The organism is Mesorhizobium sp. CA10, assembly GCF_020165285.1.
GTDB lineage: Bacteria > Pseudomonadota > Alphaproteobacteria > Rhizobiales > Rhizobiaceae > Mesorhizobium.
Map to the genome: position 1 here is coordinate 1 of NZ_JAIUHV010000014.1, position 57,671 is coordinate 57,671.

45 protein-coding genes and 1 tRNA gene (1 of these 46 running past the window's edge) are annotated in these 57,671 nt (G+C 64.0%); 26 read left to right on the forward strand and 20 right to left on the reverse strand.

Annotation, left to right across the window (positions count from 1 at the left end; genetic code table 11):
* From LB535_RS24455 to LB535_RS24475, 5 genes are all read right to left on the reverse strand, one after another.
* A partial coding sequence (locus LB535_RS24455; protein WP_224634032.1) for a hypothetical protein occupies positions 1–220 on the reverse strand: 220 nt, incomplete at its 3' end.
* A gap of 186 nt (positions 221–406) precedes the next feature.
* The gene (locus tag LB535_RS24460; RefSeq protein WP_224634033.1) at positions 407–1,549 is read right to left on the reverse strand and encodes a DegT/DnrJ/EryC1/StrS family aminotransferase; all 1,143 of its coding nucleotides are present in this window, start codon (positions 1,547–1,549) and stop codon (positions 407–409) included.
* A 254-nt stretch (positions 1,550–1,803) separates the two neighbouring features.
* Complete coding sequence (locus LB535_RS24465; RefSeq protein WP_095766827.1) at positions 1,804–2,727, reverse strand: carbohydrate kinase family protein; 924 nt, start codon at positions 2,725–2,727, stop codon at positions 1,804–1,806.
* Positions 2,724–3,170, reverse strand: coding sequence for an RbsD/FucU family protein (locus LB535_RS24470; protein ID WP_095766828.1), 447 nt, complete (start codon positions 3,168–3,170; stop codon positions 2,724–2,726). The genes LB535_RS24465 and LB535_RS24470 overlap by 4 nt, the downstream gene beginning before the upstream one ends.
* 1 nt (position 3,171) lies before the next feature.
* Positions 3,172–4,395: an ROK family transcriptional regulator gene (locus tag LB535_RS24475; protein ID WP_140845712.1), complete on the reverse strand. Its 1,224-nt coding sequence runs from the start codon at positions 4,393–4,395 to the stop codon at positions 3,172–3,174.
* 212 nt (positions 4,396–4,607) lie between these two features.
* On the opposite strand from LB535_RS24475, the gene LB535_RS24480 reads away from it, so the two are divergent.
* The 10 genes from LB535_RS24480 (at position 4,608) to LB535_RS24525 (ending at position 21,034) form a co-directional block, all read left to right on the forward strand.
* A complete protein-coding gene (locus LB535_RS24480) occupies positions 4,608–5,642 on the forward strand; it encodes a sugar ABC transporter substrate-binding protein (RefSeq protein WP_224634034.1) in 1,035 nt (344 codons plus the stop codon).
* A 162-nt stretch (positions 5,643–5,804) separates the two neighbouring features.
* Entirely contained in the window at positions 5,805–6,866 is a 1,062-nt protein-coding gene (locus LB535_RS24485) for an ABC transporter permease (protein WP_095766830.1), read from the forward strand.
* A gap of 2 nt (positions 6,867–6,868) precedes the next feature.
* The gene (locus LB535_RS24490) at positions 6,869–7,651 is read left to right on the forward strand and encodes an ATP-binding cassette domain-containing protein (protein ID WP_176477005.1); all 783 of its coding nucleotides are present in this window, start codon (positions 6,869–6,871) and stop codon (positions 7,649–7,651) included.
* Positions 7,652–7,793: 142 nt separating this feature from the next.
* Positions 7,794–10,256, forward strand: coding sequence for a glycogen/starch/alpha-glucan phosphorylase (locus LB535_RS24495; RefSeq protein ID WP_224530019.1), 2,463 nt, complete (start codon positions 7,794–7,796; stop codon positions 10,254–10,256).
* A gap of 154 nt (positions 10,257–10,410) precedes the next feature.
* Positions 10,411–12,624, forward strand: a complete 2,214-nt coding sequence (gene glgB / locus LB535_RS24500; RefSeq protein WP_224634103.1) for a 1,4-alpha-glucan branching protein GlgB — start codon at positions 10,411–10,413, stop codon at positions 12,622–12,624.
* Positions 12,625–12,687: 63 nt separating this feature from the next.
* On the forward strand, positions 12,688–13,956 hold the full coding sequence (gene glgC / locus LB535_RS24505) for a glucose-1-phosphate adenylyltransferase (protein WP_140635175.1): 1,269 nt from the start codon (positions 12,688–12,690) through the stop codon (positions 13,954–13,956).
* Between the two features lie 151 nt (positions 13,957–14,107).
* Positions 14,108–15,553 carry a glycogen synthase GlgA gene (gene glgA, locus LB535_RS24510; RefSeq protein WP_224634035.1) on the forward strand — a complete coding sequence of 482 codons (1,446 nt, stop codon included), beginning with the start codon at positions 14,108–14,110 and terminating at the stop codon, positions 15,551–15,553.
* 3 nt (positions 15,554–15,556) lie between these two features.
* Positions 15,557–17,185 carry an alpha-D-glucose phosphate-specific phosphoglucomutase gene (locus LB535_RS24515; RefSeq protein WP_224634036.1) on the forward strand — a complete coding sequence of 543 codons (1,629 nt, stop codon included), beginning with the start codon at positions 15,557–15,559 and terminating at the stop codon, positions 17,183–17,185.
* A 196-nt stretch (positions 17,186–17,381) separates the two neighbouring features.
* Positions 17,382–19,379: a glycogen debranching protein GlgX gene (gene glgX, locus LB535_RS24520; protein WP_224634037.1), complete on the forward strand. Its 1,998-nt coding sequence runs from the start codon at positions 17,382–17,384 to the stop codon at positions 19,377–19,379.
* Positions 19,379–21,034: an alpha-glucosidase family protein gene (locus LB535_RS24525; RefSeq protein WP_224634038.1), complete on the forward strand. Its 1,656-nt coding sequence runs from the start codon at positions 19,379–19,381 to the stop codon at positions 21,032–21,034. The genes glgX and LB535_RS24525 overlap by 1 nt, the downstream gene beginning before the upstream one ends.
* A gap of 7 nt (positions 21,035–21,041) precedes the next feature.
* Here LB535_RS24525 and LB535_RS24530 read toward each other — a convergent pair whose 3' ends face one another.
* Together LB535_RS24530 and LB535_RS24535 are read right to left on the reverse strand one after the other, a co-directional pair.
* Positions 21,042–22,772 (reverse strand): TadG family pilus assembly protein, encoded by a 1,731-nt coding sequence (locus tag LB535_RS24530; protein WP_224634039.1) that lies wholly within the window; start codon positions 22,770–22,772, stop codon positions 21,042–21,044.
* Positions 22,773–22,918: 146 nt separating this feature from the next.
* On the reverse strand, positions 22,919–23,284 hold the full coding sequence (locus LB535_RS24535; RefSeq protein WP_245340453.1) for a TadE family protein: 366 nt from the start codon (positions 23,282–23,284) through the stop codon (positions 22,919–22,921).
* Between the two features lie 376 nt (positions 23,285–23,660).
* Here LB535_RS24535 and LB535_RS24540 point away from each other — a divergent pair, with 376 nt between their 5' ends.
* From LB535_RS24540 to LB535_RS24555, 4 genes are all read left to right on the forward strand, one after another.
* Positions 23,661–25,253, forward strand: a complete 1,593-nt coding sequence (locus LB535_RS24540) for a peptide ABC transporter substrate-binding protein (RefSeq protein ID WP_224628685.1) — start codon at positions 23,661–23,663, stop codon at positions 25,251–25,253.
* Between the two features lie 177 nt (positions 25,254–25,430).
* On the forward strand, positions 25,431–26,354 hold the full coding sequence (locus LB535_RS24545) for an ABC transporter permease subunit (RefSeq protein WP_095766839.1): 924 nt from the start codon (positions 25,431–25,433) through the stop codon (positions 26,352–26,354).
* Positions 26,347–27,471, forward strand: a complete 1,125-nt coding sequence (locus tag LB535_RS24550) for an ABC transporter permease (RefSeq protein ID WP_224634040.1) — start codon at positions 26,347–26,349, stop codon at positions 27,469–27,471. The genes LB535_RS24545 and LB535_RS24550 overlap by 8 nt, the downstream gene beginning before the upstream one ends.
* Position 27,472: 1 nt before the next feature.
* Positions 27,473–29,092: an ABC transporter ATP-binding protein gene (locus tag LB535_RS24555; RefSeq protein WP_224634041.1), complete on the forward strand. Its 1,620-nt coding sequence runs from the start codon at positions 27,473–27,475 to the stop codon at positions 29,090–29,092.
* Between the two features lie 28 nt (positions 29,093–29,120).
* Here LB535_RS24555 and LB535_RS24560 read toward each other — a convergent pair whose 3' ends face one another.
* Positions 29,121–29,411, reverse strand: coding sequence for a hypothetical protein (locus LB535_RS24560; RefSeq protein WP_318012091.1), 291 nt, complete (start codon positions 29,409–29,411; stop codon positions 29,121–29,123).
* Positions 29,412–29,654: 243 nt separating this feature from the next.
* On the opposite strand from LB535_RS24560, the gene LB535_RS24565 reads away from it, so the two are divergent.
* On the forward strand, positions 29,655–29,942 hold the full coding sequence (locus LB535_RS24565; protein WP_224634042.1) for a type II toxin-antitoxin system ParD family antitoxin: 288 nt from the start codon (positions 29,655–29,657) through the stop codon (positions 29,940–29,942).
* Positions 29,943–29,990: 48 nt separating this feature from the next.
* Here the strand turns inward: LB535_RS24565 and LB535_RS24570 are convergent, their stop codons facing one another.
* The gene (locus tag LB535_RS24570) at positions 29,991–30,356 is read right to left on the reverse strand and encodes a hypothetical protein (protein WP_224545703.1); all 366 of its coding nucleotides are present in this window, start codon (positions 30,354–30,356) and stop codon (positions 29,991–29,993) included.
* A gap of 14 nt (positions 30,357–30,370) precedes the next feature.
* Positions 30,371–30,447 (reverse strand) — tRNA-Pro (locus LB535_RS24575).
* Positions 30,448–30,638: 191 nt separating this feature from the next.
* On the opposite strand from LB535_RS24575, the gene LB535_RS24580 reads away from it, so the two are divergent.
* Together LB535_RS24580 and LB535_RS24585 are read left to right on the forward strand one after the other, a co-directional pair.
* A complete protein-coding gene (locus LB535_RS24580; protein ID WP_224634043.1) occupies positions 30,639–32,876 on the forward strand; it encodes an AGE family epimerase/isomerase in 2,238 nt (745 codons plus the stop codon).
* Between the two features lie 4 nt (positions 32,877–32,880).
* Complete coding sequence (locus tag LB535_RS24585) at positions 32,881–33,492, forward strand: hypothetical protein (RefSeq protein WP_224634044.1); 612 nt, start codon at positions 32,881–32,883, stop codon at positions 33,490–33,492.
* Positions 33,493–33,496: 4 nt separating this feature from the next.
* Here the strand turns inward: LB535_RS24585 and betB are convergent, their stop codons facing one another.
* From betB to betI, 5 genes are read right to left on the reverse strand one after another with little or no spacing between them, the layout of a single operon-like run.
* Positions 33,497–34,960, reverse strand: a complete 1,464-nt coding sequence (gene betB / locus LB535_RS24590) for a betaine-aldehyde dehydrogenase (RefSeq protein ID WP_224634045.1) — start codon at positions 34,958–34,960, stop codon at positions 33,497–33,499.
* A gap of 49 nt (positions 34,961–35,009) precedes the next feature.
* The gene (gene betA, locus LB535_RS24595) at positions 35,010–36,662 is read right to left on the reverse strand and encodes a choline dehydrogenase (protein ID WP_224529982.1); all 1,653 of its coding nucleotides are present in this window, start codon (positions 36,660–36,662) and stop codon (positions 35,010–35,012) included.
* Positions 36,655–37,656: a threonine/serine dehydratase gene (locus LB535_RS24600; RefSeq protein WP_224634046.1), complete on the reverse strand. Its 1,002-nt coding sequence runs from the start codon at positions 37,654–37,656 to the stop codon at positions 36,655–36,657. The genes betA and LB535_RS24600 overlap by 8 nt, the downstream gene beginning before the upstream one ends.
* Complete coding sequence (gene betC / locus LB535_RS24605; protein WP_224634047.1) at positions 37,656–39,185, reverse strand: choline-sulfatase; 1,530 nt, start codon at positions 39,183–39,185, stop codon at positions 37,656–37,658. The genes LB535_RS24600 and betC overlap by 1 nt, the downstream gene beginning before the upstream one ends.
* Positions 39,182–39,772, reverse strand: coding sequence for a choline-responsive transcriptional repressor BetI (gene betI, locus LB535_RS24610; RefSeq protein WP_224545697.1), 591 nt, complete (start codon positions 39,770–39,772; stop codon positions 39,182–39,184). The genes betC and betI overlap by 4 nt, the downstream gene beginning before the upstream one ends.
* 187 nt (positions 39,773–39,959) lie before the next feature.
* On the opposite strand from betI, the gene LB535_RS24615 reads away from it, so the two are divergent.
* Both LB535_RS24615 and LB535_RS24620 read left to right on the forward strand, forming a co-directional pair.
* The gene (locus tag LB535_RS24615; protein ID WP_224545696.1) at positions 39,960–41,126 is read left to right on the forward strand and encodes an acetyl-CoA acetyltransferase; all 1,167 of its coding nucleotides are present in this window, start codon (positions 39,960–39,962) and stop codon (positions 41,124–41,126) included.
* A gap of 53 nt (positions 41,127–41,179) precedes the next feature.
* Positions 41,180–42,184 (forward strand): asparaginase, encoded by a 1,005-nt coding sequence (locus tag LB535_RS24620; RefSeq protein ID WP_224634048.1) that lies wholly within the window; start codon positions 41,180–41,182, stop codon positions 42,182–42,184.
* Here LB535_RS24620 and LB535_RS24625 read toward each other — a convergent pair.
* Positions 42,177–42,656, reverse strand: coding sequence for a GNAT family N-acetyltransferase (locus tag LB535_RS24625; RefSeq protein ID WP_224634049.1), 480 nt, complete (start codon positions 42,654–42,656; stop codon positions 42,177–42,179). The two genes, LB535_RS24620 and LB535_RS24625, sit on opposite strands and share 8 nt — an antisense overlap.
* Complete coding sequence (locus tag LB535_RS24630) at positions 42,656–42,937, reverse strand: DUF1778 domain-containing protein (RefSeq protein ID WP_224634050.1); 282 nt, start codon at positions 42,935–42,937, stop codon at positions 42,656–42,658. The genes LB535_RS24625 and LB535_RS24630 overlap by 1 nt, the downstream gene beginning before the upstream one ends.
* Positions 42,938–43,117: 180 nt before the next feature.
* Here LB535_RS24630 and LB535_RS24635 point away from each other — a divergent pair, with 180 nt between their 5' ends.
* Entirely contained in the window at positions 43,118–43,930 is an 813-nt protein-coding gene (locus LB535_RS24635; RefSeq protein WP_224634051.1) for a class I SAM-dependent methyltransferase, read from the forward strand.
* 126 nt (positions 43,931–44,056) lie between these two features.
* The gene (locus LB535_RS24640) at positions 44,057–44,416 is read left to right on the forward strand and encodes a hypothetical protein (RefSeq protein ID WP_224634052.1); all 360 of its coding nucleotides are present in this window, start codon (positions 44,057–44,059) and stop codon (positions 44,414–44,416) included.
* Positions 44,417–44,444: 28 nt separating this feature from the next.
* Here the strand turns inward: LB535_RS24640 and LB535_RS24645 are convergent, their stop codons facing one another.
* Positions 44,445–45,821 carry a TIGR03808 family TAT-translocated repetitive protein gene (locus tag LB535_RS24645; protein ID WP_224634053.1) on the reverse strand — a complete coding sequence of 459 codons (1,377 nt, stop codon included), beginning with the start codon at positions 45,819–45,821 and terminating at the stop codon, positions 44,445–44,447.
* A 106-nt stretch (positions 45,822–45,927) separates the two neighbouring features.
* Between LB535_RS24645 and greA the strand changes: the two genes are divergently transcribed.
* The gene (gene greA, locus LB535_RS24650) at positions 45,928–46,410 is read left to right on the forward strand and encodes a transcription elongation factor GreA (RefSeq protein WP_140845738.1); all 483 of its coding nucleotides are present in this window, start codon (positions 45,928–45,930) and stop codon (positions 46,408–46,410) included.
* Positions 46,411–46,712: 302 nt separating this feature from the next.
* On the opposite strand, the gene scpA is transcribed toward greA, so the two are convergent.
* On the reverse strand, positions 46,713–48,836 hold the full coding sequence (scpA, locus tag LB535_RS24655) for a methylmalonyl-CoA mutase (RefSeq protein ID WP_224634054.1): 2,124 nt from the start codon (positions 48,834–48,836) through the stop codon (positions 46,713–46,715).
* Positions 48,833–50,275: a methylmalonyl-CoA mutase subunit beta gene (locus tag LB535_RS24660; protein WP_224634055.1), complete on the reverse strand. Its 1,443-nt coding sequence runs from the start codon at positions 50,273–50,275 to the stop codon at positions 48,833–48,835. The genes scpA and LB535_RS24660 overlap by 4 nt, the downstream gene beginning before the upstream one ends.
* A gap of 248 nt (positions 50,276–50,523) precedes the next feature.
* On the opposite strand from LB535_RS24660, the gene LB535_RS24665 reads away from it, so the two are divergent.
* The 4 genes from LB535_RS24665 to LB535_RS24680 all read left to right on the forward strand — a co-directional run.
* Positions 50,524–52,047 (forward strand): helicase HerA-like C-terminal domain-containing protein, encoded by a 1,524-nt coding sequence (locus tag LB535_RS24665; protein WP_224545687.1) that lies wholly within the window; start codon positions 50,524–50,526, stop codon positions 52,045–52,047.
* A gap of 394 nt (positions 52,048–52,441) precedes the next feature.
* Positions 52,442–52,870 carry a helix-turn-helix transcriptional regulator gene (locus tag LB535_RS24670; RefSeq protein WP_224604771.1) on the forward strand — a complete coding sequence of 143 codons (429 nt, stop codon included), beginning with the start codon at positions 52,442–52,444 and terminating at the stop codon, positions 52,868–52,870.
* Between the two features lie 180 nt (positions 52,871–53,050).
* Positions 53,051–53,506, forward strand: a complete 456-nt coding sequence (locus tag LB535_RS24675; RefSeq protein WP_224634056.1) for a hypothetical protein — start codon at positions 53,051–53,053, stop codon at positions 53,504–53,506.
* Positions 53,507–53,604: 98 nt separating this feature from the next.
* Positions 53,605–57,671: the 5' portion of a YadA-like family protein gene (locus LB535_RS24680; protein ID WP_224634057.1), read on the forward strand. Its footprint extends 82 nt past the window's final position; 4,067 of the gene's 4,149 nt are visible here — the first part of the coding sequence; the start codon lies at positions 53,605–53,607; its stop codon lies beyond the right edge, outside the window.

Genomic DNA, 57,671 nt, shown 5'->3' on the forward strand with positions numbered 1-57,671 from the left:
CCTTCTCCCGGTTCGCCGTTCTCGCGAACTTTCGGGCTGCTAATTTGTTCCCGGCATCAATCACTTCGCCGTGGCATCGTATGCAAAAGTGAAAGGGCGGAATGTAAACTGCCGGACGGGCAAGCCCGTTGGCGAACATGGCGGCGATCGAGGCGCCGGTCAGGCTGACAAAGAAAGACCGCAGAGCATGTACGCTGCGGCTGATGCAGTGCGGCCGCATTCAGGCTTGGCCTTGCTAATCAATGAGGAACATCCGCCCGCTTGATCCGCGAGCATCCCCGATTCTGATAGCGCCACATTTGCATCCCGAGATATGCACCGGTACCCCATCTGAGCGTGAAGAAACCGCGGCTGTGAGTCCTATGCGATGGCGACCCTCTGTCGCCCTGAGCGACACTGAGGGAGATCAGGCCGCCGCTACATGCGCCGAGTTCGAGCCGATGTAATTCCTGATCGTCTCGATAATCCGGTCCTGGTCGGCTTCGCTCAAATAGGCATGCATCGGCAGGCAGAGGATCTGCTTCGGCAATTGCTCCGAGACCGCAAGGCCGGTCGGTGTCCGCGGATAGTGCTTGTAGGCGACCTGCTCGTGCAGCGGCTTCACGTAATAGATCACCGACGGGATGCCGTTTTCGCCGAGATGCGCCTTGAGCCCGTCGCGCTTCGGGGTCTCGATGGCGTACTGCGCCCAGGCCGAGCGGCCGTGGCCGAGATTGCGTGAGGCCTTGACGATGTCGCCAAGGCCCTTGGCATAGCGGTCCGCGACCACCTGCCTGGCCACCATCTCGTCCTCGAGGATGGCGAGCTTTTCAATCAGGATCGCCGCCTGCAGCGTGTCGAGGCGCGAATTGATGCCGACGCGGACATTGTCATATTGCGTCTCGCCCTTGCCGTGGAAGGCGAAGGAACGCAGCTTGTCGGCCAGCGCAGCATCATTGGTGAACATCGCGCCGCCATCGCCGTAGCAGCCAAGCGGCTTCGCCGGATAAAAGCTGGTCGAGCCGACATGGCCGAAGGCGCCGCACATGGTGCCGTCGGCGGAACCGCCCATCGACTGCGCAGCGTCCTCGATCACCAACAGGTTCTCGCGCTTGGCGATCGCCATGATCGCCTCGTAGTTCGCGGAGAGCCCGAACAGGTCGACCGGGATGATCGCCTTCGGCTTCAGCCTACCTTCCTTCTTGATCATCTCGATCGCCGCCTCGAGGCTGGCGATGTCGATGTTATAGGTGTCGCGGTCGACGTCGACGAAGACCGGCTCGGCCTTGGCGAGCGCCACCACCTCGGCGGTGGCTGCGAAGGTGAAGCTCGGCACGAACACGGCATCGCCCGGGCCGATGCCGGCGGCAAACAGCGGCAGGAGCAGCGCGTCGGTGCCGTTGGCGCAGGCGACCACATGCTTGACGCCGATATAGGCGGCAAGCTTGTTCTCGAATTCCGTGACCTGCGGCCCGAGGATATAACGGCCGTCTTCGACGACGTGGTCGATCGCGGCCTTCAGCCGGTCGCGGATACGTTCGCGCTGCGCGCCAAGATCGATGAACTGCATGTCGCCCTCGAAACTGCCTGTAAGACCGGCCCGCTGGTAACAGACTTGAACCGGCTGAGAAAGCCGGTGGCGGCCGGCGCAAATTGCTCAGGTGTCGCAGCCTGTTGCCGATTTTGCCGGCGCAATCCCTGAAAAACCCGGAAATCCGAGCTTTGAGAGGCGTTTTCCGGCCCCTCTTGTCGCGTCGTTCCGCCGGTGGGAAACATAAAGTGATCGGCCGCGAAGGGCGGATTCGCGTCCGCTCCCACGCTGGATCAGGCGATTTCGTGCCGCCAGGGCGGGTTGGCGCCGGCCCGCGAAACCGTCACCGCCGCCGCCTTGGCGCCGAGCTCCAGCGCCTGCCGGATCGCATCTTCCGGCAGGTCGCCGATCGCCGCTTTGGTGAGCAGGCCCTGCTCGTGCAGGGAGGCCAGAATGCCGGCGTTGAAGGTGTCGCCTGCGCCGACCGTGTCGATGACCTTCACTTTCTGCGGCATGACGGTGACCTTGTGCGCCTTGCTGTAGCCGACGGCGCCTTCGCTGCCATGGGTGACGACGATCAGCTTCGGCCCGCGCTCCAGCCAGTTGCGCACCACATCCTCATGCGAGCCGGCCTCATCGAACCATTTGAGATCCTCGTCGGACAGTTTAACGATGTCGGCCATCGCCATCATCTCGCGGATACGCCTCAGATGCTTCGCCTTGTCGGGGATGAAATTCGGCCGGATGTTGGGGTCGAGCATCATCACCCGACTCCGGTGCTCGCGCCGCATGAATTCCTCATAGGCCGATCCCGCCGGCTCGGAGATCAGGCTGATGGCGCCGAACAGCATCGCCTCGATCTCGGGCCCGAGCTTCGGCAGGTCCTCGATGGTCAGCATGCGCCCGGCGGTGTTCTCGTCATAAAAGGTGTAGGTCGCCTGGCCGTTGGTGAGCCGCACGAAGGCGAGTGTCGTCGGACGCGGCGAGGTGTGCGCATAGGTGGAGCTCACCTTGCTTGCGCCGAGCGCCTCGCGGAACTGGCCGCCGAACAGGTCGGAGGAGAGGCCGGAGAAGAAGCCGGCCGGAGCGCCGAGCCGGCCGAGCGCGATCGCCGAGTTGAACACCGCGCCGCCGACATAGGGCGCGAAGGCCGCTTCGCCTTGCGTCGTGGTGCGCGGCAGCATGTCGATCAGGGCTTCGCCACAGCAAAGGATCATGTCGTCTTGGTCTCCGGCGGATGGATCACGCCCTTGCGAATGATGATGTTGGCAAAGAGCCTGGGTTCGCTGGTCGCAACGATGGCGTGCGCCGCCTTGACGCGTGCATAGAAGTCGGGCCCGGCCAGAGCAACCACCTTGTGGCCCGGCGCACGCCTGGCGCAAACCGATTCCATCTCATGATGCACGGCGTCGGCCAGCGCCGGGTCGCCCTTCACCGAGGCACGAAACAATGCCTCCGGCACAGCCTCGTCCACCGGCAGCACACTAAGCACGGCGTCGAGGACGGCTATGACGTGGTGGCCGTCGGCGCGAATCAGCCGCCGTGCCTGTTCCTCGGCCGGATAATTGCCGTCGACGATCGCGATCTCGTCGCCATGGCCCATTGCCCTGAGCGTCGCCAGGAACTGGGGCCCGAGCAGCGACGGGATGCCGATCAGCATGTCAGGCGCCTCCGGACGTGTGAGGCCCGATCAGGAAGCGCTCGGAGAGCGGCAGGCTGGCGCCGCCCATGGCGCGTGCGTGAATGCCGACCGTTCCCTCGCGCACGACAGGCAGTTTCAGTCCTTCGGCATCGACACGGGCGATCGCTTCCGTAACGGCATCGACCAGCCGGCGCCGCACATCGAGCGGCATCCAGCCGTCGATAACCGCCGCTTCGAAATCGATGACCGACGAGGCAGCGACAATGGCATAGGCCAGCGCCCGCGAGGCGCTGGCGATCCACTCGTCGAGATCGGCGCCGATCTCGCCCCATTCCTGCGGCGAGGTCCACAGATAGGAGCCGTCGATGCCCTTGGCGGAGAGCGCCTTTTCCAGCATCGCGATCGAGGCGACGTCGATGAGCTGCGTCGGCTTGCCGTCCGGTCCGGGCACCGGCATCGAGCCCAGTGCGCCGGCGTTGCCGTTCGGCCCGCTGTAGAGGCGGCCATTGAGCACGATGCCGCCGCCGGCGAAGGCGCCGATATAGAAATAGACGAAATCGCGCGCTGCGCCCGCTCGTCCGAAGACGAGCTCCGCGCCGCAAGCCGAAGTCGCGTCGTTCTGCAGGTAAACCGGGAACTCGCACTGCCCCTGGATGTCGGCGCGGATGTCGCGATGGCGCCATTCGTCCATGATCTCGCGCGGCGCGCCGGCGGTATCTGCCCAGTTCCATAGCTCGAACGGCATGGCGATGCCGAGCCCGGCAATGCGCTTGTCCTGCGCCGGCGTCAGTTCGCCGCGCATCGTCTTGATGCCGGCGGTGACGAATTCGACAGTCTCGCGCGGTGCGGGATAGCGGTAGGAATGCTGCAGCATGGCGCGCACATTGCCGAGGAAGTCGATCAGCACGAGCTCGGCCGAGCGCCTGCCGATCTTGAGGCCGATGAAAAAAGCGCCTTCCGGATTGAGCGCCATCGGAATCGAAGGCTGGCCGATCTTGCCGCGCAGCGGCGCCTGGCGCACAAGCAGCTTGTCTTCCTCGAGCTCGCGCATGATCACCGACACCGTCTGGGCCGACAGCCCGGTCATGCGCGCAATGTCGGATTTGGCCAGGCTGCCATGCTGGCGCACCAGGGACAGCACGAGCCGCTCATTGTGGTCGCGCATGCCGCTCTGGTTGGTGCCGCGGTGCAGCCGGCTCTCCAAAGCCTCGGGCGAACCGTGCCTCGCAATGCCGGTCTCCACCCTGTTTCCTCCCGTCTGTTTCCCCTCGATGCTTTTCGTTCAGAATGGGTGAACAGCGCAAGGCTGTCAATAATAAATAAGAGTGATTTAATTATTGACAGCCGTTGCGGACTGGTGTCTTTTGATCTGGCGTCCACGCTGGGAGAAATGGTTGGATGCGTTTGAGGCGCCGGGTTGGCTGGCGTCCGGAATGGTTCCACTGGGAGGAAATCGTGACCAAGAAATCGCTGCTGAAATCCACCGTATTCGCGGCGGCCGGGCTGGGCCTGCTCGCATTTGCCTCGTCCGCGTCGGCCGCGGGCGTCGGCGCCTGCCTGATCACCAAGACCGACACCAATCCCTTCTTCGTCAAGATGAAGGAGGGTGCGACCGCCAAGGCCAAGGAACTCGGCGTTGACCTCAAGACCTATGCCGGCAAGATCGACGGCGACAGCGAGAGCCAGGTCGCGGCGATCGAAAGCTGCATCGCCGACGGCGCCAAGGGTATCCTGATCACGGCTTCCGATACCAAGGGCATCGTGCCGACGGTGAAGAAGGCGCGTGACGCCGGCCTGCTGGTGATCGCTCTCGACACGCCGCTCGATCCGATCGACGCCGCCGACGCCACTTTCGCAACGGACAATCTCGAAGCCGGCAAGCTGATCGGCGCCTGGGCCGCCGCTACGCTTGGCGACAAGGCCAAGGACGCCAAGATCGGCTTCCTCGACCTGACCCCCTCGCAGCCGACCGTCGACGTCCTGCGCGACCAGGGCTTCATGATGGGCTACGGCATCGACGTGAAGGACCCCAACAAGATCGGAGACGAAACCGATCCGCGCATCGTCGGCCATGACGTGACGAACGGCAACGAAGAGGGCGGGCGCAAGGCGATGGAGAACCTTCTGCAGAAGGACAACTCCATCAACGTCATCCACACCATCAACGAGCCGGCCGCTGTCGGCGCCTATCAGGCGCTCAAGGCCGTCGGCCTCGAGAAGCAGGTGCTGATCGTCTCGGTCGACGGTGGCTGCCCGGGCGTGAAGTCGGTCACCGAAGGCGTCATCGGCGCCACCTCGCAGCAATATCCGCTGCAGATGGCGGCGCTCGGCATCGAGGCGATCGCCGCCTTCGCCAAGGACGGCACCAAGCCCAAGCCGACCGAAGGCAAGAACTTCTTCGACACCGGCGTCAACCTTGTCACCGACAAGCCGGCCAATGGCGTCAAGTCGATCGACACCAAGGAAGGCCTGGCCAAGTGCTGGGGCTGATGCTCTGAGAGGTCCACGAACCGTGCGGCTGGGGGCTTGATCCCCGGCCGCATCGGGTGGACGATGCGCTTTCGTCAAAGCGCGACAATCCTGGCGACAAGACCGGAATAGGCGTCGACGGCGTGTGCGGCAATGAGAGGCCGTATGCAGACGGGAGGACATATGTCTCAGATACAGGAATTCGAGAAAGTACTTACGGGAAGCGACACCAGCGTCGCCGCCTTCGACGAGCACAAATCGGCCGTCAAGCGCGCCCAGCACTTCCTGCATTCCACGCCGGCGGCGGTGCCGCTGATCGTGCTGGTTCTGTCGGTCATCATCTTCGGCATCGCCATCGGCGGACGTTTCTTTTCGTCCTACACGCTGACGCTGATCCTGCAGCAGATCGCCATCGTCGGCATTCTCGGTGCCGCGCAGACATTGGTCATTCTGACCGCTGGCATCGATCTCTCGATCGGCGTCATCATGGTGATTTCGGCGGTGATCATGGGCAATTGCGCGGTGACCTATGGCATGCCGGCCATTCTCGCCGTGGCGATTGGGCTTGCCGCCGGCGGCGCCTGCGGACTGCTCAATGGCCTCCTGGTCGCCTACATGAAGCTGCCGCCCTTCATCGTCACGCTCGGCACCTGGAACATCGTCATGGCCACGAATTTCATCTATTCGGCCAATGAGACGATCCGCGACACCGACGTCGACGTCCAGGCGCCGCTGCTGCATCTGTTCGCGGTGAGCTTCAGGGTCGGCTCTGCCGTGCTGACGCTTGGCGTCATTGCCATGGTCCTGCTGGTGATCCTGCTGTGGTATGTCCTCAACCACACCGCATGGGGCCGCCATGTCTACGCCGTCGGCGACGATCAAGAAGCTGCGAAACTGTCGGGCATTCAGACCAAGAAAGTGCTGATGATGGTCTATGCCCTTGCCGGGCTGATCGCCGCTTTCGCGGCTTGGGTCTCGATCGGCCGCAACGGCTCGGTCTCGCCGTCGGCCGCTGTCACCGACTACAATCTGCAGGCCATCACCGCGACGGTGATCGGCGGCATCTCGCTGTTCGGCGGGCGCGGCTCGATCCTCGGCACGCTGTTCGGCGCCATGATCGTCGGCGTCGTCTCGATGGGCCTCAACATGCTGGGCGCCGATCCGCAATGGAAGGTGCTGCTCACCGGCGTGCTGATCATCGGCGCCGTGGCGATCGATCAATGGATCAGAAAGGTTTCGGCATAGTCATGACCCAGGAGCCCATTCTCACAGCGCGCGGCCTGATCAAGCGCTATGGCCGCGTTACCGCCCTCGACAATGCCGATTTCGACCTCTATCCGGGCGAAATCCTCGCAGTCATCGGCGACAACGGCGCGGGCAAATCATCGCTGATCAAGGCGATCTCCGGCGCGGCGGTGCCCGACGAAGGCGAAATCCGGCTTGAGGGCAAGCCAGTTGCCTTCAAGTCGCCGATGGAGGCCCGGGAAGCCGGCATCGAAACCGTCTACCAGAACCTCGCCCTGTCGCCGGCGCTGTCGATCGCCGACAACATGTTTCTCGGCCGCGAGATCCGCAAGCCAGGTCCGCTTGGCAGTTGGCTGCGCATGCTCGACCGTCCGGCGATGGAGAAGCGTGCTCGCGACAAGCTCACGGAGCTCGGCCTGATGACCATCCAGAACATCAGCCAGGCGGTGGAGACGCTTTCGGGCGGCCAGCGCCAGGGCGTGGCGGTGGCGCGTGCTGCCGCCTTCGGCTCGAAAGTGGTGATCATGGACGAGCCGACGGCCGCCCTTGGCGTGAAGGAAAGCCGCCGCGTGCTTGAGCTGATCCTGGACGTCAAGAAGCGCGGCCTGCCGATCGTTTTGATCTCGCACAACATGCCGCATGTCTTCGAGGTGGCGGACCGCATCCACATCCACCGGCTTGGAAGGCGTCTCTGCGTCGTCGATCCTAAGCAGATTTCCATGTCGGATGCGGTGGCGCTGATGACCGGCGCCAAGAAGCCGCCGGAGGACGCGCTGGCGGCTTGATCCCCACGACATGTCCCTGTTGCCGAAGGCGGGCTGATGGGTCGGTTGAGTAAATCGATTGAACCTATGCTGCAACGCACTAAGATGGACTGGGAGGAACGGTGAAAGCCGCTATGATCAGGCCAGTTGAACGAGAGGCAGCATGACATCCGCCATGACGATCGAAGTCCCTGTTCTCGACAATCCCGACCCCAAGACGCTCGCCGAAGAAGTCTTGATGTCGCTCAAATACCGGGTCGGCAAGGACACAACCGTCGCCACGCCCTATGACTGGCTGACCGCTTCGATCAAGGTGGTGCGCGACCGCATCGTCGATCAATGGATGCAGGCGACCAAGGAGGCTTACGACCAGCAGGAAAAGCGCGTCTATTACCTTTCGCTCGAATTCCTGATCGGGCGCCTGATGCGCGACGCCTTCTCCAATCTCGGCCTGATGGAGAACATGCGCGAGGCGCTGTCCTCGCTCGGCGTCGACCTCGACCTGATCGCGGGGCTCGAGCCGGACGCAGCACTAGGCAATGGCGGCCTCGGCCGTCTTGCCGCCTGCTTCATGGAAAGCATGGCGACCGTCGACATCCCCGCCCATGGCTACGGCATCCGCTACGCCAACGGCATGTTCCGCCAGGAAATCCACGGCGGCTGGCAGGTCGAATTGCCGGAGACCTGGCTCGATCACGGCAATCCCTGGGAGTTCGAACGGCGCGAGCGTTCCTTCGAGGTCGGCTTCGGCGGCTCGGTGGAATCGATCACCTCGAAGGACGGCCGGCTCGAACGCCACGTCTGGAAGCCGACCGAGCATGTGTTGGCCGTCGCCTACGACACGCCGGTGGCCGGCTGGCGCGCCAGGCGCGTCAACACGCTGAGACTCTGGTCCGGCATGCCGATCGACCCGATCCTGCTCGACAAGTTCAATGCGGGCGACCACATCGGCGCGCTGGCCGAGAGCAACAAGGCCGACGCGCTGTCGCGCGTGCTTTATCCTGCCGATTCCCACATGGCCGGCCAGGAGCTGAGGCTACGGCAGGAATATTTCTTCTCCACCGCCTCGCTGCAGGACATCGTGCAGCGGCATTTGAGCCAGTATGGCGACCTGAAATCGCTGCCCGACAAGGCGGCGATCCACTTGAACGACACCCATCCCGCGGTCGCCGTGCCGGAGCTGATGCGGCTCCTGATGGACGTCCACGGCATGGACTTCGACCAGGCCTGGGACATCACCAAGCGCACCTTCGGCTACACCAACCACACGCTGCTGCCCGAGGCGCTTGAAAGCTGGCCGGTGCCGCTGTTCGAGCGTCTGCTGCCGCGCCACATGCAGATCGTCTACGCCATCAATGCGCAGGTGCTGCTCGAGGCCCGCGCCACCAACCAGTTCTCGGGTGATCAGATCGCCCGCATCTCGCTGATCCAGGAAAATGGCGACCGCCGCGTGCGCATGGGCAATCTGGCCTTTGTCGGCTCGCATTCGATCAACGGCGTCTCGGCGCTGCACACCGAGCTGATGAAGGAGACGGTGTTCGCCGATCTCCACAAGCTCTATCCCGATCGCATCAACAACAAGACCAACGGCATCACGCCCAGGCGCTGGCTGATCCAGTGCAATCCCGGCCTGACCTCGCTTGCCCGCGAGGCGATCGGCGACCGCTTCATGGACGACATCGAGGCGATCAAGGATCTCGATCCGCTCGCCGATGACGCGGCTTTCCGTGAGAAATTCGCCGGTGTGAAGCGGCAGAACAAGGCGCGGCTCGCCAATCTCGTCGCCGACCGGCTCGGCATCAGGATCGATCCGTCGGCGCTGTTCGACATCCAGGTCAAGCGCATCCACGAATACAAGCGCCAGCTGCTCAACATACTGGAAGCGATCGCGCTGTACGATCAGATCCGCTCGCATCCGGAACGGGACTGGATGCCGCGCGTCAAGATCTTCGGCGGCAAGGCGGCGCCCAGCTATCACAACGCCAAGCTGATCATCAAGCTGGCCAACGACGTCGCAAAGGTCATCAATGGCGACCCGTCGGTGCGCGGCCTGCTGAAGGTGGTGTTCGTGCCGAACTACAATGTCAGCCTGGCCGAGGTGCTGATGCCGGCCGCCGATCTCTCCGAGCAGATTTCGACCGCCGGCATGGAAGCTTCGGGCACCGGCAACATGAAGTTCGCGCTGAACGGCGCCTTGACCATCGGCACGCTCGACGGCGCCAATGTCGAGATCAAGGAACATGTCGGCGACGACAACATCTTCATCTTCGGCCTCACCACTGCCGAAGTCGCCGAGCGGCGCAACAATGGCTACAATCCGCGCGGCGTGATCGAGACCTCGTCCGAGCTGTCGCAGGCGGTATCGGCCATTTCCTCCGGCGTCTTCTCACCCGACGATCCCGACCGCTATCGCGACCTGATGAACGGGCTCTACCAAAGCGACTGGTTCATGGTGGCGGCCGACTTCGATTCCTACGCCGCCTGCCAGCGCGAGGTCGACGCCGTGTGGCGCAACAGCCCCGACTGGTACGCGCGCGCCATCCGCAACGTCGCCCGCGTCGGCTGGTTCTCGTCCGATCGCACAATCCGCCAATATGCGAAAGACATCTGGAACGTGCCCGTCTGATATGATTGCATGAGCCACAAAGAATGTGGCCAGATGCATGTCGCCCAAAAGTGCGTAGCGGTTTTGGGACCACGACATGCACCAAGACAAAGAACGGCGCATGCCGGAGCGAGGCATGCGCCAGAACAAGGTGCCCGGGGAGGGCGACCGTTTGATGAGGAAGCCGCGCGCGACCGCTGCGACAAGCGGGCCGGATGGACTGGCGCCAGCCGGCGATGTCGCGGCGATTGTCGCCGGAACGCACGGCGATCCTTTCGCGGTCCTGGGCGTGCATGAAGCCGGCAAGGGCTTCATTGCCCGCTGCTTCGTGCCCAATGCCGAATTCGTCACCGCCTACACGCTGACCGGCAAGGAGGTCGGCGAGCTTTCCCGCAGCGACGATGCCGGCTTCTTCGAGGGCAAGGTCTCGATCCGCAAGCGCCAGCCGCTGCGCTATCACGCCAGGAATGCCGGCGGCGATTGGTGGCTGACCGATCCTTATTCCTTCGGCCCGGTGCTCGGTCCGATGGACGACTATTACATGGCCGAGGGTTCGCACTTACGGCTGTTCGACAAGCTCGGCGCCCACATCATCGATCATGAGGGCGCCACCGGCGTCCATTTCGCCGTCTGGGCGCCCAATGCGCGGCGCGTCTCCGTGGTCGGCGCCTTCAACGACTGGGATGGTCGCCGGCACACGATGCGCGACCGTAAGGACACGGGCATCTGGGAATTGTTCATTCCAGATATCGGCGCGGGCAAGCCCTACAAGTTCGAGATCATTGGGCCCGACGGCGTGCGCCTGCCGCTGAAGGCCGACCCGTTCGCCTTCGAATCGGAATTGCGCCCGGCGACCGCCTCGGTGACGGCGCCGCCCATAGCGCATCAATGGGGCGACGAGGCGCATCGCAATTATTGGCAGAAAGCCGATCCCCGGCGCGAGGCGATCTCGATCTACGAGGTCCATGCCGGCTCCTGGCAGCGCCGCGACGACGGCACGTTCCTCTCCTGGGACGAGCTCGCCGCGCGGCTGATCCCCTATGTGGCCGACACCGGCTTCACCCATATCGAGTTCCTGCCGATCTCGGAGCACCCCTACGACCCATCCTGGGGCTACCAGACCACCGGGCTTTATGCGCCGACGGCGCGCTTCGGCGACCCCGACGGCTTCGCCCGCTTCGTCGACGGCGCGCACCGCGCCGGCATCGGCGTCATCCTCGACTGGGTGCCGGCGCATTTCCCGGTCGACGAGCATGGCCTGGTCCATTTCGACGGCACCGCGCTCTACGAGCATGCCGATCCGCGCCAGGGCTTCCATCCCGATTGGAACACCGCCATCTACAATTTCGGCCGCCGCGAGGTGGTGTCGTTCCTCGTCAACAACGCGCTGTTCTGGGCCGAGAAATACCATGTCGACGGCTTGCGCGTCGACGCGGTCGCCTCGATGCTCTACCTCGATTATTCGCGCAAGGCCGGCGAGTGGATCCCCAACGAGAAGGGCGGGCGCGAGAACCTGCAGGCCGTCAGCTTCCTGCAGAAGATGAACAAGGAGGTCTATGGCCACCACCCCGGCGTGATGACGATCGCCGAGGAATCGACCTCATGGCCGAAAGTGTCGCGACCCGTGCATGAAGGCGGCCTCGGCTTCGGCTTCAAGTGGAACATGGGCTTCATGCACGACACGCTGGAGTATCTCTCCAAGGAGCCGATCTTCCGCAAGCACCATCACAACGACATCACCTTCGGCCTGGTCTACGCCTTCTCCGAAAATTTCGTGCTGCCGCTTTCCCATGACGAGGTCGTGCACGGCAAAGGCACACTGCTCCACAAAATGGCGGGCGACGACTGGCAGAAGTTCGCCACGCTGCGCGCCTATTACGCCTTCATGTGGGGCTATCCCGGCAAGAAGCTCCTGTTCATGGGCCAGGAATTCGCTCAGCGCCGCGAGTGGAGCGAGGAACGCGCGCTCGACTGGGATCTGCTGGAATTCGCGCCGCACCGCGGCGTCTGGCAGACGGTGCGGGATTTGAACTACCTCTATCGTTCGCGCCCGGCGCTGCATGCGCGCGACTGCGAGCCGGAGGGCTTCTCCTGGCTGATCGTCGACGACCGCGACAATTCGGTCTTCGCCTGGCTGCGCAGCGCGCCGGACGGCAATTCGATCGCCGTCATCTCCAATTTCACGCCGGTGCCGCGCGAGAACTATCGCGTGCCGCTGCCAAAGGCAGGAAAATGGCGCGAAATCATCAATACGGACGCCGAGGTCTATGGCGGCTCCGGCATGGGCAATAGCGGCATGGTCGAGGCAAGCGGGGAAGGAGGCGGCGTATCGGCGACGATGCTTTTGCCGCCGCTGTCGACGATCATGCTGGAATTCGTCACGGATTGAAGCAGATGATGTCTCATCCTGCTCTTGCAACAGTCCGGGCAGCTTGTTTGGGAGGGTAACAGAATGGCAGAGATCAGAAGAACCCAGCCGCTGGCACGCGATGCCATGGCCTATGTGTTGGCCGGCGGCCGCGGCAGCCGCCTCAGGGAGCTGACCGACCGGCGCGCCAAGCCGGCGGTCTATTTCGGCGGCAAGACGCGCATCATCGATTTCGCCCTCTCCAATGCGCTCAACTCCGGCATCCGCCGCCTCGGCGTGGCCACCCAGTACAAGGCGCACTCGCTGATCCGCCACCTGCAGCGCGGCTGGAACTTTCTGCGGCCCGAGCGAAACGAAAGCTTCGACATCCTGCCTGCATCGCAGCGCGTCTCGGAAACGCAGTGGTATGAAGGCACGGCCGACGCCGTCTACCAGAACATCGACATCATCGAGGCCTACGGCCCCGAATACATGGTCATCCTCGCCGGCGACCACATCTACAAGATGGATTACGAACTGATGCTGCGCCAGCATGTCGACGCCGGCGCCGACGTCACCGTCGGCTGCCTGGAGGTGCCGCGCATGGAGGCGACCGGCTTCGGCGTCATGCATGTCGACAAGAAGGACAACATCATCGCTTTCGTAGAAAAGCCGGCCGATCCGCCCGGCATTCCGGACAAGCCGGAATTCGCTTTGGCGTCGATGGGCATCTATGTCTTCAAGACCAAGTTCCTGATGGAGCAGCTGCGCCGCGACGCCGCCGAGCCCGGCTCCAGCCGGGACTTCGGCAAGGACATCATCCCTTACATCGTCCAGCACGGCAAGGCGATCGCCCACCGCTTCGCAAAGTCCTGCGTGCGTTCCTCGCACGAGGCCGAACCCTATTGGCGCGACGTCGGAACGGTGGACGCCTATTGGGAAGCCAATATCGACCTCACCGACATCACGCCCGAGCTCGATCTTTACGACCGCGACTGGCCGATCTGGACCTATGCCGAGTTGAAGCCGCCGGCAAAGTTCGTGCATGACGAGGACGGCCGCCGCGGCGAGGCGATCTCCTCCCTTGTCTCCGGCGACTGCATCGTTTCCGGCGCCTCGCTGCGCCGCAGCCTGATCTTTACCGGCGCGCGCATCAATTCCTATTCCAAGCTCGAGGAAGTGGTGATGCTGCCCGACGTCCAGGTCGGCCGCAACGCGAGCCTCAAGCGCGTCGTCATCGATCACGGCGTCCACATCCCGGAAGGACTGGTTGTCGGCGAGGATCCCGCGCTCGACGCCAAGCGTTTTCGCGTATCGGAGAAGGGCATCTGCCTGATCACGCAGGACATGATCAACAAGCTGTCGACCCCGTAGGGTCGATCAGCAAGCTGTCGGCCTGATGAGGTTGATCGGCTGTCAACCTGACAAGGTCGATCAGCAAGCTGACGGGTCGATCAGCAAGCTGACGACTGGATCAACAGGTTGTCACTTTGACCTGTCATCTTGAGATCGGAATGTGGAGCGCATGCAGGTTCTGTCGGTCACGCCCGAAATCTTCCCGCTGATCAAGACCGGCGGGCTTGCCGACGTCGCCGGCGCCTTGCCGATCGCGCTTGCCGGCAAGGGCGTGGCGATGCGCACGCTGGTTCCGGGCTATCCCGTGGTGATGGCGGCCTTCGCCAAGAAGAAGGCGGTCTACCAATATCCGTTGCTGCAGGGCGGTAAGGCTTCGATCCATGCCGCCAAGATCGGCGATCTCGATCTCTTCGTTTTGGACGCGCCGCATCTCTTCGATCGCCAGGGCGGCCCTTACGGCACCGCCTCCGGCGCCGACTGGCCGGACAACTGGCGCCGCTTCGCCGCGCTCAGCCAGGCCGGCGGCGACATTGCCGGTGGCGCGATCTCCGGTTACCAGCCCGACATCGTTCATGCCCATGACTGGCAGTCGGCGATGACGCTTGCCTATATGCGCTACGGCAAGGCGGTCGGCGTGCCGTCGCTGATCACCGTGCACAACCTCGCCTTCCAGGGCCAGTTCGGTGCCGGCATCTTCGGCGAGCTCGGCCTGCCGAGCGTGGCGATGCAGCTCGACGGCGTCGAATATTATGGCGGCGTCGGCTTTCTCAAGGCCGGCCTGCAAGCCGCCTGGGCCATCACTACGGTCAGCCCGACCTATGCGCAGGAAATCCGCTTGCCCGAATTCGGCATGGGTCTCGACGGGCTGATAAACATGCGCTCCACCGATCTCTATGGCATCGTGAACGGCATCGACGTCGACATCTGGAACCCGCAGACCGACAAACATCTGGTCGCCAATTATTCGGCCGAGACGCTTGCGGCGCGCGGCAAGAACCGCAAGGCGGTCGAAGAGCGCTTCGGCCTGGAAGCGGATGGCAGCCCGATCGTCTGCGTCATCAGCCGGCTGACCTGGCAGAAGGGCATGGACATCCTGGCAGCGGTCGTCGACGGCATCGTCGCCGCCGGCGCGCGGCTGGCGATCCTCGGCTCCGGCGACGCCGGCCTCGAAGGCACGCTGCTTGCCGCCGCCGCCCGCCATCGCGGCCGCGTCGGCGTCGTCGTCGGTTACGACGAAGAGCTTTCGCACGTCATGCAAGGCGGCTGCGACGCCATCATCATCCCCTCGCGCTTCGAGCCCTGCGGGCTGACCCAGCTCTATGGCCTGCGCTATGGCTGCGTGCCGGTCGTCGCCAGGACAGGCGGTCTGGCCGACACCATCATCGATGCCAACGAGGCCGCCTTGTCGGCCGGCGTCGCCACCGGCTTCCAGTTCGCGCCCAACAATGGTGCCGCGATGCTCCATGCCATCCAGCGGCTGGTCGAGCAGCATGCGCGGCCCGCGACCTGGGCCTCGATCCAGCGCCAGGGCATGAAGGCCGATGTCTCCTGGGACAAGAGCGCCGAAAAATACGTCGAACTCTATCGCTTGCTGCTTTCAAAAAGGGCTGCCTGAGGCATGATCAAAACCGTCCCCACCAAACCCTATACCGACCAGAAGCCAGGCACCTCCGGCCTGCGGAAAAAGGTGCCGGTGTTCCAGCAGGAGCACTACGCCGAGAACTTCATCCAGTCGATCTTCGATGCGCTGGACGGTTTTCAGGGCAAGACGCTGGTGATCGGCGGCGACGGCCGCTTCTACAATCGCGAGGTCATCCAGAAGGCCATCGCCATCGCCGCCGGCAACGGCTTCGGCAAGGTGATGGTCGGGCAGGGCGGGATTCTCTCGACGCCGGCCGCCTCCAACATCATCCGCAAATACAAGACTTTCGGCGGCATCATCCTGTCGGCCAGCCACAATCCGGGCGGTCCGCACGAGGATTTCGGCATCAAGTACAATGCCGGCAATGGCGGCCCGGCGCCGGAAAAGATCACCGACGCGATCTTTGCCAAGTCGAAGGAGATCAAGAGCTTCAAGATCGCCGATATCGGCGCCATCGACATCGACACCATCGGCACCGTCAAGGCCGGCGACATGACGGTCGAGATCTGCGACCCGGTCAAGGACTATGCCGAACTGATGGAAAGCCTGTTCGACTTCAACGCGCTGAGGAAGCTCTTCAAGTCGGGCTTCCGCATGCGCTTCGACGCCATGCATGCGGTAACCGGCCCCTATGCCAAGGAGATCCTCGAACGCCGGCTCGGCGCGCCGGACGGCACCTGCCGCAACTTCAAGCCGCTGCCCGATTTCGGCGGCCACCACCCGGACCCGAACCTGGTGCACGCAAAGCACCTCTATGACGAGATGATGGGGCCCGACGCGCCGGATTTCGGCGCGGCTTCCGACGGCGACGGCGACCGCAACCTGATCATCGGCAGAGGCATCTTCGTCACGCCGTCGGACTCGGTGGCGATGCTTGCCGCCAATGCCAAACTGGCGCCGGGCTATAAGGACGGCCTGAAGGGCATTGCCCGCTCGATGCCGACCAGCGGCGCCGCCGACCGCGTCGCCGAAAAGCTCGGCATCGGCATTTACGAGACGCCGACCGGCTGGAAGTTCTTCGGCAACCTGCTCGATGCCGGGATGGCGACCATCTGCGGCGAGGAAAGCGCCGGCACCGGCTCCAACCATGTGCGCGAGAAGGATGGCCTGTGGGCCGTGCTTCTGTGGCTCAACATCCTCGCTGCGCGCGGCGAGAGCTGCAAGGACATCGTAACCGGACACTGGGAGACCTACGGGCGCAACTATTATTCGCGCCACGACTATGAGGAGGTCGAGAGCGATCGCGCCAACGCGCTGGTCGACGAGCTACGCGCCAAGCTCGGCTCGCTGCCCGGCACGACCGTGCGCGGCCTCAAGATCGCCAAGGCCGACGATTTTGCCTATCGCGATCCGGTCGACGGCTCGGTGAGCGAGCACCAGGGCATCCGGATCCTGTTCGAGGGCGGCTCGCGCGTTGTGCTGCGCCTCTCCGGCACCGGCACGTCAGGGGCGACGCTGCGCCTCTATATCGAGCGCTACGAGCCGGACAAGGCAAGGCACGACCTCGACACGCAGGAAGCGCTCGCCGATCTCATCGCCGCCGCCGACGACATCGCCGGCATCAAGAGCCACACCGGCCGCAACAAGCCGAGCGTGATTACTTGAGGGTGGCGTGGCGCGACTCCCCCTTCTCCCCTTGTGGGAGAAGGTGTCGCCGAAGGCGACGGATGAGGGGTGCTCCAGCTTGGCGCAAACCGGCGCTCGCATCGCCGGCGCCTCATTTCTTCCAACACCCCTCATCCGTCTCGGCGCTGCGCGCCGATCCACCTTCTCCCACAAGGGGAGAAGGGGAGGCGCTCGCATGACCTTCGGCGCCACCATCACCCCCGAAGGCATCCGCTTCGCCGCCTGGTCCTCATCCGCGAGACGTCTTTGGGTCTCGCTTTTCGACGACGGCGGTGCGCGCGAGATCGACCGGCTGGAGCTCAACCCGGAAGGCGGTGGCGTGCACGCGCTCCTTGTCTCCGGCCTTGGCGACGGCGCGCGTTACGGCTTCCGCGCCGACGGCGACTATGCGCCGGAGCGCGGCCTGTGGTTCGACCCGAACAAGCTTCTCGCCGACCCCTATGCCGTCGAGGTCGATCGTCCATACCGATATCATTGGCGGCTTGCCGCCAAACGCAACGAAGGCGCCGACACCGCTCCGCTGATGCCGAAGGCGATCGCGCGTTCGCTGCCCAAACCGGTGCCGCCTCAGTCGCCGCTGTTCCGGCCTGGCGGGCTGATCTACGAGCTCAACGTCCGCTCCTTCACCAAGCTGCATCCGGACGTGCCGGAAACCCAGCGCGGCACCATCGCGGCGCTCGCCCATCCGGCTGTCGTCGAGCACCTGAAGCGTCTTGGTGTGTCGGCCGTCGAATTGATGCCGGTCACCGCGTCGATCGACGAGCGGCATCTGCCGCCATTGGGGCTGAGCAACGCCTGGGGCTACAATCCCGTCACCTTCATGGCGCTCGATCCACGCCTCGCGCCCGGCGGTCTCAAGGAACTGCGCGACACCGTCGCCGCTCTGCGCCAGGCCGGCATCGGCACCATTCTCGACCTCGTCTTCAACCACACCGGCGAAAGCGACCGGCTCGGGCCGACTTTGTCGCTGCGCGGACTGGATGCGATAGGCTACTACCGGCACCAGCCGGACGGCAGGCTGGTCAACGACACCGGCACGGGCAACACGGTCGCCTGCGACCATCCGGTTGTGCGCGAGATGGTGCTCGACACGCTGCGCCACTTCGTCCGCTTCGCCGGCGTCGACGGCTTCCGCTTCGATCTGGCGCCGGTGCTCGGCCGCGTCGACGGCGCCTTCGATCCGGAAGCGCCGCTGCTTCGGGCCATTGCCGGCGATCCCGTGCTCTGCGACCGCGTGCTGATCGCCGAGCCTTGGGATATCGGTCCGAGCGGCTACCAGCTCGGAAATTTCCGGCCGCCATATCTGGAATGGAACGATCGTTACCGCGATGATGTCAGGCGCTTCTGGCGCGGCGATGCCGACGCGGTAGGCGTCTTGGCCACAAGGCTTGCAGGTTCCTCCGATGTCTTCGGCAGGGAAGGCCAACCGGCGAGCCGTGCGGTCAACTTCATCGCTGCACATGACGGCATGACGCTGGCCGACATCGTCGCCTATGAGCGCAAGCACAACGACGCCAACGGCGAGCACAATCACGACGGCCACAACGACAATTTGTCATGGAACAACGGCGCCGAGGGCGAGACGGACGACGTGGCGATTGCCAAGGCGCGCTTCGACGACCAGCGCGCGCTGCTGGCGACACTTTTCGCCTCGCGCGGCACCATCATGCTGACCGCCGGCGACGAGTTCGGCCGCACGCAAAAAGGCAACAACAACGCCTATGCGCAGAACAATGCCATTACCTGGCTCGACTGGGCCGGCCGCGATCAGGCGTTGGAGCGATATGCCTCATCGCTCTCTGCGATGCGTCGTGCCTTTCCCGCGCTGTCGGACACGCATTTCCTGACCGGAAAGCCGGCCGATGCTTCGGCCATTCCGGATGTCGAGTGGCTGACGGAGACGGGCGCGCCGCTCGGCGAGACGGAGTGGAACGATCCCGATCGACATCGCCTCGTCATGATGCTCGGCGATAGCGGAGGCAGTCGCCTTGCCGTCATGGTCAATGGCGACCGCCGCCAATGCGTCTTCACCTTGCCGGTCCGGGACGGCTACGAGTGGGGCCCGGCGATCGAGGCACAGCCGGTCGATCTTGCGCGGCCGCTGCCCGGCCGCAGCGTTAATTTCATGATCGAGCGGCGTGCCGCTCAATCGCGCAACGGGAAGGGCTTGTGATGGCTGCCGAAAATTCCGGGCAGGGGAGCGAATGGTGGCGCGGCTGCGTCATCTATCAGGTCTATCCGCGCTCCTTCCAGGACACGACCGGCGACGGCAGCGGCGACCTCAATGGCATCACCGCGCGGCTCGCCCATGTCGCGTCGCTCGGCGTCGATGCCGTCTGGCTCTCGCCCTTCTTCAAGTCGCCGATGGCCGACATGGGCTACGATGTATCCGACTATCGCGACGTCGATCCGATGTTCGGCACATTGGAAGATTTCGACGCGCTGGTCGCCGAGGCTCACCGGCTCGGCCTGAAACTCATCATCGACCAGGTGATCTCGCATTCTTCCGACAAGCATGAATGGTTCATCGAGAGCCGCGCCAGCCGCAACAATGCCAAGGCGGACTGGTACGTCTGGGCTGACGCCAGGCCGGATGGCAGCGCGCCCAACAACTGGCAATCGCTGTTCGGCGGGCCGGCCTGGGAATGGGACGCCACCCGCCGGCAATACTACATGCACAATTTCCTCGCCGCTCAGCCGGATCTGAACTTCCACAATCCGGACGTTCAGGACGCGCTTTTGGACACCGTGCGCTTCTGGCTGGAACGCGGCGTCGACGGTTTCCGGCTGGACACGGTCAACTACTATGTCCACGACCGCTGGCTGCGCGACAACCCGCCCTTGGCCGCAAGTGTCGCCGGCACCAATGGCGCCACCAGCACCTACGCCTTCCAGGAGCATCTTTTCGACAAGACGCGGCCCGAAAACCTCGACTTCTTGAAACGTTTCCGCGCGCTGCTCGACGAATATCCAGACCGCGCCGCGGTCGGCGAGGTGGGTGACGAGGAGCGCTCCTTGCAGACGCTCGCCGCCTACGTATCGGGCGGCGACAAATTGCAGATGTGCTACACCTTCGACTTGCTCAGTCCGCAATTTTCCGCCGCCCATGTGCGCGGCTGCGTGGAGGCGTTCGAGACCACTGCCCCGGACGGCTGGGTCTGCTGGGCCTTTTCCAACCATGACGTCGTGCGCCATGTCAGCCGCTGGACGCGGCAAGGCGAGAACCCGGACGCGGTGGCGAAGTTCTCGATCGCGCTGCTTGCCTGCCTGCGCGGTTCGATCTGCGTCTATCAGGGCGAGGAACTGGGGCTGGAGGAGGCGGAGCTAGCCTATGAGGATCTGCGCGATCCCGTCGGCATCCGCTTCTGGCCGGGCGTGAAGGGCAGGGACGGTTGCCGCACCCCGATGGTCTGGCGGGCGGAGGCGGACAATGCCGGCTTCTCCACGGCCAAGCCCTGGCTGCCGGTGCCGCAGGCGCATCGCGCCCGGGCGGTCGACGTCCAGAATGGCGAGGAGCGGTCGGTGCTTGCCGCCTATCGCTCGATCCTCGCCTTGCGCAAGAGCCATCCGGCACTGATTGCCGGCTCGATCCGCTTTCTCGAGGCCGAGGGCGATGTGCTTGCTTTCCTCCGTGAGCGCGACGGCGAAAGGCTGCTTTGCGTTTTCAATTTCTCGACCGAGGCAACAGGCTGGGCGCTGCCCACCGAGATCGGCGAGGCCGAGATAACGGCATTTGACGTTGACGCCGCCGGCGTTCTTACAGGTGTTGTCGAGGACAGCGTGCTGGCGCTGCCGCCTCTGGGCAGTTTCGTCGGCAGGATTGGCTGACGGCGGACTACTGCACCAGCACAGAACGCCCGCAGGTCGCGCCGGTCACGCGCACGTCGGCCTCGCCGACATGGACGCCCAGAGCTCCAAGCACATTGTAGAGGAGGTCGTCCACCGGCGCGGTCACGCCGTTGAGCAGTGTCGTCACCGCCGGCTTTACGGTGCCGAGCAGGGCGGTCACGTCGAGGCCGAGCCCCAGCGCGTTGGCCGAGAGCGACAGGTTATTGATCAGCGATGTCGTCAGCGACTGCGTCAGGTTCTTCGTCGACACCGTCTTGATCGCCTTGTTGGCGATGTCGGTGGCGTTGTAGGTCAAAGTGGTCGGCGTCATGTTGGTGACCGAGAAGGCCGACGAGCCTGTCACCTGCAGCAGCGGGACGAGCAACAGCTTCAGGTCCGCGATATCGGCGTCGGAGAAGGACTGCGGCTTGGTGAAATCCGCGAAGCCGCTGGCATTGCTGTTGGCGAGATGGGCTGAGACCACGCCCGGCTGCGCGGCGATCGAAACCTTGATGCTGGAGGGACCCGTCGGGCAAGTGATGTCGGTCAGCTTCGCTTCGGCATAGGCCACTTCGACGTTGAGCGGCAGGTGGACGGCGACAAGACTGGTGCCGCCGCCGAGATTGGAATTGCCGAGTGTCACGCTGGCGTTGAGCTTGATGCGGGTCTGCGCCGTGCGCACCACGGCGCCTGCCTCTCCCACCGCCAGCCAGGCCGAGTTCTGCATCGGCTCGCCGATGGCGATCGCAAGCGTCGTCGATGCCAGCCCCGGTATGGTGGCGCCGAGATTGACCGCGACCTGATTCGTTCCATTGGCCAGAGCGGCAGCCGCGGTGAGCATGCTGAGCGCGCTGGCTGTCACGTTGAGGCCGGCCGGCTTCTGCCCGATGCCGAGATCGCCGACGGAGCCGAGATCGATGAGGGTGCTGAGCGGAATCCTGACCGTATTGGTGGCGCTGGAGGCCATGGTCTGCAGAGCGAGTTTGGCTGTGCGGTCGAGCCCCGGCACATTGGCCATTGCCGTGGCGATCTGGCCGATCGTTGCTTTGGAGGCGAGCACGTCGTTGTAGGAAACGCCGGTCAGATGCAGTTGCGTTGCGAGCGCATCGGTGAACGAAAGAACGTCGACATCGGCCGACACCAGTGAATTGTAGTCCATCACGCTGAGCGAGATGTTGCCGCCGAGAAGGCCGCCGAGAAGCGCGTTGAGAATGCCGCCATTGAGACTGGCGAGCCGCGAGCCGACCGAAAAAGCCGCTTGCGGCTGCGCGCTGGCGATAGCGGTCGTGCCGAGAGTGGGCGGCGCCATGATCGAGCCGGCGAAATAAAGCGTACCCTGCTTCTTGAGCGTCACCTGGACCGCATTGTAGGGCAGCTTGCCCGCCTCGAACCGGCTGCCGGCGGCAATGGTGCTGACGCCCGTGTAGCGCCCCGGCACGACCTGGACGACGGCCTTGTTGGCGGTCGGCGACACGGTCGCGCCTTGTTGCTGCACGGCGACCGAGGTGATGCCGTTGTCGCTGAGCGCGGTCAGCACCGCCTGCTGGGCGTTGGTGATGTTCGAGGCCGCGGTGATGGCGGCAAGGTCGACGATCGACTGCGCGGCGCGGCGCTCGTTGTAAAGGGAACCTTCGTCGATCGCGAAGGCGGTCAGCGCCAGCGCTACCGGCGTGCACAGCGCGGTCATGACGGCGAAATTCGCGCTCCGGTCGGCGAGCAGCCGTCGCGTCGCCGCCATGAAAGCAATTCCAGGAAAAATGCGAGGCGGTTGAGTTCGGCGACCTCGCCGTAGCCTTCCGTCCGGAATTGCGTCACTGAAAACAGATTGAGCGGTCTGGCCTTTTCGGGAAACGATAAGCCGCTCCAGCCCCCCCTTGATGGGCATCATATGCCTCCGACGCGGATCGTCGATTGACGTTGGATCGTCGTGCCCGGCAGCGGCAGCGTCCGGAACAGGTTCCAGATCGGCAGGTTGCGCGCATCGTAGGTGACCGAGACGACGAATTGGCTGCCGTCGACGGCGCTGTCCTGCGCGTTGACGGTCAGCTTGTTGGCGTCGACGAACGGATAGCCCGAGACATCGTGAGTGATGAAATCGGTAACCAGCGCCTGCCGCTCGGTCTGGTTGAGGCCGGCAATCGCGGTGCGCGCCGCGTCGGCGGCGATCTGCTGCACCGAATGACTGGCGCCGAAATAAATTCCATATGCAACCATGCCGAGCAGAAGCAGGATGAAGACCGGCGCCAGCATGGCAAATTCGATTGCCGACGTGCCCGTGGCGTCAGCCCGGAAACGAGACCACGGAACAAGCAATTTTCGGTTCTTCAGCATGGCGCGGAGAATGCCAAAGGCCGCCTGCAAAAACAGAAAACAGCTGGAACAACCGGCAGGTGTGCCAAGTTGAAAGCAAGCTCTAAGCTTTAGGTTTCGCTGTTTTAGCGTTATGGCGCTCACTTTGCGTCAAGCAGGCAATGGTTGAAATAAGATTTCGCTCTGTCTAGTCTCCTGCCACCAGCCGCCGGAAGGAACCGGCGGCACGCCTGAAACGGGGCCGGTTCAACGGTTTCCGAGGTGTCAAAACTTAAGAAGGCGCGGCTGAGGGGCTGCGCCGACAGGGAGAAACTTCATGCTGAAAGACATGCTGAAGGCGACGGTGTTCGCCACCACATTGGCTTTGGCGGCCGGCACATTCTACACGCCTGCCTTCGCCGAAACCGTCTACAACCGCGGCGCCGCCGCCGAGGCGGAGACGGTCGATCCGCACAAGACGTCGACTGTCTACGAAGCCGATATCATACGCGACCTGTTCCAGGGTCTCGTCATGCATGATCAGAAGACCAATCTCATTCCGGGCGCCGCCGAAAGCTGGACGGTATCGGATGACGGCACCGTCTACACCTTCAAGCTGCGCAAGGACGGCCTCTGGTCGGACGGCACCCCGGTGACGGCGGACGACTTCGTCTATTCGTTCCATAGACTGGAAGATCCGGCCACCGCTGCAGAATACGCCTCGATGCTCTATCCGGTGAAGGGCGCCGAGGACTTCAACACCAAGAAAGGCAAGGCCGAGGATATGGGCGTGAAGGCGATCGACGCCAACACGCTTGAAGTCACGCTGAAGGCTCCGACCCCCTACTTCCTGGAGATGCTGACCCACCAGGCGACCTATCCGGTCAACAAGGCTTCCATGGACAAGCTCGGCGCCGACTGGATCAAGCCGGGCAAGCTGGTCTCCAATGGCGCCTATACGCTGGCGGAGTGGGTTCCCAACGACCATATGAAATTGGTCAAGAACCCGAAATTCTGGGACGCCGCGAGCGTCAAGCTCGACGTGGTCAACTACATCCCGACCGAGGATCGCTCGTCGGCGATGAAGCGTTTCGAGGCGGGCGAGCTCGACAGCTATGGCGATCTGCCGACCGAGCAGCTCGCCGATCTCAAAACGAAATTCGGCGACCAGGTCCGTGTCGGGCCGTATCTCGGCACTTATTATTACGCGGTCAAGACCGACAAGGCGCCTTGGGACAATGTCGAGTTGCGCAACGCCATCTCGATGGCGATCGACCGCGACTTCCTCGCCGAGAAGGTCTGGCAGAACTCGATGCTGCCCGGATATTCGATGGTGCCCCCGGGCATCGAGGGCTACACGCCGGCACTGGCCAAATACGCCGACATGCCGCAGATCGACCGCGAGGATGCGGCCAAGAAGATCCTGGAAAAGCTAGGCTATACACCCGAGCATCCGTTGAAGATGGAGATCCGCTACAACACCTCGGAAAACCATAAGAACACGGCGGTCGCCATCCAGGAACAGCTGAAGCCGCTCGGCGTCGAGGTGACGCTGCTCAACACCGATACCAAGACCCACTACAGCTTCCTCGAGCAGAAGGGCAACTACGACGTCGCCCGTGCCGCCTGGATCGCCGACTACAAGGATCCCGAGACCTTCCTCGGCATCTCGCGCAAGGCGAGCGGCAACAACTACTCGAACTACAACAGCCCCGCCTATGAAGCCGCCATGGACAAGGCGGCTGCCGCAGGCGGCAAGCCCGAGGAGCGCATGAAGGACCTCGCCGCAGCCGAGCGCATCCTGGTCGACGACGTCGGCGAGATCCCGCTTCTCTACTACAGCTACCACGACATCGTTTCCTCGAAGCTGCATGGCTTCGACGACAATGTGATGGACATTCATCCGTCCCGCTTCATCTCCAAGGACTGACAAGAAACCTTGGCCGTGCCGCCGCTCTCTTTTTGGGAGCGGCGGTCGCGGTCTGTCGTCGTGCCGGGCCGAAAGTCGGATTGGATTTTCGGGCTGCCCGGTGCGAAGATCAGAGATGCCGGCGCGCCACGGATCTTCGACTGGAGAGCCTGTCGCCCTGGCTGAAGCGGGGCGCCGATGCTGCGTTATGTCTTCCGGCGGCTGTTGACCGCCATCCCGACGCTGTTCGTCATCGTGACGGTGGCGTTTTTCCTGATCCGCGTCGCGCCAGGCGGCCCGTTCAACCAGGAGCGGGGCCTGAGCCCGGAGATCAGGGCCAATCTCGAAGCCCAGTTCGGCCTCAACGATCCGCTCTGGCTGCAATATGTCCACTATCTCGGCAATCTTTTGCGCGGCAGTTTCGGCCCGAGCTACAATTTGCCCGATTTCACCGTCACCGAACTCTTCGCCAAGGGCCTGCCGATCTCGGTACAGATCGGTAGCTCGGCACTGGTGCTGGCGCTGCTGTTGGGCTCGATCCTCGGCACCATCGCCGCGCTCAACCAGAACAAAATAGGCGACTATTCGGTGATCGCCTTGGCCACCGCCGGCAGCACCATCCCCACCTTCGTCACTGCGCCGGTGATCCAGCTCGTCTTCGGGTTGTCCTGGAAGCTGTTGCCGATCGGCGGCTGGGGCGACGGCGCCTTGATCAATAAGGTCGGTCCGGTGCTGACGCTGGCCTTGCCGCAGATCGCAATCGTCGCCCGACTGATGCGCGGCTCCATGATCGAGAGCCTGCGTTCGCACCATATCCGCACCGCCCGCGCGCTCGGCCTATCGGACTGGTCAGTGGTGGTCAAGCATGCGCTGCGCGGCGCCGTGCTGCCGATCGTCTCCTTCACCGGTCCGGCGGCGGCCGCGCTGTTGACCGGCTCGATCATCGTCGAAACCATCTTCTCCATCCCCGGGGTCGGCCGCTACTTCGTCGATGCCGCCCTCAACCGGGACTACACGCTTGTCATGGGAACCGTGGTGGTGATCGCGCTCTTCACCATCGTCTTCAACCTGATCGTCGACCTGCTCTATGCGGTCGTCGATCCGAGGGTGCGCTATGACTGACCTCGCCGTCGCCGTGCCCGAGCCGATCGTCGGCCGCTCGCTCTGGGGCAATGCCTGGGCGCGGCTCAAACGCAACCGCGCCGCGATGCTCAGCCTCTATTACCTGGCCTTCATCGCCTTCATCAGCATTTGCGGTCCGTGGGTCGTGCCGCATGCATACACCACCATCTATGGCGACTATGTGCGCATGCCGCCGAGCTTTTCGGCCTATCCGAAACCCGACATGATCCAGGGTGCGCTGGGCGACGCCATCAAGCGCATGCGCGCCGACATTAAGGAATGGCACCAGGACGGCAATCGCGTCATCGTCACCGTCACCTCGACCAAGCCGATCGACGACCGCAACATCCGCTATCTCGACCGCTCCGACGCCTTCGACGACACCAGGATCGAGAACAAGTCGCCCGACGGCCTCGAAGTGACGATGAGCTCGGCCGTGAAGCAGCAATATTTCTTCTTCGGCACCGACAACACCGGCCGCGACCTGCTTTCGCGCACGCTGATGGCCGGACGCATCTCTTTGGCCATCGGCCTGCTCGCCGGCGTCGTCGCCGGCGTAATCGGAGTCATCTACGGCGCGACCGCGGGCTTCTCCGGCGGCAAGGTCGACGAGGTGATGATGCGCATTGTCGACGTGCTCTATTCGCTGCCGTTCATCTTCTTCGTCATCATGCTGGTGGTGTTTTTCGGCCGCAACTTCGTGCTGATGTTCCTGGCCGTCGGCGCTGTGTTGTGGCTCGACATGGCGCGCATCGTGCGCGGCCAGGCGCTGTCGATCCGCAGGCAGGAATATGTCCAGGCGGCGGAGGCCATGGGCGTCGGCCAGCGCGGCATCCTGTTGCGCCATGTCATCCCCAACCTGCTTGGCCCGGTGGTCATCTACATGACGCTCTTGGTGCCGCAGGTCATCATCCTGGAGAGTTTCCTGTCCTTCCTCGGTCTAGGCGTGCAGGAGCCGATGACCAGCTGGGGCGTGCTGATCTCGGTCGGCGCCAAGAACATCGGCTACGCCAACTGGCTGCTTTTGTTCCCGGCCTTCTTCCTCGTCTCGACGCTGTTCGCCCTGAATTTCGTCGGCGACGGCCTGCGCGACGCGCTCGATCCCAAGGACCGCTGAGATGACTGGTTCTGAAACGATCCTCAGCGTCAAGGACCTGCGCGTCCGCTTCCAGACCCTCGACGGCACGGTCGAGGCCGTCAAGGGCATCAACATCAAGGTCAACGCCGGCGAGACGGTCGCCGTCGTCGGCGAATCCGGATCCGGCAAAAGCCAGACGATGATGGCGGCGATGAGCCTGCTTTCCTCCAATGGCGAGGCGACCGGTCAGGTCGACTACCGCGGTCGCAATCTCCTGACGATGTCAAAGAGCGAGCTGAACCAGGTGCGCGGCCGCAAGATCAGCATGATCTTCCAGGAGCCGATGACCTCGCTCGACCCGCTCTACACAATCGGCAACCAGCTGATCGAGCCGATCCGCCGGCATCGCGGGCTTTCCGCGGCGGCCGCGCGGGAAGAGGCGCTGAAGTTGCTCAGGCTGGTGCATATTCCCGATCCCGAACGGCGGATGAAATCCTATCCGCACGAGATGTCGGGCGGCCAGCGCCAGCGCGTCATGATCGCCATGGCCTTGGCCAACGATCCGGACATCCTCATCGCCGACGAACCGACGACGGCTCTCGACGTCACCATCCAGGCGCAGATTCTGATGCTGCTTGCCGAACTGCAGCGCAAGCTCGGCATGGCCATCGTCTTCATCACCCACGACCTCGGCATCGTGCGCCGTTTCGCCGACCGCGTCTATGTCATGCGCCTGGGCGAGGTGGTGGAGGAGGGCGATGCGGAAGCGCTCTTCGCCAATCCGCAGCATGCTTACACCAAGATGCTGCTCGCGGCCGAGCCGACGGGCACCAAGGTGGCGCCGCCCGCCAGTGCGCCGGTACTGCTCGAAGGCCGCAATGTCGAAGTCGTCTTCAAGATCGGCGGCGGCTTTCTTGGCGGCGAGCCGCTGATGCTGCGCGCGGTGGACAGGATCTCGATCCGGCTGAAGCGCAACCAGACGATCGGCATCGTCGGCGAGTCCGGTTCAGGCAAGTCGACGCTGGGCCGCGCGCTGCTCAGGCTCTTGCCCAGCGACGGCGTGATCCGCTTTGGCGACCGCGACATTTCGGACGCGGACCGCCAGGCGATGCGGCCGCTCAGGCGCGAATTGCAGCTCGTGTTCCAGGATCCGTTCGGCTCGTTGTCGCCGCGCATGACCGTCGGCCAGGTGATCACCGAGGGCCTTTTGGTGCATGAGCCCTCGCTGACCGGCAAGCAGCGCGACCAGCGCGCCGTCGAGGCGCTGCGCGAGGTCGGCCTCGACCCCAATGCGCGCAACCGCTACCCGCATGAATTCTCCGGCGGTCAGCGCCAGCGCATCGCCATTGCCCGCGCCATGATCCTGAAGCCGAAAGTGGTGGTGCTCGACGAGCCGACCTCGGCGCTCGACCGTTCCGTGCAGAAGCAGATCGTCGAGTTGTTGCGCAAGCTTCAGGCCGACCACGAGCTGTCCTACCTCTTCATCAGCCACGACCTCGCGGTGGTCCGCGCCATGGCCGACTACATCATCGTCATGAAGCAGGGAAAGATTGTCGAGGAAGGTGCGACGCAAGAAATCTTCGACAATCCGCGCGAAGCCTACACCCAGACGCTGATGAACGCCGCGATCGATACGGCACGGTTCCGCATGAGCGCTTGAAGCCGGGGCAAGCTTGACCTCGCTCGCCTCACGGCGAGGACGGGCACCTCCGGTTCCGCGTCGCGACGATCACCTGCTGCTGTTGCTGCAGCCGTTCGATCCGCGCGGTTTCGCGATTGGCGATCGCCGTCTTCACGCGCTCGCCGCCGAGCAGCCATGTCGGCACGCTGGTGTTGGCGACCTTGCCGCGAGCGATTGCGGTGCGTGAAATATCGGTCGCGGTGTCGCCGACCGCATTGTTGAGCTCGGGGCAGTTCATTTTGTCGTAGTTCGCCGGGCTGATCGACGCGGTGGTCGATGAGCAGCCCGCCGCGAACAAGAGGACCGCAATTGTCGGTAGAATGGCCGTCGGCGTGAACTTCATACTCTCAACCCTGGTTCGCCGTCCTGCGGTCCCGCGCATCCAGGAGCATGGCGGGTTGCCATTAGGCCAAAGTGAGAAACCGTTGTCGAGCGTTGTCGCACGATTCTGTTTTCGAAGATCACACATCGTTCGAGCGACGGTATTGGCATAATATGCGTCCCCCTAGATCATGCCTGTTGAATTGGAGCTGATACCGCGATGCCGACCCGCAATGTTGTCCTGACGGAACACCTCGAAGAGGATCGGCTGGTGAAAACCGGGCGTTATCAGAACGCCAGCGAGGTATTGCGTGATGGCTTGCGGCTGATCGAGCAGCGCGAGGCGAGGGAGTCGGCAAAGCTGGCCGCGCTCAGGGAGGCAGCCAGCATCGGTTTCCACGACATCGAGCAAGGCCGTTTCGAGGATATTGCTGGAGACAGTCTCGAAAAATTTATGAATGGCCTGGGGCGGCAGGCAAGCTTACGCGCGAAAAAACCAGGCTTGTAACGCCATGGTCCTGTACCGGCTTTCAGCAGCCGCGAAGGAAGACATCGTTCAAAACTCGCCTACACGGAAGTCAATTTCGGCGAGATCGCGCGTGTCCGTTACGAAGGGTTGCTGATTGCGGCGTTGCGCGACATTGCTGCCGATCCCGAACGGGTGGGCAGCATCGCCCGCGCGGACCTGGGAAGCAATATCCGCAGCTATCACTTGCGCTATAGTCGGGATCGAGCATGGACCGAACACGGCATTGTTCTGCGACCACGCCATTTCCTGCTCTACCGGATGACGCTTGAGGTCATCGGAATTGGCCGCGTTCTCCACGACGCGATGGAACTCCGGCGCCATCTGCCGGAGAGCTACGGCGACGATTGACGGCAGTCCGGATTTCAGACGGATGGCGATTTCGGGAAAGGCCAAGTGCTTGTTTTTTCTGGTCGGAGTGGCAGGATTTGAACCTGCGACCCCCTCGTCCCGAACGAGGTGCGCTACCAGACTGCGCTACACTCCGTGACCAGACCGCGGGCTTATAGCTGCCGCTTTCCGATCCTGCAAGCGGCAATGGCAGTCCTTCTGTCGCATTTCCTTTCTTTCGCGGAGCTTGCCCGAGTGGCATAGGATTTGGCTGTCGGGTAAAGGTGGGCTTAAAGGCTTTTGTCGTAAGTCCGACCCATGGGAGCCGGACTTTTGACAGGGTCGTTCATGAGCCAGCGCATCGTCAGTTTCGTCATGAGCGGCGGCGTCGGGTCGCGGCTGTGGCCGCTATCGCGCGAGGACAACCCCAAGCAGTTCCACGACTTCTCCGGCGATGGCTCGATGCTGGCCAAGACCGTGCGCCGGCTGGCGGCGCGCACGCAAGGCGAGACGCCGATTTTCCTGATCGCCTCGGAGCGTCACGCCGACCGCGTCCATGCCGACCTTGCCGGCATCGATCTGGCCGGCGGCGGACCGCTGTTCGAGCCGACGGGCCGCAACACGGCCGCCGCCGTGGCGCTGGCCAGCCTGCGCACGCTCTCCGACTATGGCGACGAATTGGTTCTGGTAGTGCCGTCCGATCATGAGATCTCGACGCCTGGCCAGTTCTGGCAGAGCATCGAGGCGGGCGCGGCCGCGGCAAATGCCGGGCGGCTCGTGGTGTTCGGCCTCAAGCCGACCCAGCCCGAGACCGGCTACGGCTATATCGAGGTCGGGACCGGCAGGGACGGCGTCTTCGACGTCTCGCGCTTCGTCGAGAAGCCGGATCTCGCCACCGCGCAGGCCTATGTCGACGCCGGCAGCTTCTACTGGAACACCGGCATCTTCCTGTTTCGGGCCGGCGCCATGCGCGACGCCTTCGCGGCCTATGAGCCGAAAATATGGCAGGCGACGGAGGCCGCCTACGAGGCTGCGACCAGCGATCTGTCCGGCCTCTATATGCCGCTGGACCTTTATTCCGCGATCCCGTCGACCTCGATCGACTACGCCATCATGGAGCAGGCGAAAGATATCGCCATGGTGCCCGCCGGCTTCCGCTGGAACGATCTCGGCTCCTGGCAGTCGCTGCTCGATGTCGGCCCGTCCGACAAGGGCGGCAACGTCATCGTTGGAGACGTCGTCGCCATCGATTGCGAGAATTCCTATATCCGCAGCGAGGGTCGGCTGCTGTCGGCCATCGGCATGAAGGACGTGGCGATCGTCTCCACGGCCGATGCGACGTTCGTCGCGCCGGTCAGCCACAGCCAGCACGTCAAGAAGATCGTCGAGCAACTGGAGAAATCCGGCCGGCTCGAAACAAGGTTCACGCCGGCGCATGACCGCGTCATCGAGAGCGGCGCCTGGCGGCGCCGCGTGCGCCATTGGCTGTTCGAGGAGACGCTGCCGCTATGGTCGACGCTCGGCGTCGACGAACGCCATGGCGGCTTCCACGAGGCGCTCGGCTTCGACGCCGCGCCGCTGATGAAACCCAAGCGCATGCGCACCCAGGCGCGTCAGGTCTATGCTTTCGCGGTCGCCAAGGAGCGCGGCTGGGACGGCCCGGCCGACCGGCTGATCGCGCACGGCATCGACTTCATGGCGGGGCAGGGCCGCACCGATCGCGGCGGCTGGGTGCGCACCCTCAACATCGACGGCTCGGTCGCCGATCCGGTCGAGGATGCCTACGACCATTCCTGCGTGCTTCTGGCGCTGGCGCATGCCCATATGTCGGGCCATCCCAACGCGTTGCGGCTCGCAGAGGAGACATTCGCCTTCCTCGACGCGCATCTGGAGGATGCCCGCCTGACCGGCTTTCTGGAAACCTCCGACGGCGCGGAGGAACGGCGCTCCAATCCGCACATGCATCTGCTCGAGGCCTTCCTCGCCTGGCACAAGGCGACGGGCGAGCGCGCCTATCTGCGCCGCGCGGCACGCATCATCGATCTTTTCCGCAGCCATTTCTTCGATGCCGAAAGCTGGACACTGGGTGAATATTTCGACGACGGCTGGAAGCCGGCGGCGGGCGAGAAGCGGAGCTGGACCGAGCCTGGCCATCACTTCGAATGGGCCTCGCTGCTGGTCGATTTCGCCGCTCGCAGCGGCCAGGGCGAACTCACCGCTTTCGCGCGCAAGCTCTATGCCTCGGCCGTTGCCAACGGCCTCAACCGCGCCACCGGCCTCGCCTATGGCGCCGTCTCGCGCCAGGGACTGCCGCTCGACACGGTCTCGCGAAGCTGGCCGCAGGCCGAGGCGATCAAAGCAGCAATCGCGCTCGACGGCTCGGGCGGGCCGGACCTCAAGCCCGAGATCGAGGCGCGCGTCGGCCGCCTGTTCCGCTGGCATATAGATCCGGCGCCGCTCGGCCTGTGGATCGACCGCATCGACGAACGCGGCCGTTCGCTGGCGACCGACGTGCCGGCCAGCATCTTCTACCACCTAGTCTGTGCGCTGACGCAGTATCTGGACGGAACGACGGAGAAGGGGTGAAAGGTTGGAAGAGGCGGACGCCGGCGACTTTGTAGACCTTCCGGGCGATACAACCCTTTGGAAGACCCAGGGCATTCCGCCGACAAGGATTAAACTCCCAATAGAAGCCCGCAGCCGCTTTCCTTGGTACTTGCCCATCTTCGGCATAGCCTCGGTGTGGGCACTATCTTCTTCAGTGGGCTTCTACTCCACTGCGGTCCAAAACTGGGAAGCAGGAAATTCACTCGACCGGCTAGGGTGGCTTGCTGGGATCCTCGGCTGTCTTCTTGTCGGCGCACTGTTCGCGGGAACGCTAGCAAGGGCGGCAATGGACGCGGCGAGTTCACGCCCATCGCTCATTCTCACGAGAGAAACCCTATGGGATAGGCGGCAGCTGGATGGCCCGATGCCTTGGAGCAACGTCCAGCGCGTAAGCTTTATATCCAGTAGGGCTTCGTTGGCCGCTCATCTGAAACTTACCCGACCAGTGTATGTCAGGAGCGGGCTGTTCCGGTTCGGTGGGGCAGTCACGAGCAGGCTCAGATCAAATGTGGTCGTCTTGATTTCGGACCTTGACGTGGACGAGCGAGTGATCAAGAAGATCATCATGGCCCTTCCTAAGAATGTGCGCCCGTAACTATTCAGTAGGGCGCTGCCACGTCCCCCGTCTCGACATAAACCGCCTTCAGCTGCGAATAATGCGCCAGCGCGGCCAGCGAATTCTCGCGGCCGATCCCGGACTGCTTGACTCCGCCGAAAGGCATTTCCACCGGCGTGAGATTGTAGGCGTTGATCCAGCAGGTGCCGGCCTGCAGCTCGGCGATGACGCGATGCGCGCGCGGCAGGTCGCGCGTGAACACGCCCGCCGCCAGCCCGAATTCGGTATCGTTGGCGCGCTCGATCACCTCGTCCTCGCTGCCGAATTTGAGCACGCTCATCACCGGTCCGAAAATCTCCTCGCGCGCGATCCGCATGGTGTCGGCGACATTGGTGAACACCGTAGGTTCGACGAAAAAACCGCCTTCGAAACCCTGCAGTGACGGCAAATTGCCGCCACAGGCTAGGCTGGCGCCATCCTGCTTGCCGGCTTCGATATAGGACACGACCTTGTCCTGCTGCGCCTTGCTAACCAGCGGACCCATCTGCGTTTCCGGATCGAGCGGGTCGCCGATGCGGATTTTCTTGGTGCGCTCGACAAGCCGCTCGACGAAGCGGTCGTGCAGGCCCTTCTGCACGAAGACGCGCGTGCCGTTCGAGCAGATCTGGCCGGTGGAATAAAAGTTGCCGAGCATGGCGCCGCCGATGGCGTTCTCGAGATCGGCGTCGTCGAAGACGATCAGCGGCGACTTGCCGCCGAGCTCCATCGTCGCGTGCTTCATTTTCGAGCCGGCAAGCGACAGCACCTTGCGACCGGTCGGCACCGAGCCGGTCACCGAAACTTTTGCCACGACATCATGGCCGACGAGACCTGCGCCGACATCGCCGTAACCCTGCACGACGTTGAACAATCCGTCGGGCAGCCCCGCTTCGCTGTATATTTCGGCCAGCGCCAGAGCCGAAAGCGGCGTGTTCTCCGACGGCTTGAACACCATGGCATTGCCCATGGCCAAAGCCGGCGCCGACTTCCAGCCGGCAATCTGGATGGGATAGTTCCAGGCGCCGATGCCGACGCAAACGCCGAGCGGCTCGCGTCGCGTGTAGGCGAAGGGTCCGCCGAGATCGATCATCTCGCCATTGAAGGCGGCGACCGCTCCGGCGAAATATTCCAGGCAGTCGGCTGCCGAAGGGGCGTCGGCCACCAGCGTCTCTTGGATAGCCTTGCCGGTGTCCAGCGTCTCGATGCGGGCCAGATCGGCATTGCGTGCGCGCAGGATGTCAGCTGCGCGGCGCAGGATGCGGCCGCGTTCGACAGGCTTCAACCGTGCCCAGGCCGGCTGCGCGGCCCGGGCGGCTTCGATGGCGAGCTCCAGAACGTTCGGCGTCGCTGAATGCAGCGTTGCGATGGTCTCGCCCGTCGCCGGATAGATCACCGGCAGCGGCGCACCGCCTTCGTCCTCGATGTAGCGGCCGTTGACGTAGTGCGAGGCCGTCGGTTGGGCGCGCATGGCTTTCTCCAGAACTGTTGGCCGATCGGGCGGTCTGCCCGACAATGCCCTATCGGTCCGCCACCTGCCAGCGCGGATTGATCCACGGTTCCTGGTTGGATGGCGCCAGCGGCGTTCGGCCAAGGATGTGGTCGGACGCCTTCTCGCCGGTCATGATCGAGGGCGCGTTGAGGTTGCCGTTGGTCACCCGCGGGAAGATCGAGGAGTCGGCGACGCGCAGCCCCTCGACGCCGATCACCCGGCATTCCGGATCGACGACACTGGTCAGGTCGTCGGCGCGGCCCATCCTGCAGGTGCCGCAAGGATGGTAGGCGCTCTCGGCATGGTCGCGGATGAAGGCGTCGAGCTCGTCGTCCGACTGCACATGGCTGCCCGGTGAAATCTCTTTGCCGCGAAAGCCGTCGAAGGCTTTCTGGCCGAAAATCTCGCGCGTAAGCCGGATGCAGTGGCGGAACTCGCTCCAGTCGTCCGGATGCGACATATAGTTGAAGCGGATCACCGGCTTGGCCTTCGGATCGGGCGAGCGCAAGCTCACCGAGCCGCGGGACTTCGAGCGCATCGGGCCGACATGCGCCTGGAAGCCGTGCGACTTCGCCGCCGACTTGCCGTCATAGCGCACGGCCGCCGGGATGAAGTGGTACTGGATATCGGGATAGTCGATGCCGGCCTGCGAACGCACGAAGGCTGCCGCCTCGAAATGATTGGTGGCGCCAAGGCCGGTCTTGAAGAACAGCCATTGCGCGCCGATCAGCGCCTTGGAGAAGGGATTGAGCACCGAGTTCAGCGTGATCGGCTTGGTCGATTCCTGCTGGATATAAAGCTCCAGGTGGTCCTGCAGATTGGCGCCGACGCCCGGCCGGTCGGCAACCACCTGGATGCCGTTTTCCTGGAGATGCGCACCCGGGCCGATGCCTGACAGCATCAGGATCTTCGGCGAATTGATCGACGACGCCGCGACGATCACCTCACGGCGCGCCTTAACGACCTGAATCTTTTTGTCAGCTTCGATCTCGACGCCGATCGCGCGTTGATTCTCGATTACCACGCGCCGGGCGAAACCCTTGAGCAGCCTGACATTTCCGCGTCTGAGAGCCGGCTTGAGATAGGCGTTCGCCGCCGACCAGCGGCGGCCGCCCAGAATGGTCTGTTCCATCGGCCCGAAACCTTCCTGCTTGGAGCCGTTATAGTCGTCGGTCAGCTCGAACCCGGCCTGGCGGCCCGCCTCAACGAAGGCGCCGTAGAGCGGATTTTTCCGAGTGCCGCGCTGCACATGCAATGGTCCGCCTTTGCCTCGCCAGCCGTCCTCGCCGCCGTCGCAATCCTCCATGCGCTTGAAATAGGGGAGCACGTCGGCGAACGCCCAGCCTGCGGCGCCCTGTTCGGCCCAGTGGTCGAAGTCATGCGCATGTCCGCGCACATAGACCATGCCGTTGATCGAGGACGAGCCGCCGAGCACCTTGCCGCGTGGGGTGGCAAGCACGCGCCCGCCGAGATGCGGCTCCGGCTCGCTGGCGAAACCCCAGTCGTAAAGACTCATATTGAGCGGGATCGACAGCGCCGACGGCATCTGGATCAGCGGCCCCATATCGGTGCCGCCGAACTCGATGACGATCACCGAGTGCTTGCCGTCTTCCGACAGCCGGTAGGCCATGGCCGAGCCGGCGGAGCCGGAGCCGATGATGACGAAATCCGCTTCAAGCATTGTTCATGTGCGCCATAAAGTCGGCGAGCGAGACATTGCCGCCGGTTGCAACCACAAGGACGGTCTTGTCCTTCACATCCACCTTGCCGCCGAGCAGCGCTGCGAGCGATGCCGCGCCCGAAGGTTCGAGCACCAGCTTCATCCGCTCGAACGCGATCTTCATCGCCCGCCGCACCGAGGCGTCGTCGACGGTGACACCGCGCACCCCGGCAGCGCTCACCGCCGCGAAGGGCGCGTCGCCGGGCTTGCGCGCCATCAGCCCGTCGCAGATCGATTTCGGCCCGATCGGCATGGTCTCGATCGCGCCATGCGCCAGCGACGAGCCCATGCCGTTGAAACCTTCCGGCTCGACGGCGATGATCTCGGTCTTGGGCGACAGATAGTGGAAGGCCAGCGAAACACCGCCGATCAGTCCGCCGCCGCCGACCGAGCAGAACACCAGGTCGGCCTGCGCCTTCTTCATTGCCAGCTGGTCGAGCGCTTCAAGCCCCGCGCCGGCCTGGCCGGCCACGATCTCAGGATCGTCGAAGGGATGCAGCAAGGTGAGGTGCTCGCTCTCGGCGATCTCGCGCGCCTTTGCAGCCGCAACTTCCTCGCGGGCGCGCTCGCCATGGTCGGTCAGCACCACGCGCGCGCCATAACCGGCGGTCGCGTCGCGCTTGGCGGCGGGCGCGTCGATCGGCATGACGATGGTGACGGGAATGCCCAGCGCCTGGCCGGCCGCCGCCAGCCCTTGCGCGAAATTGCCAGAGGAATAGGCGACGACCCCCTTTTTCGCTTCATCCGGCGAAAGCCGGTTCAACCGCCAATAGGCGCCGCGCACCTTGAAGGAGCCGGCCCATTGCAGCGACTCCGGCTTGACGAAGATCCGCGCTGCACCTGTCTCTTTTGCGAGCGCAACCGACTCCAGCAGCGGCGTCACCTGCGTGGCCGTCGAGGTGACGGCATAGGCCTGTTTCAGATGGTCGAGTGTGGGAACGAGAACGTCAGCCATTATTCGCCTCTCGGATAGCGTTTGCTCTCTTCGAGATTGTCGAGGTTCATGTGATTGCGCATGTAGCGTTCCGACGCCTTCTGCAGCGGCTGGAAATCCCACGGGTAGTAGGCGCCGTTGCGCAACGCCGGATAGACAACCCAGCGGCGCGCCTGGCTTTCGCGCACGGCGGCGTCGAAGGCAGCCATGTCCCAGCGGGCCCTGACATTGTCCATGAACATCGCCACCAGGGCTGCGTTCGCCGGATCCTCGGCGAGGTTGTCACGCTCGAGCGGATCGGTATCGAGATCGAACAGTTGCGGCGCGTCGAGCTCGCAATGGACGAATTTGTATTTGCCGTCGCGCATCGCGACCAGCGGCGCGTAGGAGCCTTCGGCCGCATACTCCATCAGCACCGGCCCGCTTCGCGCTTTGCCGTCGAGCAGCGGCAGCAGCGACTGGCCGTCGGTCCACGGCGCGATTGCGGCGATGTCTATGCCGGCGAGGTCGCAGAGCGTCGGCGTCACGTCGAGATTGGAAACCGGTGTCTTGATCGGCCCGGCCGGAACGCCCTTGCCGGCAATCATCAGCGGCACGCGGGCGGATCCCTCGAAGAAGCTCATCTTGAACCACAGGCCGCGTTCGCCCAGCATGTCGCCGTGGTCCGAACAGAACAGGACAGTGGTGTCGTCGAGCATGCGGGTACGCTTGAGGACGTCCAGAATCTCGCCGAGCTTGTCGTCGACATAGGAGATGTTGGCGAAATAGCCGCGCCGCGAACGGCGCACCTGTTCTGGCGTGATCTCGAAGGCTTGGTAGTCGCTGGCGCGATAGAGCCGTTGCGAATGCGTGTCCTGCTCGCCATGCGGGATGAACGGGGTTTCAGGATCGAGCGCCTGGCAGTTCTCGTAGAGATCCCAATATTGCTTGCGCGCCACATAGGGGTCGTGCGGATGCGACAGCGAAACGGTAAGGCACCAGGGACGGTGACCCGCGTCGTCCTGCTCGCGCGACAGCTGGTAGAGTTTTTGCGTGGCCAGGAACACGACCTCGTCGTCATACTCCATTTGGTTGGTGATCTCGGCGACGCCGGCACCGGTGACCGAACCCAGATTGTGATACCACCAGTCGATGCGCTCGCCGGGCTTGCGGTAATCCGGCGTCCAACCGAAATCGGCGGGATAGATGTCGGTGGTCAGCCGCTCCTCGAAACCGTGCAACTGGTCGGGCCCGACGAAGTGCATCTTGCCGGACAGGCAGGTATAATAGCCGGCGGCGCGCAGATGGTGGGCGAAGGTCGGAATGGAAGACGTGAACTCGGCGGCGTTGTCATAGACCCCGGTGCGCGACGGCAATTGCCCGCTCATGAATGACGCGCGGCCAGGCGCGCAGAGCGGCGAGGCGGTGTAATTGTTGGCGAAACGCGCCGAGCGCGCGGCAAGCGCCTTCAGGTGCGGCGCGTGCAGGAAGTCCGCCGGGCCGTCCGGAAAGAACGTGCCGTTGAGCTGATCGACCATGACGATCAGGAAATTGGGTCGCCGGGTGGTCAAGGCAGGCTCCGTCCGTTGAGCTTGGTTTCGAGATAGTCTTCCACGAGCGCAATCGCGGTCTGCGCGTCGGGCACGCCGTCCTTCAGCGCGCGGCGGATGTAGAGCCCGTCTATCAGGGCCGCGGTCGCTTCCGCCACGCGGTCGGCCTCGGTCCGAGGCAGGATGCCGGTCAGCCCGCTCATTAGGTTCGAATGGAGCCGCCGCGCATAGATGCGCAGCAGCCGCCGCAGCTCCGTCGATTTCTGCGCCTCGACATAGAAGGCGAGCCAGGCGGCGATGATCTGAGGCTGGAACTGATCGTCGGAAAAGCTGACGGCGACGACGGCCGAGACGCGCTGGCGCGGCGTGGCGGCAATGCCGAACGCGCGCCTTGTGTCGGTGTTGAGCTCGGCGAGGATGTGCCGCATTGTGGCGAAGAGCAGTTCGTCCTTGGCGCCGAAATAGTGATGCGCCAGCGCCGACGATACCCCGGCGCGGCCGGCGATCTCCGACATTGTCACGTCCAGCGATCCGCGCTCGCCGATCGCCGAGATCGTCGCGTCGATCAGCGCCTTGCGGCGCACTGGCTCCATTCCGATTTTCGGCATTTTGGAATCCGATTCTGCAGTTAGATTATTTTTTATTGACGGATCAATCAATAAAAAATCGACGTGGGATCAACCTTTCATCTCGATCTGGCCCATGCCTGGGGCTGGAAAACGGTTCACTATTGAACAATATTGAATCACGTGCCGCGCGCGATCGTGCTAGGCTGCGGCGCAAATGGAGGCTGCCATGACCGCATGCATCGTCGGCTGGGCGCATTCGCGCTTCGGCAAGCTCGAAGGCGAGACGCTGGAGGGCCTGATCACCAAGGTCGCCGTCGAAGCGCTCGACCACGCCGGCATCGGTCCGGACGATGTCGACGAGATCGTGCTTGGCCATTTCAACGCCGGCTTCTCGCCGCAGGATTTCACCGCGAGCCTCGTGCTCCAGGCCGATGACCGGCTGCGCTTCAAGCCGGCGACGCGCGTCGAGAACGCCTGCGCTACCGGCTCGGCCGCTGTCCGTCAAGGCATCCGCGCCATCGACGCCAACGCCGCTCGCATCGTGCTGGTGGTCGGCGCCGAGCAGATGACGACCACGCCCGGACCCGAGATCGGCAAGAACCTGCTCAAGGCCTCCTACCTGCCGGAAGATGGCGACACGCCGGCTGGCTTCGCCGGCGTCTTCGGCAAGATCGCGCAGGCCTATTTCCAGCGCTATGGCGACCAATCGGACGCGCTTGCCATGATCGCCGCCAAGAACCACAAGAATGGCGTCGACAATCCCTACGCCCAGATGCGCAAGGATTTCGGCTACGAGTTCTGCCGCCAGGAAAGCGAGAAGAACCCGTTCGTCGCCGGTCCGCTGAAGCGCACCGATTGCTCGCTGGTCTCCGACGGCGCCGCGGCGCTCGTTCTCACCGACACGGCGACGGCGCTGAAGATGCGCCGCGCCGTAACTTTCCGCGCCAACGAACATGTGCAGGACTTCCTGCCGATGTCGAAGCGCGACATCCTCTCCTTCGAGGGTTGCGAGCGCGCCTGGGAGCAGGCGCTGAAGAAGGCTGGCGTCACGCTCGACGACCTCTCCTTCGTCGAGACGCATGACTGCTTCACCATCGCCGAGCTGATCGAATACGAAGCGATGGGGCTCGCCAAGCCAGGCGAGGGCGCCAGGCTGGCGCTGGATGGCACGACGGCAAAGGACGGTCGGCTGCCGGTCAACCCGTCCGGCGGCCTCAAGGCCAAGGGTCACCCGATCGGCGCTACCGGTGTCTCGATGCATGTGCTGACAGCCATGCAGCTCACCGGCGAAGCCGGCGGCATCCAGGTGCCGGGCGCAAAACTCGGCGGCATCTTCAACATGGGTGGCGCGGCGGTCGCCAACTACGTTTCCATCCTCGACCGGATCAGGTAGAAGCGGCCCGCATCAAAGCGCGCCCTCCTTGGGCGGCGCGTGCGGGAGGCAACATGACAAATCCGGTTCTGGTCGAAGTCACGCGCGGCGAGGTGGTCGAAAGCGCCCACCGCGGCGCGGTCTCCGTCTTCGACGCCGACGGCAAGCCCGTCTGGGAAATCGGCGACACGGACCGCCCCGTGTTCCCGCGCTCGGCGGTGAAAGCAATCCAAGCATTGCTGCTGGTGGAATCGGGTGCCGCCGATGCCTACGGCTTCGGCAACCGCGAGTTGGCGCTGGCCTGCGCCTCGCATTCGGGCGAGCCGGCCCATGTCGAATTGGCCACCGCGATGCTCGCCAGGGCGGGCCTCGACAGGACGGCGCTGGAATGCGGTACGCACTGGCCCTCGAGCCACGACGCCACCATCGCGCTCGCCCGCGCCGGCAACGTGCCCAACGCTTTGCACAACAACTGCTCCGGCAAGCATTCCGGTTTCCTCTGCACCTGCGTGCATGCCGGCATTTCCCACGCCGGCTATGTCAAAGCCGGCCATGCGCTGCAGGAGATGGTGCGCGACGCCATGCAGTCCGTGACCGGCGCGGCGCATGACGTCGACCATTGCGGTATCGACGGCTGCTCGATCCCGACCTACGCCGTGCCGTTGAAGAGTTTTGCTCAGGGCTTTGCCCGCATGGCGACGGGCAGGGGCCTTGCGCCCGCGCGCGCCAAGGCGGCGAAGCGGCTGCTTTCGGCCTGCATGGCCGAGCCGTTCCTGGTCGCGGGCACCGGCAGGGCCGACGTCGCGCTGATGCAGGCAGCACCCGGTCGCATCTTCGTCAAGACCGGCGCCGAAGGCGTCTATTGCGCGGCATTGCCCGGACTTGGCCTCGGCATCGCCTTGAAATGCGATGATGGCGCAGGCAGGGGAGCCGAAGTGATGATCGCCGCCGTGTTGGCAAAGCTGCTGTGCGGCGATGAAGCGGTTGCGGCAAGGCTCACCGAACTTGCCCATCCCGCGATCGAAAGCCGTATAGGCGCCAAGGTCGGCTTGCTGCGGCCGACGGCGGCGCTCAACTAGCTGTCTTCAGCGACAGCACCAAAGTCATCCGATTCTTTGGCGAAGCCTGAAAGCCATAGCGCTCATAAAACGTCCTGGCTTCATCCGATATGGCATGAACCAGCAGACCGCGAATGCCGAGAATGGCTGCCGCTTGGCCCGTCCGCAGCACCGCGTCCTGCAGCAGAGCAACGCCCAGACCCTTGCCTTGCCAGTTCGCATCGACGGCCAAACGGCCAAGCACAGCCATGGGCACGGGATCGGGCATATTGCGCCGGATCGAACCGGGCGCATCCGCCAGGTCAAGTCCGCCCGATGAAAGGCAGTAGTAACCGACGACGCGCGTACCTTCCGCAACCACATAGGTTCTGGACGCCCCGCTGACTTGATTGGCGCGCGCCCGCCGCCGAAGCCACTGATCCAGGCTGTCGGTCCCGCTTTGAAAAAAGTCGAGCTCGTGCGCATCGGCTAAAAGGGCTGGCGCCGAAAGCATCAGTCCCGCCAAGGCTTGGGCGCATTCACCAGGCGGGCGAATCCCTCGCCGCTCGGCGGCTGGTCGAGGATATCGAGATAGTGCCGATAGCTTTCGGCATCGACCTTGACGAGCGTCTGGTCGAGCAGCGTGTCTTCGGCTGCACGGTAGGCGGCGTCGATCATGAAGTCGGAGCGGGTTTTTCCCCGTATCTTCGCGGCGCGGTCGATCAGGATGCGGATATCCTCGCGGATGCGCAGATTGACGGGCCTAGCATGGGTGTCCTGGTTTTTGGTGGCCATGGCGATGTATCCTTCCATCGCCGATATAGCATTTTGCATACACAACGTGTATCTAAATCTGAGATTGCCAATTTCGTCGCTGGCGACCTGGACGGCGTCGGTTCTACGCAAAACCGAACAGCAGCGAGTTCATGTTTCTGCTAGTCTCCCTCACCACCAATCGGATGCTGGGCGCTGGCCATGCTGGAAGCGGACAAGGTGTTTGCCGGGTCCATCCCGGAAAATTACGATCGCCATATGGTGCCGCTGATATTCGAGGCCTATGCCGCGGAGACCGCACGGCGAGCGGCGTCCTTCTCACCCTTGGCCGTTTTGGAGACCGCCGCGGGCACCGGAGCCGTCACCCGTGCCTTGGCGCCGAAACTCTCTCCTGGTGCCAGCTACATCGTAACCGACCTCAATCAGCCGATGCTCGATTATGCGGCTTCGCGCCAGGGGCCTGACAGCCGCATTACCTGGCGCCAGGCAGATGCCCTGAAGCTGCCTTTCGAGGATGCGGCCTTCGACCTCGTCTGTTGTCAGTTCGGCGCCATGTTCTTTCCCGACCGTTCCGCTGCCTATCGCGAGGCAAAGCGTGTGCTGAAGCCCGGCGGACATTTCCTCTTCAGCGTTTGGGATCGCATCGAGGAGAACATATTCGCCGACGACGTGACGAATGCTCTGGCAACGATCTTTCCGCACGATCCGCCGCGTTTCCTGGCGCGCACGCCGCACGGCTATCACGACAAGGACTTGATCCGCCGCGACCTCGAAGCCGCAGGATTTTCCGATGTGACGATCGACACCAGAGCCGAGCAGAGCCGCGCATCCTCGCCACGCGTTCCCGCCGTCGCCTATTGCCAGGGCACCCTGCTTCGCAACGAGATCGAGGCCAGGGATCCGGCAAAGCTTGAAGCCGCGACCGACTACGCCGCGGCCGCGCTTGCCGATAGGCATGGCCATGGCGAGGTGGCGGCCAAGATCCAGGCGCATTTTATCGTGGCTGTGGCCTAGCCCGTTTCGCTGCGTTTGGTTGGCATCCGTCCATAGTCGACCGAAATGCCTTGGCGATGCGATTGTGGTCGTTCAAATTTAATGCTCTGCTTTTAATGGGTTTCAGAGCTTTGCGAGCAAAGTCGAATGCATATCAAGACTGGGAACGGCATGGCGCATCACCGAGTTGCACTTGGTCTTCTATACGGACTTCTTTTTACGGGCCTGGCGCTTTTAGCCTATGCTGTGAGGACAGCGCATTGGGTTGCCGATAATGCGGGTCTGAAAGCCATGCTTGCGTGTGTGTTGGCCTATATCGGTGTTATGTTCGGCTTAGTCTGGGCTATTAACAAGATCAACAAGGCTTTTCCGACGCTGGATTTTCCGCCTTCGAGTACTCACTCCGACCATGCCTGGTTCGTGGACCAAGTGACGGTCGATGTCGTACCGGATGTCGCTCACGATAAGTCGCCGCCAATAAAACGCGAGAAGCCGACCGATCGTTGAAGCCGATCCCCGGCATCACCTGACTGTCCTAGCTCACCTTGTTGTGCTCGACGGTCAGATGCGCATAGCCGCTGTCGCTTGCCTTCGTGAGGTCGCCGGTCACCGGATCGGCCCAGCGCTGGCCGACAATGGCGCCGTTTTTCGCGCCGTCGATGACATTGTCCGAGATCACGGCGCTGCCTGAACCTTCGACGACCGAAGCGACGATGCCGGTGCCCGCCTTGCGGATGATATTGCCTGTCGCCACGACATTGCGCAGATAAGGACCCCAGCCGAGCTGCATGCCATAGAGCGGCGCGTTCTCGACGACGTTGCCGGACACCGTTGTGTCGGCCTCGGCGCTGATGCCGACGCCGAAGCCGGGCGGGTCAGCGGTGTAGGGGCCGATGGTCGAGAGGTTGCGCACGATATTGTTCGAGCAGACAGCCATCCGCCCGCCTTCGTTGAAATTGACGATCGAGATGCCGTTGGCGGCGCCGTCGACCAGATTGTTGCTGATGATTGCGCCTTCGAAGGAGAATTCCGAATAGATCCCGGTTTCGCCCGAGCGCGAGCAGGTGTTGCCGGTGATCTGCAAATTGCTTGAGCTGTTGGCGCGGACCGCGGTGAAAGCACAGTCGGAGACGACGTTGCCGGAGATGATGACGTTGTCGGCGCGGAAGGCATTGATGCCGTTGCCGTTCTGCCCGGTGCCGCCGCTGCGCGCGCCGATCCTCTGCACGCGGTTGCAGCTGACGATGGTGCCGTCTTCCGCAGCCTGCCAGCGATGCACCAGTATGCCGCCATTAGCGCAGTCCGAAATGTTATTGCCCGAAATCTCCAGCCCGCCGGCCTCGACTGAATAGATGCCGGCATCTGCAGCACCCGAAATATCCGAGCGACCGACGCGACCGACGGCATGCTCGAGCGCCAGCCCGTTCTTGCCGCTGCCGGTCACCTGGCAATTGTCGATGACGAGATGGGCGACACGGCGCAGGTCGAGCAGCCCCTGCGTGTAGTCGGCTAGCCAGCGGTTGGCGCCGTCGAGCACCAGCCCGCTGAGCTCGATATGCTCGGCTTGTTCGGCCATCATCAGATGGCCGTTGCCGCCATAGACGATGCGAGTCGCGCCTGGCACACCCGACAGGCGCACGCGCGCGGGCAGCTTCAGGTTTGAGACGAGATAGCTGCCCGGCGGCAGGAATACCGGCTGGTCGCGGTCGCTGGCCTCGGCCAGCATCCTGGCAAAAACCTTGCTCTGGTCGTCGACCGCGCCCGGCTGCACGCCGATCTCCGTGGCGTTGATCGAGCCGCGCATCGCGGCCATCTCGATGCCCGGCAGCGACTTGGCCGATGCCTTGCCGGCAAAGACGCCGGCAACGGCGAAGCCGGCGGTCCGGGCAAGCAGCGTTCGTCTGTTCAACATCGGCACAGGTCCTGGCGTTTCGCCCTGTCTGTCGCAGGAATCGTGCCAAGGCGGGCTCATCGGCAAACCGCTTGTGCAGTCGCCTCGCCAAGCCTAAGTTCACCGCATGAGCAGAGCTTTCACGCGCGAAGAAGACAGCGAGAACGCCATTGCCGGCGTCGGCGAACGGCCGGTCAGCACGCACCGCAACCTGGTGACGGAGCGCGGCCTGGCGATGATCGAGGACAATCTCGCCGAGCTGCGCGACCTGATGGCCAAGGCTGAAAGGCGTGGCGACCGCGAGCGCCTCGCTGTCGTATCGCGCGACCTGCGCTACTGGACCGCGCGACGCGAAAGCGCGGAGCTTTCGGTGCCGGAGCCGGGCAGCGATGTGGTGCGCTTCGGCATGGGCGTCACCCTGGAAGGCGATGACGGCAGGAAGGTGCATTGGCGCATCGTCGGCGAGGACGAGGCCAATCCGTCGAAGGGCAGCATTTCCCATGTCTCGCCGATGGCCGTGGCTCTATTCGGCAAGAAGATCGGCGAGGTCGTGACCGTCAACGGCAAGGAATGGGAAATCGTCAAGCTCTCGGACAAGGTCGAGAACTAGCAGCCAAGCCTAATTGCCAGCTGCTGTAACAACCCAGCTTCGTATTTGTCCACGACATCGCGAGCAGCGTTCATTTCCCGTTTGTAGTTGTCGTGGCGGATTGGCCTTAGAATGACGCCGTCGTCGGTTTCGGCGATCTGGAGCTCATCGCCGACCTTGGAGGCTCAAGCTGTCAAGCATTTCGCGTGGCAGTAGCAAGGCCCCCGATCCGTCCTCAAGCCTCTGGACGACTGTCTGAACATCATCGCGCCATGGTTGCATCTATTTCCATAGAACAACCTTTTGGCCAAATCAGCAAGCCCTCACTGATCGGCCAGCAACCGATCCATCAGCCGGTTGGCCGCCTCCGGGATGACGGTTCCCGGCGGGAAGATCTCCGCCGCGCCTGCGGCCAGCACCGCGTCGTAGTCTTGTGGCGGAATGACGCCGCCGGCGACGATCAGCATGTCGCCATGGCCGAGTTTCTTCAGCGCGTCCTTGAGCTCTGGGATCAGCGTCAGGTGCCCGGCGGCTAAGGAGGAGGCGCCGATGATGTCGACATCGTGCTGCACCGCGAGCTTCGCGATCTCGTCCGGCGTCTGAAACATCGGTCCGACGGTGACATCGAATCCCAGATCGGCGAACGCGCTGGCGATCACCTTCTGGCCGCGGTCATGGCCGTCCTGGCCCATCTTGGCGACCAGGATGCGCGGTTTGCCGCCGGATTTCTTTTCGAACGCTTCGATCTTCTCCTGCAGCCGCTCAAGCCCCGGGTTGTCGCCGAGCGCCTCGCGATAGACGCCGAAGATCGTCTGCACCGCCGCCGTGTGGCGGCCGAATACCTTTTCCAGCGCCAGCGAAATCTCGCCGACGGTAGCGTTGGCGCGCGCCGCGCGGATCGCGAATTCGAGCAGGTTCTCGTCGCCCTCGGCGGCACGGGTCAGCGCCGCCAGCGCATCCTCCAGCGCCGCGACGTCGCGTGTGCCTTTCAGCCGCTGCAGCTTCGCCAATTGCCTGGCCTTCACCTCGGCATTGTCGATCTTCAGCACATCGACGTCGATATCCGCTTCAGGCCGGTGCGCGTTGACGCCGACCAGAATTTGCTCGCCGGAATCGATGCGCGCCTGGGTACGCGCCGCGGCTTCCTCGATGCGCAGCTTCGGAATGCCCTTTTCGATCGCCGCCGCCATGCCGCCGAGGTTTTCGACCTCCTCGATATGGGCAAGCGCGCGCGCCGCCAGATCATGCGTCAGCCGCTCGACATAGGCCGAGCCGCCCCATGGATCGATCATGCGCGTGGTGCCGGATTCCTTTTGCAGGATGAGCTGCGTGTTGCGCGCGATCCGCGCCGAATGGTCGGTCGGCAGCGCCATTGCTTCGTCGAAGGAATTGGTGTGCAGCGACTGGGTGTGCCCCTGCGTCGCCGCCATCGCCTCGATCATCGTGCGGGTGATGTTGTTGTAGGGATCCTGCGCCGTCAGCGACCAGCCCGAGGTCTGGCAATGGGTGCGCAGCGACAGCGAGCGCTCGTCCTTTGGCGCAAAATTCTTCTTCATCAGGTTCGACCACAGCAGCCTTGCGGCCCTGAGCTTGGCGACCTCCATGAAGAAGTTCATGCCGATCGCCCAGAAGAAGGACAGGCGCGGCGCGAAACGGTCGATGTCGAGGCCGGCGGCGACGCCGGCGCGGGCATATTCGATGCCGTCGGCGATGGTGTAGGCAAGCTCCAGATCGGCCGTCGCGCCGGCTTCCTGCATGTGGTAGCCGGAAATCGAGATCGAGTTGAACTTCGGCATATGCCTGGAGGTGTAGGCGAAGATGTCCGACACGATCCGCATCGAAGGTTTCGGCGGATAGATGTAGGTGTTGCGGACCATGAACTCCTTCAGAATGTCGTTCTGAATGGTCCCGGCGAGATCGTTCTGGGCGACGCCCTGTTCCTCCGCCGCCACGATGTACAGCGCCATGATCGGCAGCACCGCGCCATTCATCGTCATCGACACCGTCATCTCGTTGAGCGGAATGCCGTCGAACAGCTGCCGCATGTCGAGGATGGAATCGATCGCCACGCCCGCCATGCCGACATCGCCGGCGACGCGCGGATGGTCGCTGTCATAGCCGCGATGCGTGGCGAGATCGAAGGCGACCGACAGGCCTTTCTGGCCGGCCGCGAGGTTGCGCCGGTAGAAGGCGTTGGATTCCTCGGCCGTCGAGAAGCCGGCATATTGACGGATCGTCCAGGGCTGCTGGACATACATGGTGGGGTAGGGGCCGCGCACGAAGGGCGGCAGGCCTGGATAGGTGTCGAGATTGGCAAGCCCCTTGAGGTCGCCTTCCGTGTAGAGATGTTTTACGGCGATGCCTTCCGGCGTCATCCGCTGGCCCTTGATCTCGACCGGCGCGCGACGCGGCTCCGACCAGCCGATCTGGCTGAAATCCGGGATCATGATCCGGCTCCGATCGACTGATCGATGCGCACCGGAAACAGCGGCTCGCAGGTCGCCACGCCTTCGGTCAGCGCTGGACGCCGTTCCCGCGGCAGCGTCTCGACCGGACGCTCCACCGGCGCGCGGTAAAGCGTCGTGCCGACAATGCCGCGCTCGCCCGATCGGTAGGCGCCGTTGCGCTTGGCGGCGGCCGTCTGCACTCGGTTCTGGATATAGCCCTGCTGCAGGCTGGCGAGCACGCCGCCCTCGGCCTCGATGCGCTGGAATTCTTCCCAGGCCGCGGCGCAGAGATCGTTGGTCAGCGCCTCGACCGAACCGGAGCCGCAGGCCGGATCGGCGACACGGCCGATGTGGCTTTCCTCGGCCATGATCAGCTGCGCGTTGCGGGCGACGCGGCGGGCAAAGCCGGCCGGCAGCCCATGCGTGATGGTATGCGGCAGGATCGAGATCGAATCTGCGCCGCCGGTTGCCGCCGCGAAGGCCGCGATCGCCGTACGCAAGATGTTGGTCTCCGGGTCGGCCATCGTCATCATGCGATAGGAGGTCTCGGCATGGATGCTGGCGGTCGAGGCCGGGATCGAGCAGGCTTCCTGGACGCGCGCCCAGAGCTTGCGCAACGCCCGCACCTTGGCCATCGACAGGAACTGGTCCTGGTCCACGCTGAGCGCGAAGCCGATATAGGGCGCCGCATAGACCAGCGGCTGGCGCGCCTTCTCGAACATTCTGAGATAGGACACGACCGATGCCATCATCGTGCCAAGCTCCTGCGCCTCGGTGGCGCCGGCATTGTGGAAGACGCGGCCGTCGGCCTCGAGCAGCACGCCCGGCACGCCCATCGAGAAGAAATGCGCCAGCGACTGCGGCATCGATTCCTGCAGCGCCTCGATCGAGGTGCGCAGCCGCCCGGTTCCGGCGAAGATCGCTGCCGGGTCGATGCCGAAGGAAAGGTTGAGCTTGGCCGGATCGGAGCGGCGGCGGCTCAGGAAAGCCAGCAGCCAGTCGGCCACGGCGCGACTCCAGGGGTGCGCGTCGATGCGCACCTGAACGCGGTTGAGCGGCACGCCGTCGAGCACCCTTTCCAGCGCCTCCGCGGTGCGCGGCAAGCCGTAGCCGAAGGCATTCGGCGCACCTTCGAAGACAAGCGACAGGCCAGTGGCACCTTGGGCGATGTCTTCCAGGGCTTGCGCGCTGGCCCGGGCGACATCCGGGTCGTCGACGCGCTGACTGACGATCCAGGGCGCGGTCGGATTTGTACGCGGCAACGGCTCGGCGGTCGTCGAGCGTTGGCTGAGCGGCTCGATGCGGATGCCGTCATCGGTGTGGGAGACGAGCTTTTCCTCGAAGGAACCGCCGGCAAGCGCCTTTTCCGCCAGCGCCTGCCAACGCTTGGCGTCCGGGTTCGGAAGGTCGACATCCCTGGTCAAGGCGCCGGCGCCCATCGCTCTCCTCGCTTCTCGGTCGCATCAGCCGGTCAAGCCAATCTAAGGTCAGGAACCGGATATCACAATGCATCATCCGGCCGGGTTCTCTCGGCCAGCCAATCGATTGCCAAACATGCACCGAATCCGCAAGCGCCAAAGGCCAAATTCGCTGCTCCCCAAAATCGAGACTGGGCATTGCCGCATGCGACCGGCGTTACTATACCTCGGGAGAGGCCTTTGAGCGGAACAGATTGCGGAGACCGGACATGGTTGACGAGACCAGTATCTTCATCGGCGCCAGCCGCAAGCCCGACGATTCCTATCAGCGCGCCGAAGAGCTGCTGCTGCGCTACGGCAACCGCCACGGCCTCGTTACCGGGGCCACGGGCACCGGCAAGACCGTCAGCCTGCAGGTCCTGGCCGAGGGCTTTTCCAACGCCGGCGTGCCTGTCTTCTGCGCCGATATCAAGGGCGACCTTTCCGGCATATCCATGATGGGCGAGGCCAAGGATTTCCTGGTCAAGCGCGCCGAGCAGGTGAAGCTCGATCCTTATCAATTCCAGGAATTCCCTGTCATCTTCTGGGATCTGTTCGGCGAGCAGGGCCATCCGATCCGCGCCACCATTTCGGAGATGGGCCCGCTGCTTTTGTCGCGGCTGATGAACCTCACGGAAGCTCAGGAAGGCGTCATGAACATCGCCTTCCGCATCGCCGACGAGGAAGGCCTGCTGCTGCTCGATCTCAAGGACCTGCAGGCGCTGCTCGCCAACATCGCCGAGCGCGCCGACGAACTCAGCGCACGCTACGGCAATGTCACCAAGCCGTCGGTCGGCGCCATCCAGCGCACGCTGCTGGTGCTGGAGAGCCAAGGTGCCGCCAACTTCTTCGGCGAGCCGGCGCTGCGCATCGCCGACATCATGCGCACCACCCGTGACGGGCGCGGCGCGATCAGCGTTCTGGCGGCCGACAAATTGATGATGAATCCCAGGCTCTACGCCACCTTCCTGCTCTGGCTGATGTCGGAACTATTCGAGGAACTGCCCGAGGTCGGCGATCTCGACCGGCCGAAGCTGGTGTTCTTCTTCGACGAGGCGCATCTTTTGTTCGAGGACGCGCCGAAGGTGCTGATCGATCGCGTCGAGCAGGTGGTGCGACTGATCCGCTCCAAGGGCGTCGGCGTCTATTTCGTCACCCAGAACCCGCTGGATATTCCGGAAAAGGTGCTTGCCCAGCTCGGCAACCGCGTCCAGCATGCGCTGCGGGCCTATACGCCGCGCGAGCAGCAGGCGGTGCGCACCGCGGCCGAGACCTTCCGGCCCAATCCCGATTTCGACTGCGCCACCGCCATCACCCAGCTTGCCACCGGCGAGGCGCTGGTCTCGATGCTGGAGGACAAGGGCGTGCCGGCCATGGTCCAGCGCACGCTGATCCGGCCGCCGTCATCGCGGCTCGGCCCGATCACGCCCGAAGAGCGCCGCAAGATCATCGCCGAGAGCCCGGTCGCTGGCCAGTACGACGAGGCCGTCGATCGCGAATCGGCCTTCGAAATGCTGCAGAAAAAGGCCAAGGAGGCGCAGGACGCCGAGGCTCAGGCACAACAGCAGAACAGCGGCGGTTCGCGCTGGACCATTCCGGGCTTCGACGATGTCCTGGGGACAGGCAACCGGCGGTCTTCCAACCGCCAGACCGTGGCCGAAGCCGCCATCAAGTCGGTGGTGCGCTCGGTCGGCTCGTCCGTCGGCCGCGCCATCGTGCGCGGGATTTTGGGAAGCCTGGCGCGGGGCCGCTGAAGCAAAGAGGCGGCACCGCGCTCGGCGCGACGCGAATCATGCACCGCAACCTTTGATATCGGGCGAGATCCGCTTTCCGTCGCGCGAATCCGTCACGGAAATGCGCCGCCCCTGAGAGCCGTCCTCGTTACCTCGCGACGATCAAATCTTACTCGTCGACGGATGAGCCCCATCAGCGGCAGCTAAAACTTTTCGCAAGGGAACTTTTCCCAACGGAACAGCAATTTCATGAAATACCGAACGGACCAAATCATGGCCTTTGACGGCTGTTGCCGGGGGGCAAACTGGATAGCGCCGACAGCACGTGCGATCACGAACCATTGTGTCCAGGGAACCAAAAGCGCCCGCTAAGGTTGGGCCAAAGCTGCGGAGGGCTGAGCATCAGGAGTCCGAGTTGCGGCGCGATGACGATCTGCCAGCCTGGTATTCGGAAATTCCTGCTGAAAGGCGGCCGCTGCTGAACGCGAAAGGCGGGCTGTCGATCGGCCACGCTCGCCTCGTGGAGCAATTCCTGAGCGAGAACTTTTCGCGCAAGCTTGCGCTCGCCGAGATGGCGGCTGTGTGCGGGCTGTCACCCTACCATTTCGCCCGTGCTTTCTCCAAGACGTTCGGCGTGACGCCGCATCAATATGTTCTTGCCCTTCGCCTCGACTTTGCCGAGAAGCTGCTGGCCGACAGGCGCATGTCGATCACCGACATCGCCTATCTGAGCGGCTTCTCGAGCCAGAGCCACCTCACTACCACGATGAAGAAATATCGCGACGTGACGCCAATGCAGGTGCGAGAGAGGCTGGTTCGATCGCGGGCCGGCAGGCAGGGCTAATTCCCGCGCGGTTATCTATGGATCGGCTTATAAAAGGTATTACTAAAGTAATTTTGCGTTAACCTATGGAAGATCTACGGTATATTTTCAGATAAACAGCAATTTGTTGGAATACGAGCCCCTGAAAACCTGTCTTTCTGCAGCAAATCCGGTATTCGGATTCTAGCTGGCCGAGGGGACATGAGCGACGACACGGCGGTTCGCCGGAGCCTTTCCGAGGAGATCGGTTACTGGCTGGAGTCGGCATCGAGGACGCTTGAGAAGCGCTATGGAGATGGCGTGCCCCTGGCCAAGCAGGACATGCTGCTGGCCCATTATCTCTACGGCCTCACGACCGTCGTTCACGCGCATGACGCGCCTGCCGTCCATCTGGCGGCGGTGCGGTCCTATCTCGAGCGGCTGATCCCGCCGGAGCGGGTTGCCGCGGCGCTCCAGGCTGTCCCCGAGGATGGTGACGCCTGGCTTGAAAACACACTCGATCGCGTCGAGGCGATCGGGGAAAAACAGGGCCACGCGCTGCTCGCGCGCGGCGCCGATGTGATCGTCCCATTTTCGAGCAGACACGCTTTGGCGGCAGGGTCGGCGGAACCTGCCGTTATCGAGCGCGACCCACCAAAGGAGGCATTCTCGCAATGAACTTCAGGCAAGAACGTATCGCTCGGCGCGGGTCGGCCCGATTTGCTGGAAACTGGGTCTCCCGCGCTCCCGAGAGCCGTTCGCTGCGCCGCCGCCTAATGGCGACGCTGCGCAACGCGCATCGCGTGCTCGGCCTCGGTCGCAAGAATATGGGTCTCGGAACACTGGGCAGCGGCGGCAACGCGCGTTCGGCTCTGGCCTGCGGCATGAGCCCGGCCAGCATGCTCGGCGGCCTGGCGGCAATCGCCGCGCTCGGCCTCGCCACGCCGGCGCTGGCGCAATATGCCGCGGGCGGCGGTTCGGCGACCGGCGGCAACTCCGTCGCCATCGGTAACGGCACCGCGACGAATGGCAATAACAGCGTGGCGTTGGGCAGCTCCAACAGCGCAACGGGCGACGGCACGATTGCCATCGGCTATGCGATGGGTGTCAATGGCCTCAACTCCATAGGCATAGGTGTCTTCGCAGGCGCAACCGGCGTCAATGCCCTCGCCGTGGGCGGGAACGCCAAGGCCAACGGGGACGGAGCAAGCGCTATTGGCGTCAATTCGGTTGCAACCACAAGCGCGGCCGCCTTTGGCAATAATGCGCGTGCCGACGGAGTGAACTCCACGGCGATCGGCACTGTTACCCGCGCGACCGGGCTGCGCGCCACCGCGCTCGGGTTCGGGGCAACAGCATCCGGCGTGGATTCGATTGCCCAAGGTAACAGCGCCATCGCAAGCAACCAGAATGCCGTCGCCATCGGCTTCCAGGCGGTCGCTACACAGATCAACTCCATCAATATCGGCGGGCGCACTCTTGCGGGAGCGGGCGCTACTGCGCAGGGGGCCATCGCCCTAGGCACGGATGTGACGGCGTCTCAGCAAAACACCGTTGCCATAGGCATCCTGACCAAAGCAACGGGAACGAGCGCCACGGCGATGGGCAACACAGCCAGCGCGTGGGGCAACCAGTCCATCGCTCTCGGCTTGGGTGCGCAGGCGGGCGTTCAGGCCAACACGGCGCTGCCCAACAGCATCGCGATCGGCACCAATTCGCTCTCTTCCGGCGCTTTCGCCGTCGCGATGGGCAGTGCTTCAATTGCGAGCGGCTCCGCCGGCACCGCGGTTGGCAACACCGCCGTTGCCAGCGGCGCAAATGCCTCCTCGTTCGGATCAGGATCCAAGGCGACGGGAGACAATTCTCTCGCGGCCGGCGTCAGTGCCAGCGCTAGTGGAATCGCCAGCACCGCGCTCGGCATCGGCGCCAATGCGTCGGCGCAGAGCGCCATCGCCGTCGGCAACAATGCCAAAGCCGATGCCACCAACGCAGTGGCCATGGGCACCAACGCGGTCGCGACTGGCGGCCAGGCAGTCTCCATCGGCGCGAACAACACGGCCTATGGCAACGGCGCGGTCTCGATCGGCGATCCGAGCTATGCCAGCGGCACCGGCGCCTTCACCGGCGGCGCCAACAACATCGCCAACAGCGACGGCACGGCGACCGCCACCGCCGCTAATATGGCCAACGGCGCCGTCGCCATCGGCAACAACAACAAGGCGATCGGGCAAGGCTCGGTGGCGCTGGGCAACGGCTCCACCGCGGGTGCCGCCGGTCTCGCCGGCAATGTCGCCCTGGGCGACGGCGCGACCGCCGCGGCGAGTTCCGGCGACGTCGCCCTAGGCTCCGGCTCGGTGACTGTTGCGGCCGTCGGCACCAGCGGCACGACGATCGGAACCACGACCTACGCCTTCGCCGGCACGACGCCTTCCTCGACCGTCAGCATCGGCGCGCCGGGCGCAGAGCGGACCCTCACCAATCTCGCGGCGGGCCGGCTCAGCAACGCCTCGACCGACGCCATCAACGGTTCGCAGCTTTTCGCCACCAATCAGCAGGTAACGCAGAACACGACCGATATCGCCAACATCGGGAATACGATCACCAACATCAACACCGGTGCCGGCATCAAGTATTTCCGCGCCAATTCGACGCTGCCCGACTCCCAGGCTCTGGGGACGGATTCGGTCGCGATCGGCCCCAATGCCGTGGCCAACAACGCCGGCGATGTGGCAATCGGACTGAACTCCGTATCCGGCACCACGACGGTGGTCGGCGGCACAACGATAGGCGGTGTGAACTACGCCTTCGCCGGCGGAACTCCAGCGGGCGCATTCTCGGTCGGCTCCGTGGGCGCGGAGCGCCAGATCCAGAACGTCGCGGCCGGGCGGTTGAGCAACTCCTCGACCGATGCGATCAACGGCTCGCAGCTCTTCGCTACCAACCAGCAGGTAACGCAGAACACCACCGACATCGCCGCCAACACCGCCGACATCACCACTCTCGGCAACACGATCAACAACATCAACACCGGCGGCGGCATCAAATATTTCCACGCCAATTCGACGCTTGCCGATTCCCAGGCTCTGGGGACCGATTCCGTCGCGATTGGCCCGAATGCCGTCGCCACCAACACCGGCGACGTGTCGATCGGCCTGAATTCCGTTACCGGTGCCACGACCAATGTCGGCGGCACGACGATCGGCGGCGTCAACTACACCTTCGCCGGCGGAACCCCGGCCGGCGCGTTCTCGGTCGGTTCGGTGGGCGCGGAGCGCCAGATCCAGAACGTCGCGGCAGGCCAGTTGAGCAACTCCTCGACCGATGCCGTCAACGGCTCGCAGCTCTTCACGACCAACCAGCAGGTGACGCAGAACACCAGCGACATCGCCGCCAACACCGCCGACATCACCACGCTCGGCAACACGATCAACAATTTTGCCGGCGACACCTCGACTGCGTACACGGACGCCAATGGCGACGGCATCCGCTACGTGCGCACCAACGACTCGACGCTGCCGATTACCGACGCCTTCGCGCAAGGGGTTGGCTCCTCGGCGCTCGGCTATCAGGCGACCGCATCCGCCGCCAATTCCCTGGCCCTCGGCCGCGGCACCGCGGTCACCATCGCCGACGGCGTGGCGCTGGGCTCCGGCTCGGTTTCGGATCGCGCGGTCGCGCCCGCATCGGGATCTATCCTCTCCGGCACTGGCCTCATTCCTTTCAACACCACGGATATGAGCCTGCTCGGCGCCGTCTCGGTGGGAACCTCCACCGCCTATCGCCAAATCGTCAACGTGGCCGATGGCACGCAGGATCAGGACGCGGTCACGCTTCGCCAGCTGAAGGGCGCGCTGAGCTCCTTTGCGGTAACGGGGACCATGTACTTCCACGCCAATTCGACCGCGCCGGACTCGCTGGCGGTCGGCACGGAGTCGGTCGCGATCGGCCCGCGCACCACCGTCAACGGCGACAACGGCATCGGCATGGGCAACGGCGCCATCGTCCAGCAGACGGCACCGGGCGGCATCGCGATCGGCCAGAACGCGACCTCCAACCAGGCCGACAGCATCGCCTTCGGCACCAACTCGACGGCGAACGGCGCCCAGTCCATGGCGCTCGGCGCCGGCGCCACGGCTAACGAACCGGGCAGCGTCGCTCTCGGCGCCGGCTCGACCACCGCCGCGGCGGTCGCCACCACCGGCACGACGATCAACGGCGTCAACTACACCTTCGCCGGAACCGCTCCGACGAGCACGGTGAGCGTCGGCAGCGTCGGCAACGAGCGCACCGTTACCAATGTGGCGGCGGGCCGGATCAGCCAGACTTCGACCGACGCCATCAACGGCAGCCAGCTCTACGCCACCAACCAGGCTGTTGAAGCGATGCAGGGAAGCGTCGGCAACCTGACCGAGTTCTCTGTCCAGTATGACAAGAACCCGGACGGCACCAAGTCCAACTCGCTGACGCTTGTCGGCGGCGATGTGAATGCGCCTGTCGTCATCCACAATGTCGGCCCCGGCGTCGCCAACACCGATGCGGTCAACGTGCAGCAACTCAATCTTGGACTGACCACCACGCTCGACAACTCCAAGGCCTACACCAACCAGGTCGCGGCCACCACGCTGCAGCAGGCCAATGCCTACACCGACTCCAAGCTCAGCCAGCTCAACATGGATATGGGCGAGGCTCGGGGCGAGGCGCGCCAGGCCGCCGCGATCGGCCTTGCGGCCGCCTCGCTGCGCTACGACGACCGTCCGGGCAAGTTGAGCGTGGCGGCCGGCGGCGGCTACTGGCGCGGCGAAGGCGCCGTCGCGTTCGGCGCCGGTTACACCAGCGAGGACGG

Excerpts from the sequence above, each read along its gene's own strand:
- scpA (WP_224634054.1), bottom strand. The coding sequence starts at position 48,836 with ATGATCCCGGATTTCAGCCAGATCGGCTGGTCGGAGCCGCGTCGCGCG.
- glgB (WP_224634103.1), top strand. The coding sequence starts at position 10,411 with ATGAGGAAGCCGCGCGCGACCGCTGCGACAAGCGGGCCGGATGGACTG.
- LB535_RS24640 (WP_224634052.1), top strand. The coding sequence starts at position 44,057 with ATGCATATCAAGACTGGGAACGGCATGGCGCATCACCGAGTTGCACTT.
- LB535_RS24465 (WP_095766827.1), bottom strand. The coding sequence starts at position 2,727 with ATGATCCTTTGCTGTGGCGAAGCCCTGATCGACATGCTGCCGCGCACC.
- glgX (WP_224634037.1), top strand. The coding sequence starts at position 17,382 with ATGACCTTCGGCGCCACCATCACCCCCGAAGGCATCCGCTTCGCCGCC.
- betI (WP_224545697.1), bottom strand. The coding sequence starts at position 39,772 with ATGCCGAAAATCGGAATGGAGCCAGTGCGCCGCAAGGCGCTGATCGAC.
- LB535_RS24600 (WP_224634046.1), bottom strand. The coding sequence starts at position 37,656 with ATGGCTGACGTTCTCGTTCCCACACTCGACCATCTGAAACAGGCCTAT.
- LB535_RS24485 (WP_095766830.1), top strand. The coding sequence starts at position 5,805 with ATGTCTCAGATACAGGAATTCGAGAAAGTACTTACGGGAAGCGACACC.
- LB535_RS24495 (WP_224530019.1), top strand. The coding sequence starts at position 7,794 with ATGACATCCGCCATGACGATCGAAGTCCCTGTTCTCGACAATCCCGAC.
- LB535_RS24565 (WP_224634042.1), top strand. The coding sequence starts at position 29,655 with ATGCCGACCCGCAATGTTGTCCTGACGGAACACCTCGAAGAGGATCGG.
- LB535_RS24620 (WP_224634048.1), top strand. The coding sequence starts at position 41,180 with ATGACAAATCCGGTTCTGGTCGAAGTCACGCGCGGCGAGGTGGTCGAA.
- LB535_RS24645 (WP_224634053.1), bottom strand. The coding sequence starts at position 45,821 with ATGTTGAACAGACGAACGCTGCTTGCCCGGACCGCCGGCTTCGCCGTT.
- LB535_RS24580 (WP_224634043.1), top strand. The coding sequence starts at position 30,639 with ATGAGCCAGCGCATCGTCAGTTTCGTCATGAGCGGCGGCGTCGGGTCG.
- LB535_RS24545 (WP_095766839.1), top strand. The coding sequence starts at position 25,431 with ATGCTGCGTTATGTCTTCCGGCGGCTGTTGACCGCCATCCCGACGCTG.
- LB535_RS24540 (WP_224628685.1), top strand. The coding sequence starts at position 23,661 with ATGCTGAAAGACATGCTGAAGGCGACGGTGTTCGCCACCACATTGGCT.
- LB535_RS24665 (WP_224545687.1), top strand. The coding sequence starts at position 50,524 with ATGGTTGACGAGACCAGTATCTTCATCGGCGCCAGCCGCAAGCCCGAC.
- LB535_RS24675 (WP_224634056.1), top strand. The coding sequence starts at position 53,051 with ATGAGCGACGACACGGCGGTTCGCCGGAGCCTTTCCGAGGAGATCGGT.
- LB535_RS24525 (WP_224634038.1), top strand. The coding sequence starts at position 19,379 with ATGGCTGCCGAAAATTCCGGGCAGGGGAGCGAATGGTGGCGCGGCTGC.
- LB535_RS24515 (WP_224634036.1), top strand. The coding sequence starts at position 15,557 with ATGATCAAAACCGTCCCCACCAAACCCTATACCGACCAGAAGCCAGGC.
- greA (WP_140845738.1), top strand. The coding sequence starts at position 45,928 with ATGAGCAGAGCTTTCACGCGCGAAGAAGACAGCGAGAACGCCATTGCC.
- LB535_RS24625 (WP_224634049.1), bottom strand. The coding sequence starts at position 42,656 with ATGCTTTCGGCGCCAGCCCTTTTAGCCGATGCGCACGAGCTCGACTTT.
- LB535_RS24555 (WP_224634041.1), top strand. The coding sequence starts at position 27,473 with ATGACTGGTTCTGAAACGATCCTCAGCGTCAAGGACCTGCGCGTCCGC.
- glgC (WP_140635175.1), top strand. The coding sequence starts at position 12,688 with ATGGCAGAGATCAGAAGAACCCAGCCGCTGGCACGCGATGCCATGGCC.
- LB535_RS24615 (WP_224545696.1), top strand. The coding sequence starts at position 39,960 with ATGACCGCATGCATCGTCGGCTGGGCGCATTCGCGCTTCGGCAAGCTC.
- LB535_RS24530 (WP_224634039.1), bottom strand. The coding sequence starts at position 22,772 with ATGGCGGCGACGCGACGGCTGCTCGCCGACCGGAGCGCGAATTTCGCC.
- LB535_RS24460 (WP_224634033.1), bottom strand. The coding sequence starts at position 1,549 with ATGCAGTTCATCGATCTTGGCGCGCAGCGCGAACGTATCCGCGACCGG.
- LB535_RS24490 (WP_176477005.1), top strand. The coding sequence starts at position 6,869 with ATGACCCAGGAGCCCATTCTCACAGCGCGCGGCCTGATCAAGCGCTAT.
- LB535_RS24630 (WP_224634050.1), bottom strand. The coding sequence starts at position 42,937 with ATGGCCACCAAAAACCAGGACACCCATGCTAGGCCCGTCAATCTGCGC.
- betA (WP_224529982.1), bottom strand. The coding sequence starts at position 36,662 with ATGCTTGAAGCGGATTTCGTCATCATCGGCTCCGGCTCCGCCGGCTCG.
- glgA (WP_224634035.1), top strand. The coding sequence starts at position 14,108 with ATGCAGGTTCTGTCGGTCACGCCCGAAATCTTCCCGCTGATCAAGACC.
- LB535_RS24660 (WP_224634055.1), bottom strand. The coding sequence starts at position 50,275 with ATGGGCGCCGGCGCCTTGACCAGGGATGTCGACCTTCCGAACCCGGAC.
- LB535_RS24550 (WP_224634040.1), top strand. The coding sequence starts at position 26,347 with ATGACTGACCTCGCCGTCGCCGTGCCCGAGCCGATCGTCGGCCGCTCG.
- LB535_RS24535 (WP_245340453.1), bottom strand. The coding sequence starts at position 23,284 with ATGCTGGCGCCGGTCTTCATCCTGCTTCTGCTCGGCATGGTTGCATAT.
- LB535_RS24470 (WP_095766828.1), bottom strand. The coding sequence starts at position 3,170 with ATGCTGATCGGCATCCCGTCGCTGCTCGGGCCCCAGTTCCTGGCGACG.
- betB (WP_224634045.1), bottom strand. The coding sequence starts at position 34,960 with ATGCGCGCCCAACCGACGGCCTCGCACTACGTCAACGGCCGCTACATC.
- LB535_RS24635 (WP_224634051.1), top strand. The coding sequence starts at position 43,118 with ATGCTGGAAGCGGACAAGGTGTTTGCCGGGTCCATCCCGGAAAATTAC.